At 59.9% G+C, this 57671-nt stretch carries 48 protein-coding genes and 5 tRNA genes (2 of these 53 only partly in view); 17 read left to right on the forward strand and 36 right to left on the reverse strand.

The genetic code is table 11. The annotated features are described in order from the left end of the window. The 14 genes from smc to coaD form a co-directional block, all read right to left on the reverse strand. A protein-coding gene (gene smc / locus JOD50_RS09750) for a chromosome segregation protein SMC (RefSeq protein WP_204881370.1) crosses the window boundary here: on the reverse strand, positions 1-3045 show its 5' portion. Its footprint begins 540 nt before the window's first position; 3045 of the gene's 3585 nt are visible here — the first part of the coding sequence; the start codon lies at positions 3043-3045; its stop codon lies off the left edge, out of view. A gap of 19 nt (positions 3046-3064) precedes the next feature. Beyond that, positions 3065-4021, reverse strand: a complete 957-nt coding sequence (mutM, locus tag JOD50_RS09755; protein WP_204881371.1) for a bifunctional DNA-formamidopyrimidine glycosylase/DNA-(apurinic or apyrimidinic site) lyase — start codon at positions 4019-4021, stop codon at positions 3065-3067. After that, positions 4021-4758, reverse strand: a complete 738-nt coding sequence (rnc, locus tag JOD50_RS09760; RefSeq protein WP_204881372.1) for a ribonuclease III — start codon at positions 4756-4758, stop codon at positions 4021-4023. Before rnc ends, mutM begins: the two co-directional genes overlap by 1 nt. Positions 4759-4765: 7 nt before the next feature. Further along, positions 4766-4969, reverse strand: coding sequence for a 50S ribosomal protein L32 (rpmF, locus tag JOD50_RS09765; protein ID WP_035757176.1), 204 nt, complete (start codon positions 4967-4969; stop codon positions 4766-4768). Positions 4970-5069: 100 nt separating this feature from the next. Next, positions 5070-5651, reverse strand: a complete 582-nt coding sequence (locus JOD50_RS09770; protein WP_204881373.1) for a YceD family protein — start codon at positions 5649-5651, stop codon at positions 5070-5072. Between the two features lie 175 nt (positions 5652-5826). Beyond that, the gene (locus JOD50_RS09775) at positions 5827-7143 is read right to left on the reverse strand and encodes a CDP-glycerol glycerophosphotransferase family protein (RefSeq protein ID WP_204881374.1); all 1317 of its coding nucleotides are present in this window, start codon (positions 7141-7143) and stop codon (positions 5827-5829) included. Continuing rightward, positions 7143-7604 carry an adenylyltransferase/cytidyltransferase family protein gene (locus JOD50_RS09780; protein ID WP_204881375.1) on the reverse strand — a complete coding sequence of 154 codons (462 nt, stop codon included), beginning with the start codon at positions 7602-7604 and terminating at the stop codon, positions 7143-7145. Before JOD50_RS09780 ends, JOD50_RS09775 begins: the two co-directional genes overlap by 1 nt. Positions 7605-7718: 114 nt before the next feature. After that, complete coding sequence (locus tag JOD50_RS09785) at positions 7719-8672, reverse strand: glycosyltransferase family 2 protein (RefSeq protein ID WP_204881376.1); 954 nt, start codon at positions 8670-8672, stop codon at positions 7719-7721. Next, a complete protein-coding gene (locus tag JOD50_RS09790; RefSeq protein ID WP_239541575.1) occupies positions 8672-9658 on the reverse strand; it encodes a CDP-alcohol phosphatidyltransferase family protein in 987 nt (328 codons plus the stop codon). Before JOD50_RS09790 ends, JOD50_RS09785 begins: the two co-directional genes overlap by 1 nt. Then, positions 9655-10713 carry a glycosyltransferase family 2 protein gene (locus JOD50_RS09795; RefSeq protein WP_204881377.1) on the reverse strand — a complete coding sequence of 353 codons (1059 nt, stop codon included), beginning with the start codon at positions 10711-10713 and terminating at the stop codon, positions 9655-9657. Before JOD50_RS09795 ends, JOD50_RS09790 begins: the two co-directional genes overlap by 4 nt. After that, positions 10713-11534, reverse strand: coding sequence for an ABC transporter ATP-binding protein (locus tag JOD50_RS09800; protein ID WP_204881378.1), 822 nt, complete (start codon positions 11532-11534; stop codon positions 10713-10715). The genes JOD50_RS09795 and JOD50_RS09800 overlap by 1 nt, the downstream gene beginning before the upstream one ends. Next, positions 11518-12369: an ABC transporter permease gene (locus JOD50_RS09805; RefSeq protein WP_204881379.1), complete on the reverse strand. Its 852-nt coding sequence runs from the start codon at positions 12367-12369 to the stop codon at positions 11518-11520. The genes JOD50_RS09800 and JOD50_RS09805 overlap by 17 nt, the downstream gene beginning before the upstream one ends. Before the next feature lie 136 nt (positions 12370-12505). Next, positions 12506-13561 carry an LCP family protein gene (locus JOD50_RS09810; protein ID WP_204881380.1) on the reverse strand — a complete coding sequence of 352 codons (1056 nt, stop codon included), beginning with the start codon at positions 13559-13561 and terminating at the stop codon, positions 12506-12508. A gap of 145 nt (positions 13562-13706) precedes the next feature. Further along, positions 13707-14174, reverse strand: a complete 468-nt coding sequence (gene coaD / locus JOD50_RS09815; protein ID WP_204881381.1) for a pantetheine-phosphate adenylyltransferase — start codon at positions 14172-14174, stop codon at positions 13707-13709. A gap of 86 nt (positions 14175-14260) precedes the next feature. On the opposite strand from coaD, the gene JOD50_RS09820 reads away from it, so the two are divergent. Genes JOD50_RS09820 through rsmD form a run of 3 tightly spaced genes read left to right on the forward strand, consistent with a single transcriptional unit; the run spans position 14261 to position 17120 of the window. Then, complete coding sequence (locus tag JOD50_RS09820) at positions 14261-15583, forward strand: aminotransferase class I/II-fold pyridoxal phosphate-dependent enzyme (protein WP_204881382.1); 1323 nt, start codon at positions 14261-14263, stop codon at positions 15581-15583. A gap of 17 nt (positions 15584-15600) precedes the next feature. Next, positions 15601-16497 (forward strand): spermidine synthase, encoded by an 897-nt coding sequence (locus JOD50_RS09825; protein ID WP_204881383.1) that lies wholly within the window; start codon positions 15601-15603, stop codon positions 16495-16497. Continuing rightward, a complete protein-coding gene (gene rsmD / locus JOD50_RS09830; protein ID WP_204881384.1) occupies positions 16494-17120 on the forward strand; it encodes a 16S rRNA (guanine(966)-N(2))-methyltransferase RsmD in 627 nt (208 codons plus the stop codon). Before JOD50_RS09825 ends, rsmD begins: the two co-directional genes overlap by 4 nt. Positions 17121-17138: 18 nt before the next feature. Here rsmD and JOD50_RS09835 read toward each other — a convergent pair whose 3' ends face one another. From JOD50_RS09835 to JOD50_RS09845, 3 genes are read right to left on the reverse strand one after another with little or no spacing between them, the layout of a single operon-like run. Further along, a complete protein-coding gene (locus JOD50_RS09835; RefSeq protein ID WP_204881385.1) occupies positions 17139-19373 on the reverse strand; it encodes an ATP-dependent DNA helicase RecG in 2235 nt (744 codons plus the stop codon). Further along, positions 19373-20512: a DAK2 domain-containing protein gene (locus tag JOD50_RS09840; RefSeq protein ID WP_204881386.1), complete on the reverse strand. Its 1140-nt coding sequence runs from the start codon at positions 20510-20512 to the stop codon at positions 19373-19375. Before JOD50_RS09840 ends, JOD50_RS09835 begins: the two co-directional genes overlap by 1 nt. Before the next feature lie 47 nt (positions 20513-20559). Continuing rightward, positions 20560-21837 (reverse strand): LCP family protein, encoded by a 1278-nt coding sequence (locus JOD50_RS09845; RefSeq protein WP_239541576.1) that lies wholly within the window; start codon positions 21835-21837, stop codon positions 20560-20562. A gap of 91 nt (positions 21838-21928) precedes the next feature. On the opposite strand from JOD50_RS09845, the gene JOD50_RS09850 reads away from it, so the two are divergent. Further along, complete coding sequence (locus JOD50_RS09850; RefSeq protein ID WP_204881387.1) at positions 21929-22516, forward strand: DUF3515 domain-containing protein; 588 nt, start codon at positions 21929-21931, stop codon at positions 22514-22516. Between the two features lie 38 nt (positions 22517-22554). On the opposite strand, the gene JOD50_RS09855 is transcribed toward JOD50_RS09850, so the two are convergent. The 6 genes from JOD50_RS09855 to leuC form a co-directional block, all read right to left on the reverse strand. Next, positions 22555-23688 (reverse strand): D-alanine--D-alanine ligase family protein, encoded by a 1134-nt coding sequence (locus JOD50_RS09855; protein WP_204881388.1) that lies wholly within the window; start codon positions 23686-23688, stop codon positions 22555-22557. Next, positions 23685-24704, reverse strand: a complete 1020-nt coding sequence (locus tag JOD50_RS09860; RefSeq protein ID WP_239541577.1) for an NAD(P)H-dependent glycerol-3-phosphate dehydrogenase — start codon at positions 24702-24704, stop codon at positions 23685-23687. Before JOD50_RS09860 ends, JOD50_RS09855 begins: the two co-directional genes overlap by 4 nt. 84 nt (positions 24705-24788) lie before the next feature. Next, a complete protein-coding gene (locus tag JOD50_RS09865; RefSeq protein WP_204881389.1) occupies positions 24789-25568 on the reverse strand; it encodes a lysophospholipid acyltransferase family protein in 780 nt (259 codons plus the stop codon). Further along, positions 25568-26899 (reverse strand): UDP-N-acetylglucosamine 1-carboxyvinyltransferase, encoded by a 1332-nt coding sequence (murA, locus tag JOD50_RS09870; RefSeq protein WP_204881390.1) that lies wholly within the window; start codon positions 26897-26899, stop codon positions 25568-25570. The genes JOD50_RS09865 and murA overlap by 1 nt, the downstream gene beginning before the upstream one ends. A 169-nt stretch (positions 26900-27068) precedes the next feature. Next, positions 27069-27668 carry a 3-isopropylmalate dehydratase small subunit gene (gene leuD / locus JOD50_RS09875; protein ID WP_204881391.1) on the reverse strand — a complete coding sequence of 200 codons (600 nt, stop codon included), beginning with the start codon at positions 27666-27668 and terminating at the stop codon, positions 27069-27071. Positions 27669-27697: 29 nt separating this feature from the next. Beyond that, a complete protein-coding gene (gene leuC, locus JOD50_RS09880; RefSeq protein ID WP_204881392.1) occupies positions 27698-29149 on the reverse strand; it encodes a 3-isopropylmalate dehydratase large subunit in 1452 nt (483 codons plus the stop codon). Positions 29150-29319: 170 nt separating this feature from the next. Between leuC and JOD50_RS09885 the strand changes: the two genes are divergently transcribed. After that, the gene (locus tag JOD50_RS09885; protein WP_204881393.1) at positions 29320-30030 is read left to right on the forward strand and encodes an IclR family transcriptional regulator; all 711 of its coding nucleotides are present in this window, start codon (positions 29320-29322) and stop codon (positions 30028-30030) included. Positions 30031-30042: 12 nt separating this feature from the next. Here the strand turns inward: JOD50_RS09885 and thiL are convergent, their stop codons facing one another. From thiL to JOD50_RS09925, 8 genes are all read right to left on the reverse strand, one after another. Continuing rightward, positions 30043-31155: a thiamine-phosphate kinase gene (gene thiL / locus JOD50_RS09890; protein WP_204881394.1), complete on the reverse strand. Its 1113-nt coding sequence runs from the start codon at positions 31153-31155 to the stop codon at positions 30043-30045. A gap of 149 nt (positions 31156-31304) precedes the next feature. After that, positions 31305-31377 (reverse strand) — tRNA-Glu (locus JOD50_RS09895). A gap of 129 nt (positions 31378-31506) precedes the next feature. Further along, positions 31507-31579, reverse strand: a tRNA-Glu gene (locus JOD50_RS09900). Between the two features lie 105 nt (positions 31580-31684). After that, a tRNA-Gln gene (locus JOD50_RS09905) sits at positions 31685-31756 on the reverse strand. Positions 31757-32016: 260 nt separating this feature from the next. Then, entirely contained in the window at positions 32017-33528 is a 1512-nt protein-coding gene (gene gltX, locus JOD50_RS09910) for a glutamate--tRNA ligase (protein WP_204881395.1), read from the reverse strand. Between the two features lie 121 nt (positions 33529-33649). Beyond that, complete coding sequence (locus JOD50_RS09915) at positions 33650-34408, reverse strand: fumarylacetoacetate hydrolase family protein (protein WP_204881396.1); 759 nt, start codon at positions 34406-34408, stop codon at positions 33650-33652. A 20-nt stretch (positions 34409-34428) separates the two neighbouring features. Beyond that, complete coding sequence (locus JOD50_RS09920) at positions 34429-35511, reverse strand: branched-chain amino acid aminotransferase (protein WP_204881397.1); 1083 nt, start codon at positions 35509-35511, stop codon at positions 34429-34431. Between the two features lie 178 nt (positions 35512-35689). Then, a complete protein-coding gene (locus tag JOD50_RS09925) occupies positions 35690-36754 on the reverse strand; it encodes a 3-isopropylmalate dehydrogenase (RefSeq protein ID WP_204881398.1) in 1065 nt (354 codons plus the stop codon). A 126-nt stretch (positions 36755-36880) separates the two neighbouring features. Here JOD50_RS09925 and JOD50_RS09930 point away from each other — a divergent pair, with 126 nt between their 5' ends. The 4 genes from JOD50_RS09930 to JOD50_RS09945 all read left to right on the forward strand — a co-directional run bounded on the left by JOD50_RS09930 (position 36881) and on the right by JOD50_RS09945 (position 42359). After that, complete coding sequence (locus JOD50_RS09930; RefSeq protein ID WP_204881399.1) at positions 36881-38185, forward strand: sensor histidine kinase; 1305 nt, start codon at positions 36881-36883, stop codon at positions 38183-38185. A 26-nt stretch (positions 38186-38211) separates the two neighbouring features. Further along, entirely contained in the window at positions 38212-38922 is a 711-nt protein-coding gene (locus JOD50_RS09935) for a response regulator (protein WP_420825534.1), read from the forward strand. Between the two features lie 102 nt (positions 38923-39024). Beyond that, positions 39025-39807, forward strand: a complete 783-nt coding sequence (locus JOD50_RS09940; protein WP_101629478.1) for an ABC transporter ATP-binding protein — start codon at positions 39025-39027, stop codon at positions 39805-39807. Further along, positions 39807-42359, forward strand: coding sequence for an FtsX-like permease family protein (locus JOD50_RS09945; protein ID WP_204881400.1), 2553 nt, complete (start codon positions 39807-39809; stop codon positions 42357-42359). Before JOD50_RS09940 ends, JOD50_RS09945 begins: the two co-directional genes overlap by 1 nt. A gap of 114 nt (positions 42360-42473) precedes the next feature. Here JOD50_RS09945 and metG read toward each other — a convergent pair whose 3' ends face one another. The 5 genes from metG to JOD50_RS09970 form a co-directional block, all read right to left on the reverse strand. Beyond that, positions 42474-44036 (reverse strand): methionine--tRNA ligase, encoded by a 1563-nt coding sequence (gene metG / locus JOD50_RS09950; protein ID WP_420825535.1) that lies wholly within the window; start codon positions 44034-44036, stop codon positions 42474-42476. 132 nt (positions 44037-44168) lie between these two features. Then, positions 44169-45770, reverse strand: coding sequence for a phosphoglycerate dehydrogenase (serA, locus tag JOD50_RS09955; protein WP_204881401.1), 1602 nt, complete (start codon positions 45768-45770; stop codon positions 44169-44171). A gap of 330 nt (positions 45771-46100) precedes the next feature. Further along, complete coding sequence (gene ilvC / locus JOD50_RS09960) at positions 46101-47120, reverse strand: ketol-acid reductoisomerase (protein ID WP_101629481.1); 1020 nt, start codon at positions 47118-47120, stop codon at positions 46101-46103. 74 nt (positions 47121-47194) lie between these two features. Then, positions 47195-47713, reverse strand: coding sequence for an acetolactate synthase small subunit (ilvN, locus tag JOD50_RS09965; RefSeq protein WP_204881402.1), 519 nt, complete (start codon positions 47711-47713; stop codon positions 47195-47197). Between the two features lie 10 nt (positions 47714-47723). Next, a complete protein-coding gene (locus tag JOD50_RS09970) occupies positions 47724-49583 on the reverse strand; it encodes an acetolactate synthase large subunit (RefSeq protein WP_204881403.1) in 1860 nt (619 codons plus the stop codon). Between the two features lie 301 nt (positions 49584-49884). Here JOD50_RS09970 and ilvD point away from each other — a divergent pair, with 301 nt between their 5' ends. The 8 genes from ilvD to JOD50_RS10010 form a co-directional block, all read left to right on the forward strand. Then, positions 49885-51765, forward strand: coding sequence for a dihydroxy-acid dehydratase (gene ilvD / locus JOD50_RS09975; RefSeq protein WP_204881404.1), 1881 nt, complete (start codon positions 49885-49887; stop codon positions 51763-51765). A 78-nt stretch (positions 51766-51843) separates the two neighbouring features. Then, positions 51844-52344, forward strand: coding sequence for a hypothetical protein (locus tag JOD50_RS09980; protein ID WP_204881405.1), 501 nt, complete (start codon positions 51844-51846; stop codon positions 52342-52344). A gap of 165 nt (positions 52345-52509) precedes the next feature. Then, positions 52510-52582, forward strand: a tRNA-Lys gene (locus JOD50_RS09985). 90 nt (positions 52583-52672) lie between these two features. Beyond that, a complete protein-coding gene (bcp, locus tag JOD50_RS09990; RefSeq protein ID WP_204881406.1) occupies positions 52673-53146 on the forward strand; it encodes a thioredoxin-dependent thiol peroxidase in 474 nt (157 codons plus the stop codon). 32 nt (positions 53147-53178) lie between these two features. After that, positions 53179-53259 (forward strand) — tRNA-Leu (locus tag JOD50_RS09995). Positions 53260-53327: 68 nt separating this feature from the next. Continuing rightward, positions 53328-55103 carry an ABC transporter substrate-binding protein gene (locus JOD50_RS10000; protein WP_204881407.1) on the forward strand — a complete coding sequence of 592 codons (1776 nt, stop codon included), beginning with the start codon at positions 53328-53330 and terminating at the stop codon, positions 55101-55103. Positions 55104-55279: 176 nt separating this feature from the next. Continuing rightward, on the forward strand, positions 55280-56761 hold the full coding sequence (locus JOD50_RS10005) for a malate:quinone oxidoreductase (RefSeq protein ID WP_204881408.1): 1482 nt from the start codon (positions 55280-55282) through the stop codon (positions 56759-56761). 102 nt (positions 56762-56863) lie between these two features. Beyond that, positions 56864-57671: the 5' end (the start) of an efflux RND transporter permease subunit gene (locus tag JOD50_RS10010; protein WP_204881409.1), read on the forward strand. Its footprint extends 2501 nt past the window's final position; 808 of the gene's 3309 nt are visible here — the first part of the coding sequence; it begins with the start codon at positions 56864-56866; its stop codon lies off the right edge, out of view.

Here is a 57671-nt window from a genome sequence, read left to right on the forward strand (position 1 = left end):
GTCCTGGACTTGCCCCACCAAATACTGATGCCGCTCTTCAAGCGCCGCGAACTCTTCCAAAGCCAACGGATTGACCTTGCCCAGAGCCTGCAAGTCCCGTTCTGCCTGCTTCAAGCGCTTCAGCTGAACCTCACGGTCAAACGGTTCACCATCAACCGGGTTACCGTCCTCATCAACCTCTTGCCGCAGCTCGGCCCACGGGTCTGACGAGTCGGAGAAGTCCGAAGGCACCGGAAGATGCGGGCCAAAGTGCTCGACGAGGTGATCCGGGGTCATCGAAACCTCGGACAACGCCTTTTCTTCAAGCGCCTCAAACCGCGCCTGACGTTCAGCTTGATCAATCTCGGTCTTGTGCGATTCATCCCGCAATTCGGACAACCGATCCTGCGCCTTCGCAAGAGACCCGCGGGCTGTCTCAAGCTGAGCGTTACAGCGGCGCACGGCCTCCTCGGCTTCCTCGACACGCAACCGCGCGGCCTCAACTGAATGGGCCAAGAGCCCCTGCGCGGTCCGCACCCGCTGGGCCACCGTCTCAGCTTTCTTAGCTTGGGCCGCGCGCCGCGCCGCCCGGCGTTGCGCTTCCTCGCGTGCAGCCCGCTCAGCCCGCGCCGCACGGCGCTGCGAATGAGCTCGGTCCCGAAGCTTCCGCGCAAACTCCTCGGCCTCGCGCACCGCCAAGCGCGCCTGCGTCTCAGCCTCACGAGCCTGCGACGCCGCCTCAGCTAGTCGGTCACGCTCAGCCGTGGACGGCTCAGCTTCCTCTGGAACATCCTGCGCAACAGTCAAACGGTCATTCAGCTCTGCAAGCGCAACCCGAGCCTTCTCAACCGCGGCATCAGCAGCGACATACGCGTCCGCGTGCCGCTCAACATCCGCATCGGCCTGCGCCGCTAACGACGTCAAGCGCTCAACACGCGAAGCCGCAGTGCGCGAAGCATCAGTCGCTTGGCGGGCCGCTTCCTGCGCCGTTGACAGCTCTGTTTGCGCCTTCTGCACCACCGGCTGCGCCCTCTCGACCTCAGCCTCAGCCGATTCACACACCACTTCAGCCTCGCCAAGTTCAGCCCGCGCCGTTTCCAACGAACGCACCCGCGCCAACGCACCGGCACCATCGCCAGCGCCAATTACGACACCCGCACGCGACCACCGATGCCCCGCAACCGTGACCGCGATGCAACCGCACTCAGACACAACGCAGCGAGCTTCAGCATCCGTATCCACCAGGGCAACCGAACCCAACAGGGCCTGCACAAGCCGCTCATCCCCCGGCTTGGCACCCACGACGTCGGCGACGCTACGAACACCCGAAGGCAGGGACACAGCACGATGCTCCCCCACGGTATGTAGCAACGTCACCGAACCCTCGGTGCCGGCGGCGGCGGCATCCGCGACCTGCTCGAGCGTCACAGCAGCCGCGGCAACCAAGCCCTCATCAGCGCCCTGCAACGCAGCCTTAACGGCTGCCTCAAAGCCCGGCTCAACCGTCAAGCGGTCGCTTAAAACATCCAGCAGAGCGTCCTCATGCCCTTCAAGCAACGCTCCCGCACCGGCCTGCGACTGCGTCGTCTCAGCCAAAACAGCAACCCGCGCCTCAAGACCAGCCCTGCGTTGACGCGCCGTGTTCAACGCATTACGAGCCGACTGCAACGCGGCCTTAGCCTCACTCAGCGCCTTCTGCGCTTCAGGCACACGAGCCAAAGGCTCAACCGTGGCCTCGCGAGCTTCATCGGCTGCGGCCTGCGCCTCGTCCAGGTGGCCTTTGGCCTCGGCGCTACGAGCCTGCGCCGCATCACGCGCCTCAACCGCGCGCTCACGCTCACCCGCCGCAGACTCGAGCCGCTGACGAGCCGTACCGACCTGGCCAGCAAGCCGCGCCAAACCCTCACGACGGTCCGCAACCGCTCGAAGCAACGCGGTCAAACGATCATTCTCGGCCCGCTGCTTCGCCTCAGCTTCAGCCCGTTCCTCACCGGTAGCATCAAGCGCCTCCCGCGCGGAAACCACCGCCGCATCAGCCTCATCGGCCTCTGCATCAGTCGCTTGCGCCCGCTGCTCCAAAACATCCGGGTCTTCGCCCACATTCGAGCGCTCCAGCGGTTGCCCTAAAAGCCGCTGCCGTTCCTCAGCAACACGCAGAAGACCCGCATAACGCTCACTCAGCTGGGAAAGCTCATACCACGTCTCACGTGCCGAAGCCGCCGCTGGCACCGCCTTCGACGCACCAACCTCAGCCTCAGAAACCAACCGGCCAGCAGCATCCACAGACTCACGCGCCTGCTTCTGCGCCTCATCAAGATCAGCCTTGCGAGCCGCCGCCGACTCGGCCTCGTTCATCAGAGCCACAACATCGTCGGCAAGCAAACGCGACTTCGCGTCCCGCAACCGCGCTTGCACGCTCCGAGCACGCCGCGCAGTATCAGCCTGCCGCCCCAAAGGCTTCAGCTGGCGAGCAATCTCCTTGACGAGGTCCTCAAGCCGGTTCAGATTCGCCTGCGTCGAATCAAGCTTCCGCAGAGTCTTCTCTTTACGGCGCCGATGCTTCAGAATGCCCGCGGCTTCCTCGATAAAACCGCGGCGCTCCTCCGCGCTCGCCCGCAGGATCTTATCGAGCTGCCCCTGCCCAACGATCACGTGCATCTCACGGCCCAAGCCGGAATCCGAGAGCAGCTCCTGAATATCGAGCAACCGCACCGGAGAACCGTTGATCGCATACTCAGACCCGCCCGAACGGAACAGCGTACGGGAGATCGTGACCTCGGTGTACTCGATCGGCAACGCGCCGTCCGAGTTGTCGATCGTCAAGGTGACGTGCGCGCGCCCCAACGCTTGGCGGGAACTCGTGCCCGCGAAAATCACGTCTTCCATGCTTCCGCCACGCAACGTTTTAGCGCCCTGCTCACCCATGACCCACGCAAGCGCGTCCACGACGTTCGACTTACCGGACCCGTTCGGGCCCACCACGGCCGTGATACCGGGTTCAAAGTCGAAACTGGTCGCGGAAGCAAAAGACTTAAAGCCGCGGACCGTGAGGGATTTCAAATACATGGTGTTCTCTATTATGTCCCTAAAGCCCGCGTGGACGGCGCTGACACCAACTACACCGATACGATGAGCGGCCGCCCCACGGCTCTCGAACGATGAGCCCTGGCTTGCCTTCGCGTTCGCACCGCGGGCACGGCTCCCCGGCGCGGCCATAGGCATTAAGCGAGCGGTCAAAATAACCCGAGGCACCGTTGACGTTGACGTAGAGCGAGTCAAAGCTCGTGCCGCCGGCGTCCAGCGCACTGTTCATGACTGCTCGCAGCGCCTCAAGTAGCTCCCCGATTTCGCGCAAGGACAGCCGCGAGACCGGCGTGTCATAGTGCCTTCTCACCCTCCAGAGCGCCTCGTCGGCATAAATGTTCCCGACCCCGGAGATCACGCTCTGATCCATGAGCGCGTTCTTGATCCCGGTGCGCTTGTTGCGCCACTGCTTCCGCAGTGCTTTGGCGTTGGTCATGGGGTCAAGGACATCGCGCCCGATGTGGCTGGCGGCTTCCGGAATCACGTGGGCTTGGTCTCCTACCCCGCCAGGCCCGTGGTCCGGTGTTGGGGTGAGCTCCGAGATCCACATCCCGCCGAAGATCCGTTGGTCGATGAAGCGCAGCTCCGCAGGTGCGCCGTCACGTTCCGAAAGAACAAAACGCACTTTGAGATGCTTCTCCCACGGCTGTTCGGCGTCTTCAACGAGCATTTGCCCTGACATGCCCAAATGAGCCATGAGCGCAAAGCGCGGCTCCGCGCCAGAGTCGTTTCCGGCATCAGACGCTGTTTCAGGCGCAAGCGTGAGCCACAAGAACTTACCGCGACGCGCCGCGGAGGTAATGACCATCGAGGAGGTTGCCGCTAGAAAAGCTTCGGGGCCGCCAACCTGCCGGCGCACCGAACGCGAATCGTGGACCTCGACGTGTTCGATCCGCCGCCCCACAACCCAGTCAACGAGGCCGCGGCGGACAACCTCAACTTCGGGCAGTTCAGGCATCAGTTGGAGGTCTTGTGCCCAGGCGAGAGCGGATCCTCATCGATCACGCCCATCGCCATCAAATCGCCGACGAGCGTCTTCCACGACGCACCCGCAGCGAGCTTCTCCGCGTCCTTCTTAGAGGTAGCAGTGCCTTGTCCGTACCGCTTCTCGCCGATCAACAACCGCGCCGTGTACGTGTGGGCGTGATCCGGGCCTTCGCCCGTGACGTCGTACACGACCTCACCTAGATCGTGTTGGCCGGCAATCTGCCGGATGAGCGTTTTCCAGTCCGTGCTGCGGCGAATCGTTTCCTCGTCGTCAATCAGCGGGAGCACATTCTCCGCGATGATCGATTTGACGGCATCGAGGCCGTGAGTCAGATAGACAGCCCCCAGAAGGGCTTCCATGGTGTCCGCGAGGATCGAATCTTTATCCTGGCCGTTGGACTGCTGCTCACCTTTACCGAGCCGGATGTGCGGACCAACCCCAAGATTCCGTGCGACATGCGCGAGCGTCTGGGTCGAAACCAAACGGGCGCGCAGAGCCGTCATCTGGCTCTCGGCAACGCTCGGATACTGGTCAAAAATGAATGTGGTCACGCAAAACCCGAGCACCGAGTCCCCTAGGAACTCGAGGCGCTCGTTGTGTTCACCGTCGTGCTCATAAGCCCACGAACGGTGGGTCAACGCTAAACGAAGCGTCTCGGGGTCTAAAGAGACCCCGAGACGCTTCGTAAGCTCAGTTGCTTTAGCCACGGACAACTTAGGCGTCGGCTACCTTACGTCCCTTGTACTCAAGGAACAGCTCGGTGCCAGCCGAGTCGGTGACCATCTTTGCCTGGTGAGGCAGGCTGTACGTCACGCGACCGTTTTCAACGGTCTTCACCAGAGTTGGCGCAGTGGCCTTCCACTGAGCGCGGCGGTTGCGTGTATTCGCACGGGACATCTTCCGCTTTGGAACAGCCACGGCTTGTCTCTCTTCCTAGTTGCTGGTCAGTTCTAGGTAATGAATACCCAGAGTGAAAATCTATGTTGGTTCAGCCTGTCCCGGTTCTCCCGGGCTGGGCTTAGCCTTTGTTGTGCTCCTGGGGCGCTTCCTCACCCAAGGTGCTCAAACCACGCAGTGCTTCCCAACGGGGGTCCACGATGTCGTGGTGGTGCTCCGGCTCATCGTCGAGTCGAACCCCACACTGGTCACACAAACCCATGCAGTCTTCGTTACACAACGGTTGAAACGGCAATTCGCCAACCACTGCGGTGCGAAGCAACGGTTCCAGGTTGACCTTGTCGTCAACGATCACGGAAGTTTCCGTATCGTCTTCCGAGTCAAGCTGCTGTTCCGGGTGGAAAAACAGCTCCTGGAAGTGCGCATCGTACGTGTAGGAAATGGGGTCCAGACAACGGCAACACTCGCCATTGATTGACAAGGATGCTTGTCCGGTCACCAATACACCTTCGTGCACGCCTTCGAACCTGAGTTCCACTGGAACGCGCGAGCCGGGCTCTACGCCAATCAACGGAACCGATAGACCTTCAGGCGCTGGAAGCGTCTTCTGCTCTTCGTGCATCGAACCGACCTTGCGGGCGATCTCATGCACGTCGAAGACCCAGGCTGATGCCGAAGGCGCGTTCAACGCCTCAGTGGTCATCTACCTAACTCCTTCTACGAGCAGAACACATGCGACATTCCATCTTAGCTGATTCAACGGCGCGTCTCCAATCAGCACCACATGGCGTGGCGCGGTCATGTTCTGCAACGGTCGAGCTGACGCGTTAATTCTAAGACGTCAGTACAGTTCGTCTAGGCCCCGCACAAGATGACGGTCAGCTGGATGACGGAAGAACAGACGCAATCCCCAACTCATCCGCGAGGGCCTGGTCACGCTTCACAAGAATGTCCCAGCACGCATCGATGAACCTCTGACGCTGAGCACCCGGGCTGACATCGCCAAAATAATACGACGCGCACCTACGCCGTTCGGCAACCGCTTCCTCACGCTCAGCAAGTTTCAGAAGATCACAGATGCCTGCACCTTCAGCTAGCCCTGCACCGTGAGTTCCAGTCCCGGCAGGTTCCATAACGACGAGTGACTCGAGGATTCCTCCACTAACCCGCTCAGCTTTCTCGTGTTCAGGAGCGATCACCACGGTCGGCAGGTCGGCTGCCAACGCATCAAACGCCATCGCGGACACATCGAGCACCGCGGCGTCGGACACTCCCCACTGCCAACCTAGGCCTGGACGGTCATCGACCAGATGCTCCGATCCAGCTTGTTGAAGAATACGGCGGATCGTCCGATCAGCAGCCGCATGGAGTGCAGAGTTCCGTCCCGTCTGCGGGTGCGGTCGATACATAACCCGGTAGCCGGCTGCGACAAGATCGGTGACAACCTGAGCTCCACATGAGGCGACCGAAGAGTATGACATTTCCGGCCTGTCCCCTTCCCACGTGGGTGCATAGAAAACAGTCCGCTTCGATGTCGCCGGAACATGCGCCGGAGGCGGGTCCGGGAAGTCCATCTGCGGCCGTCCGACCTCATACAGCGCAACCCGATCCAGACCCACAAGCCGGGCATTCAGGCGATCACGTGCCCCCTGACCCGCGATCAACGCTGCATCATAAGCCCGCAACTGATTCGAGACCATCGACGCCTTATCAGACTCACCATGGCCCACGTGCACGTGCGCCGGAAGCTGCGCAGCCATCGCCTGGAAGTTCAACGTGTTGTTGTTCGCGTACAAAGCGACCCGAACGCTCGGCCGGCTGAGGGCCTCAATGACCTCGGCCATCCCCCACGCCAGCACGACGGGTACCTTCGCGATGTCACTGCATTCACGCATGACCCTCGGATCGCGAACGACGATGGCGGCGCCAGGAAGTCCGCGACCGCGCAGGTATTCATCGAGGTCATTGAGGGGACGCACCCACTGACGCAATTGATACGTCGTCAGCGGTCCACCTGCGTGAACGAGCGCAACCGAGTACTCGGCTTCGTTGTCAGAAGCGAACCCCCGCGCGGCAACGCGTTTGGCGACTCGGTCGTTCAGCGCACGCACACCAGCGTTGCCCAAAGTCACACTTCTCGCAACAACGCGGCGCATTTTCCGCATCGCATCGAGAGGCGAAACGCCAAGAGGCATTAGCCGAGCTCCTCAACAATTCGCGAGAGCGTATCGAGAGAATCCTTAAGCTCGGTGACCTTACGCTTATCAAAACCGGACAAGATGCGCTTGAGCTCCGTCGTGGAGATACCGTCGGTTCGCGGCAGGTAAATGACCTCTACGATGTCCTCAAGGTCATCGAACTTACCCTTCCAGTCCTCACCGATCGCGAAGGCGTCAACACCGTGCTTCTCGATGTCGGTACGCTTCTGTTCCCAGTTCTCTTCCGGGATCGCCTCGTCGACATAACGGATCGCGCGCACGATCTCGATACGTTGTTCAAAAGGAACGATGGGCTTCTTGCCCTTCATTTCGTTGAACTCATCGGTCGAAACACCCACGATGAGGCGGTCGCACTGCTCTTTGAGACGACGCAAGATGTTCAGGTGACCGATGTGGAAAAGGTCGAAGGTTCCATAGGTGATGATGGTGCGTGCCACAGGTCCTCCGGTTGACTACTGAAAGGCTCGAAAACTACAAAACGAAAGCGCCCAAACAGAAGATGGACGCAAGGTTAACTCCGTCTATCATCTCACAGGCTCAACATGATCCATTTACACGAACGGTGGACGCCCATATAGCGCCATCCGCAGATGCGTTGACCATTTCAACGGTGGCCGCGGCTGGTGGTACCACGGAGACCCTTCCCAACCGGACCGGTACCCCTCCCAATACCGTTGCAAACCACGCGGATCTTTACGCATCCGCAACGTCTGCCCAAGAGCCCAAACCATCGGATAGATCCACCGGAAAGGTGGCCGCAAATTACGTCGAGCGAGCCACACGCGGTTCCGGGCATTCAAACGGTAGAACTCTTTGTGCCTACGGGCGTCAACAACTGGATGCCCCACACGCATATCACCCGCATACCAGACACGATGCCCCGTATCCCAAATGCGCCACGCGAGCTCAATGCCTTCGTGCGCATACCAAAAGCCGCCAGCCCAGCCACCTGTTTCATCGAATAAATGACGAGGCATAACCAAGCACGTTTCGCCCACATGAAAAACGTTGCTTGAAACGTCCGGGGTCCGCTTCCAGATACGCGGCGTCCACCGGCGCGGCGATTGATCCGGTTTGGCAGGGTCCACAATCTGCGGCTGCAACAAGCCCATCGACGGATAGCGGCGGAAACGCTCGACCGCTTCAGCCACAAAATCCTTATCAAGCAACCATGAATCGTCGTCCAAGAACATGAGGTACTCCCCATGCACGTGTTCAACACCCGCGTTACGTCCCGCAGGGATACCCAGGTTCTCCTCGAGCTTGACGCCCTTAACCCCGGGCGGCAAACCCACAGGTTCCCACCCGTTGCCTACCACGGCGATGTTGATGTTGACGTCCTTCTGACGCAACAGCGAGCGCAAGGCACGGTCGAGCTCGGCAGGCCTCTGCCCCATCGTCAGGACAACGACACCCACCGTAGGCGTGCCTTCAACCTGCAGATGCGGTTGGCGCCGGATACGCGAGCGGCGGTTCGAGACTCGACGTTTGAGAGAAGAGAACATCAGCGCTCACCGTGCCGCTCACCTGAGTTATCGGCCTGGCTACTCAGCAATTCTGCCGGCTGGACATCGACATCCTCAGGACGCTTGTATTCCCATCCAGTTGAAAGAGGCGCCAAGCGAGCAGAAAAGACCTGGGCACAGAAATGCCCGATGTTCACACCCAACGTCGCAACGAGCAGGATCCACATGACCCACGCCTCAGCGATGACTGGCTTGCCGATCACAGCCGAGACAATCGATGCAGCTAGGAAAATCAGGCTCAACTCGACCGCATGCAGCAAGCGATGGAACGGAACGAAACGAGCCAAGCGGCGCAACCGTCCGATGAGCGAAGCCGGCGGCATCGCACGCGCTTCCCGCGTGTCCGGGAGCTTCTCAACGCCGGCGAACGCCCGCGAAGCGTGCATCATGATCGACTGCGAACGGTTCATCAACAACAGCACGCCCAATGTTGAGCCTGCCCATGCGGCCGCCCACCCAGCAGCAGTGAAGGCGTCCGGCGAGATGCCCATCGCAACACGCACGCCAACACCGACAGCAACAGCCGCCTCGGTCGAGTGGTGTGCGATCATATCGATGAAAATGCCCTTCGGGCCCCGGACCCCACGCCACCGCGCGATCTCGCCGTCGCAGCAATCGAGATAGAGCTGAACCTGCGACAAAATAACAGCAATCAGCGGACCCCAGATCCCAGGGATCAGCATCGCAGCACCCATAAACCAACCGGTGATCATCATGATTGTGGTCACCTGGTTCGCGGTGATCGGTGTCTTGATGAGCAGACGCGTGAAGTAGATCGAAATGTGGCGAAGATAAAGCTCCGCCGTCCAGTGTTCAGCGTTCTTTCGTGCCCGCACATGCGGCGGCTGGCACACCGCACGCAACTGGCTCAGCGTCGGGTTATGAGGCCGAATCAAACCATCCGGGCCAACAGGAACCGTACCGTCGGCAGAAACCTGAAGATTCGATGGATAGTTTTGACTCATTTGACTCTCGATGTGTCCTTGACGTCGCCTGCTCCGAGGATGCGACCGCGAATAAAACCTGCCGCCCACGTTCCGTGCATGGTTGGCAAGACCCGCGCGAGCAAACCCTTTTCCTTCAATGGAAGCTCACGTCCTGCATGCCATGCGGCGCCCAGGATCCCGATGCCGTAACCGATCGGAGCGACAGCCGCTACGTTAGTGGCTTTGCGGACCGCCGAGCCTTTCGACGTGAACGGGCGGATCAGCACACCGAGCACGCCCGCGCTGAACGCTATCAACCCGGCAGGAGGAGCATAGTGCTTGATGCGGGCGCCACCGCGGCCGCGCCGGCCCAGTTCCCCACGCCACACGCCTGAAGCAAAGGTTTGCCGGGCTAGGGCTCCGAAGTTATCTCTCGGATAGTAACGGACACGCAGCTGAGGATCGAACCACACCGTATACCCGGCCTCACGGATTCGTTTGCACAGTTCCCAGTCTTGGGCGCGGATCATCGTTTCGTCGTAGAGGCCAACGAGGTCAAAAATCTCGCGCCGGAAAACACCCAAATATGCCGAATCCGCTGGACCAGCTTGAGCGCCGGTATGGTACGGCGCGTTACCCAAGCCAAAAGGAGACTTGTACGCAGCGGCGACCGCGCGCTGAACCGGATTAGTGCCCTGAGCATCCATGATTCCGCCGACGTCCGCTGCGCCGGTCTGCCGCAACGTCTCAATCGCGATGCGCGTATACCCCTTGCTCAAAACCGAGTGGCCATCCACACGAATGATGACATCCGCGTCGACCGCTTCAATAGCTCTGTTCAGGCCAGACGGAGTATTCCCTGCAGGGTTTTCGACGAACAAAACCCTGGAATCCTTAGCCGCAAGTCCCTGTACGATCTCTTCTGTGCCGTCGTGGCTGGGGCCCACGGCCACCGCCACTTTCTTGGTCCCCTCATAGTCTTGAGCGAGAACCGAGGCTACTGCTTCCGCGATGTAGGCAGCGCCGTTCAAAACAGGTATCACATACGCAACCGTTGGATTCGCTTTAAGCTCGGGCAACCCATTGTTCGTCATTAGCCTCGGGACCTCTGATACGCCTTCACAACTTCCGGGGTGTCCCCGTCCATCATCAAAACGCCTTTCTCAATCCAAATAGTTCTGCTGCACGTGTCCTGAATCGACTTCATCGAGTGAGACACCAAAAAGACCGTACCGGCCTGATCACGGATTTCACGGATCCGTTTCTCAGAACGCTTGCGGAATGCGGCGTCACCGACCGACAATGCCTCATCGACAATGAGGATGTCGTGGAACTTCGACGCCGCGATCGAGAACTTCAACCGCGCCTGCATACCCGAAGAGTATGTGCGCATCGGAAGGTCAATGAAGTCCTCAAGGCCAGCGAACTCAACAATCTTGGGGCGCAGCTCTTCGATCTCATCCATCGAGAAGCCGAGTGCCAAGCAACCCAGAGTGATGTTCTCGTCGCCGGAAACGCTTGGAATCAGAGCGGCCCCGACACCCAAGAGGTTAGGGCGGGTTGCCGCATACGTAGCGCCAGCCGCAGGCGGCGTAAGACCAGTGATGGCGCGCAGAAGCGTCGACTTACCTGATCCGTTAGAGCCGATGATGCCGACGGACTCGTTCTTGTACGCAACAAAGCTGACGCCCTTGAGCGCGTGAACTTCGCGTACTCCGCGCATCCCCTTCTTGAAGATGCCGCCGCGTGCAGTAGCTCCCGCGGAGCGCCCGGAAGAGAACGCCTTGTACTTGACGTGCAGGTCGTCCACGATCACGACCGGCTGGCGGTCAGGGGCGATGCGGAGCTGTTCTTCCCGCGTTGGCGGTACAACCTCAGGCACGTCTTGCTTGTCTTGATTAGGAGACTCGGCCATACAGTTCCTCCGCTCGCCAGAAGAAAATGGTGCCAATCAGGAACAAGCCCACGGCCCAGCAGGACACGACAACCCAGGCCATCGGGTCATACGTGTGGCTTCCACCCAGGACTAGGCCACGGGCAATCGTCAGAACCTGGTAGATCGGATGGTAGTCGTACACGGCGACCACGGAAGGGTATTGTTCAAAGATGCTCTCGACAGAGAACAGAACACCCGATGTGAAGAAGAAGAAACGGTTGATGACCGGCAACAGCTGCGTCAGGTCGTGCGTGTGGACGGTCAAGCGGGCGAACGAGAACGCTACACCCATGTTGAAAACCGCGTAGATCGCGAAGAGTGGAATGATCAGCAACCACTCCCACCGTGGCCAATAGCCCAGCGCCATGACATAGATAAACATGACACCCAGCATCGGAACCTGCGTGAGTATCTGCTGGATCACGATCGAGAACGGCAAAGTCGCGCGCGGGAACGCGAGAGACTGCACGAGCGCTCGGTTACCCGTGATGGAGCGGGCACCGTCGCTCATGGACTTTGAGAAAAAGTCCATGAGGAATACGCCAATGACGACGAACGCCGCGAAGCCAGGCGGACGCCGGTCACCCTGCAAAACACCGAAAATGAATCCGTACATCAACGCGTTAAACGTTGGTTTCAGGATCTCCCACAGAACGCCGAGGCGGTTTTGAGAGTTGCGTGCACGGATTTTGGACTTTGCAAAGACGATGGCGAATCGCCTGCGGCGCCATGTCTCTCGGTAATATGCGAGAAGACCAGGGCGCGCACCCACACGGCTCAAGCCGTGGGATTTGGCCAACGCTGGGATGTCCATAGACGAGCTACTGCTTCCTCTGATGATATTGCCGTGCCTTCAACGGCAGGCTTGGTGTCAACGAGTCTATCTGTTTATGTCTGTGCCTCAGCGTATCGCCAACCTCACATCGAGCAGCGGTACACTGTTATGGCTCTTACTTTTTCTGCTCCTCCGGCAAGGATGCATAGAACTCGTCGACCGTGTCGTTGCGTAGTGCTTCGCCCAGCGCAGAAATCGCTGCGTGATCGGGCAAAACAATCGACTGGCCATCCGCGCTCCAGCCGCCACCCTTATTCGGCAGCGTGAAGCTCACGATGTCTGAGGCACGCACATTCTTAAGCTGTAGCCCCAGGCCAGTCAGAAGGGCTGGGTCGGAGAATTCTTCGTCCATCGAAATGTATGGCGCGATCGAGTCGACGACTTTGAAAAGCTTGGCCGGATTGGAGAGCGTTTCCCCGCTCAAGACCTTGCCGAACACAGCTTTCAAGAACTTCTGCTGGTTACGTACCCGCTGGTAGTCGCCGTCTGGGAAGCTCTTGCGTTCACGAACGAAACGCAACGCCCTGTCGCCTTCGATATGGACTTTGCCTTTGGGATAGTGGTAGTCGGTGTCGTGCGCAACGAAGTCGAAATCGTTATCCACGGTCACTCCGCCGATGGCTGTTGTGAGGTCACGGAAACCCTGGAAGTCGATGATCGCAACATGGTCGATGCGGGTTTCCAATTGGCCTTCAAGGGTCTGGACCAGCAGGGGCACGCCACCGAAGGACATCGCGGCGTTAATTTTCGCTTCGCCGTGGCCGGGGATGGTGACCCAGGTGTCGCGGAGCATCGAGATGACGTAGACCTTGTCGCGCGTTTCTGGGATGTGGACGAGCATCATCGAATCGGAGCGACGGTCCGTTTGAGTCGCGTTCGGGTCGATAGCTTCCCGTTTGCCCTTCCTCGGTCCACCGTCGGCGCCAAGCAGAAGGATATTGATCGACTTATCGCCTGGATCCTTTACCGGGCGGTCCTCTTCGTCCGGGAATGCGCTCGCGATAGTCGTCGTTTTCTCAAACGCTCTACCGAACTTTGACGCGAGGCCAAGTCCTGCCCCTACGACTGTCACCACGATGATGAGCAGACACCCCAGTACGACGCGCCCTACGTGCCTTGGCCGGTGCTTCACTCGGCGCGGCACGTACGTGCCGTGCGTGGTTCCGGTCATTGACGCTCCTCCGGTAGTCGGTTCGCGACTCTGGGCAGTCCGCAGCTTTCGGTGGTTGAGTTTCACATTGGGTCGGCTGCTGTGCGACGTGTACCGACCGTTCTAAGGATAAAGCGATTTCAGCTTTACTCTGTGAATTTAGTTTCTAATCTGTGAATTTGGCGGCGACGCTTTTAGGAACGAATTCCGTAATGTCCCCGCCGAGCGATGCCACTTCTTTGATAAGCGAAGAAGAAACATACTGATATTCAGGATCTCCGAGTATGAAGACCGTCTCAACACCTGTGAGGTGACGGTTCATCGACGCCATAGGGGTCTCGAATTCGAAATCTTGGCTGTTACGCAGACCTTTCAGGATTGCGCGGGCGCCCTTGCGCGCGCAATAGTCCGCCAATAGCCCGTTCCCCATTGGCTCAACGATGATGCCGCTGATCGAGGACACTTGATCACGAATCATTTGGACGCGTTCGTCTTCGCTGAAGCGATACGTCTTCGTTGGATTCGTGGACACAGCTACGATCACTTCGTCGAAAAGCGAGGCCGCGCGCATGAAGACCTCGAGGTGGCCTTTGTGTACAGGGTCGAATGATCCTGGGCATACAACACGAGTCATGTGAATACTGTGTCATATTTTCCTGGGAGGTTCCTTGAATTGGCGCCGTTCGGGAAGCCTATGGAGTTCGCCGGTAGTGTAGAGGCATGTCCAGCAGCAAGGATCAGAACAGCAACGTTCAGAACAGCAGCAGTCAACAGCCGCGTTTTTCTTCGACTCCTGCCGGCGAAGCGATCGCGCCGTGGTTTCAGGGTGCCCGCCGCGCTCGTTTGGCGGGTGCGCATGGTTTGAAGAAAACCATTTTCGAGGAGATTTCGGATCTAGCGCGTCAGCATGATGCGGTGAATCTGGGGCAAGGTTTCCCGGATGACGATGCGCCCCAAGAGTTGGTGGATATCGCTCAACAGATGCTGGCGCGGGGTCACCATCAATACGCTCCGGCGGCAGGTACCAAGGATTTGCGGGATGCTATCGCTGAGCATCACCAGGAGTGGTACCGCTTTACTGTGGATCCGGATACGCAGGTAGTTGTGACTTCGGGTGCTACTGAAGCGATTGCGGCGGCTGTTCTCGCGTTCGTTCGCCCGGGCGACAACATCGTAACTTTTGAGCCGTTCTATGACGCGTATGCCGCTATCACGGGTTTCGCACGTGTTGAGTTGCGCACGGTTCCGTTGGTTTTCGATGAGGCGACGGGTTCTTTCCAACCGGATTGCGAGGCACTCGCGGAGGCCGTGGATGACAAGACCCGTTTCATCATCGTGAACGATCCGCATAACCCTACGGGCTCGGTGTTCAGTTTGGAGAGCCGCAAAGCGATCGTGAAGGCCGCTGTGGGCGCATCGGCTTTGATTCTCGTCGATGAGGTCTATGAGCACTTGGTCTATGACGGCGATTTCCTCCCGTTTTCGCATACCCCTGGAGCGTGGGAGCGCACGATCTCGGTGTCTTCGTCCGGTAAGACGTTTTCACTCACGGGCTGGAAGGTCGGTTGGGCCACGGGCCCAGCTCAGCTGATTGACGCGGTGCGCACCGTCAAGCAGTACCTCACGTTTTCCTCGGGCCCGATGTTCCAGCCGGCCATCGCTCATGGATTGCGTATGCCGCGTGAGTTCTTCACTGAGCGGGCAGAAGACATGGGTCGCAAGGCAGAGCTTTTGGTTTCAGCGCTTGAGGATTCCGGCGCGAAAGTGATCCGCCCGCGTGGCGGGTATTTCGTGCTCGCGGATATGTCTCCGTTCGGAATTGAGGACGCAACACAACTCTCCCAGGTGTTGCCTGAAAAGGCCGGTTTTGCGGCGATCCCAGTGAGCGCTTTCACGACGCCCGATTTCAAGGGCCGCTACGCGTCTTATCTTCGGTTCGCGGCGTGCAAGTCGCACGCGACAGTCGAAGAAGGCGCCAACCACATCCGTGCTTCGCTCGCAGATGTTGCCCGCGAGGTCGCGCGCGGCGGCGCTGAGGCTTGAACGGAACCGGCTTAGACATGGACGGTCCACTTGATTTTTCGCGTCCGAGCGGTTCTGAGTTCGTTGCTAGCGAGGTCCTGGGATCCGGTGCGGTGGCTGCGTGGTGGCGTTCCCCGTGGATTCCGGGCGGTTTGACGCTGGATATCGATGGCGCTGAACAGTCCACGATCTTCCCGGCGGATCAGTCGCGGCTTCTCTATGACTATCTGCAGTGGATGCAAGCGGCTCTTCAGCTGTGGACCGTGCCCCGCGTCGAGCCCGGATCCGCGACGTTCATCCATCTTGGTGGGGGCGGCTTGTCGCTTCCGCGGGCCCTGGCGGTAGCCGACCCCGCTGGCACACACATCGTGGTGGATCTGGACCCTGACCTGATCGATGTGGTTTTGGCGCGGGTTCCGTTCCCGAGCGAAAAATCTCCACGGGTGATCGCGGGCGATGTGCGTGATGCGTTGCCGAGGGCGGTTGAAGCTGCCGGTGGGCTGGCTGATGCGCTCGTTCTGGACATCGCGATCGAACCCGACTCTCCGGACCGTCTCTTCGATCCCGAGTTCATGAGGGAGATGTTCGATGCGGTACGTCCTGGTGGGCTCGTGCTGATCAATATCGGTGATGATCCGGGGCTCGATGCGACGCGCCGCATGGCGGCTTCACTCGAGCAGGCTGGCGGTAGCTATTTTGTGGCGGCTGATTCTTCGATGTTCACGCTCGCGATGCCGGGGAACGTGGTCCTCGGTGCGCATCGGGATGCGGAGCCGCAGAGGGATGCCGGGGCGTTCGATGTGGCGGAGCTGGCTCAGCTTCACGCGGCGGGCCCGCGGCCCGGAACGGTCATGAGCCCTACCGAGTTTACTGAGCTATTCGCTCGCCGCGACCGTGTGGGAGCACCACATAATCGACGTTGGGAGGACAAGTGAGCCGAATCATCGCAGGCCTCGCGGGTGGCCGTAAGCTCGAAAGCGTCGCCGGGCAAGACACCCGACCAACCACCGACCGCGTCAAGGAAGCGTTGTTCTCCCGCCTCGATTCGTGGGACATTCTCACCGATGCGCGGGTTCTGGATCTGTTCGCGGGATCCGGCGCGCTCGGCATCGAAAGTTTGTCTCGCGGCGCCTGGAGCGCTGTTCTTGTGGATCACGCACGCTCGGCCGTCACGGCTTTGCGGTCGAATGCGAAGCTCATCAACTCGGTACTGGGTCTCGGTTCGGCGCGTCAAGGGACATCACATGCAGGCGCGAGGGTTGAGCAGGCTAAAGCCGCAACCTTCCTCGCGAACTATACGGGACCTTCGTTCACGCTCGTGTTCCTCGATCCTCCCTACCCCATGAGTAGCCAAGACGTAGACGCGATCCTCACAGCGCTCGCTCCCCACCTTGAGGACGATGCCGTGGTCTGCCTCGAGCGAGCCTCCAGCTCCCCTGCCCCGCAGTGGCCCGAAGGACTTTCAGCGCTCACACCGCGCCGTTACGGGGAGACGACGTTGCACTTTGCTGAGACACCTATAGGTGAGACACCTGCAGCTGAAACATCCGCACTGTAGCGCTGGAAACATCGCGCTTTAGGAGCGTTGCAGGTACGCCGCGCTTTCAGAGTCTTCAAGTTCGGCCACAAGCCGCGCTAGCTCAGGGTGAGCCGCGCGCCAACCCGGCGCGACGATCCGCTGAGCGTCCTCGCGCGCCGCTTGAATAACATCGCCGTCTCGCATAACCCGCAAAAGGTTGAGCGTCGATTTCCCGCCGGACTGGTTCTGCCCCAAAATGTCGCCTTCACGACGGAGCTTTACGTCCTCTTCCGCGAGCTTGAAACCGTCGGTCGTCGAGGCGACCGTCTCGAGCCGTTCAACAGACGGGTGTTGACGTTCAAGGTTCGTGACCAGCAGGCACGTTCCGGGCAAGTTGCCGCGACCGATGCGTCCACGTAGCTGGTGCAGCTGCGAGATACCGAACGCATCGGCGTCAATGATGGCCATGACCGTCGCGTTCGGAACGTCCACGCCCACCTCAATCACCGTCGTCGCTAGCAGGACGTCGGTGCGGTGGTTTTCAAAGTCCGTCATCGCATCCGCTTTGTCTTCGGGGTCCATGGCGCCATGCAAGACGCCGATGCGCACGTCCTTGAGCGCTGGATGCGCCGCGAGCACTTCGTACATGGTTTCAAGCGGGGTGCGTTGTGCGTGTGTCTCTTGCGTTTGAACCTCGAGTGGCAACATCCCATCATCCGGCGACACAGTCGTCGTGTCCGAACCGGACGCCGCAGAATCTTCACTAGCCGTAATCCGCGGAACCACAACATACGCTTGGTGTCCTTTGGCGACCTCATCGCGGATCAGAGTGAAGATCCGCTCCTTCCAAGCCGGCAGAGCTAGCGGCACGACGTAGGTGCTGACTTCCGCGCGGCCCGCCGGCAAGCCTTTGAGCGTTGAAACATCGACGTCGCCAAATACCGTCATCGCTACGGTGCGCGGAATCGGCGTTGCCGTCATGACCAACATGTGCGGCGTGGCGCCCGCACCGTCTCGCAACTTATCGCGCTGCTCAACGCCAAAGCGGTGCTGCTCATCAACGACCACGAGCCCGAGTTCGGCGAACTGGACGTTATCCGAGATCAGAGCGTGCGTTCCCACCACAATCCCGGCCTGTCCCGAGGCCGCGGCCAAAAGTGTCTCGCGTTTCTGGGCCGTTTTGAGTGAGCCCGTCAACAACTCAACCCTTGTGGCTGTTTCCGGGGCACCCAACTCACCAGCCCGCGCAAGATCACCGAGCATCGAACGCAACGTCGCGGCATGCTGCTGAGCTAAAACCTCAGTTGGCGCCATGAACGCCGCCTGGCCACCCGCATCGACAACCTGGAGCATCGCGCGCAACGCAACCAGCGTTTTACCCGAACCAACATCACCCTGAACCAGCCGATTCATGGGGTGCGGCCGCGCAAGGTCCTGAGCGATCTGCTCCCCCACGTCATACTGGCCGGGCGTCAAAGCGAAAGGCAAGGACGCATCGAAAACCTCAAGCAAACCTCCACCACGCAACGGGCGCGGCACCGCGGTTTGCCCTGCGACGGCCGCCTTACGGTCAGCCAGGAACGTCTGCAAAACCAAAGCCTCTTGGAACACGAAACGCTCGCGTGCCTTAAACGCTTCGCCCAACGTGTCCGGCTGGTGGATTGAACGCAACGCACTCACACGGTCCGGAAGCCGGTGGCGCTCCCGCACCGGGGCCTCGATTGGGTCAACGAACGCATCCGGATCGATGCCTTCAAGCAACTTCGCTTGCAAAGTACGCATACGGATCTGCCCAAACTTACCTTTGAGCGGATAGATCGGGAACGGCTTAGCTTCGGCTTCCTGATCCTCGCCCAACAACGTGTATTCAGGATGCGAAAGCTGCAACGCGCCCTTATAGGTCGTGACCTTGCCGCTGAAAACGGCGCGCGTCCCGGGCGTCAACTGCTGAGCGGCAACATAACCGTTGAAGAACGTCATCGGCATGAGTCCGCCGTCCTGCTCGGATTCGACCTCGATTTCGAGCAAGAACCCTTTACGCCGATGCATCCTGCGCTGATGCGCGTGGATGACCCTCGCAGCGACAGTGACATCCTCGCCCAACGGGAGGTCACGCACCGCAGTCAGCTCGCCCACATCTAGATAACGACGAGGGATGTGCGCGAGCATCTGTTCAACCGTTTGGAAGCCGAAGGCCTTCTGAACCGCCTGAGCGTCACGTGAACCCAAGGCTTCAGATAGTGTCGTGTCAGGGGTTAAGACACGTCCGTTCGTGTTCGATTCAGGTGCCATCAGCGTGCGCTACCGGATTCGTTAGAACCGCGTGCTTCGACGCCACATGCGTCTACCCCACCATGCGGACGTGCTTCTGCCCCACGATGCGGACGTGGTGCCGTCGCACCAACTTGAGACAGCGGCGTAACCACCACATCGGTAGGTTCCCCCGCCTTGCTGATGATGTCGAGCGCAACCGATTCCGCTGGGACATGAACATGCACACGCCACGTCAGAGAGCCATCGACGTGCCCCTGGCTCGCGCTCGCGTGGTTGTATCCGCTGTATTCCGGATCCCGTTCAGGTGCCGGATCCATCGCAGACATCACGACAGATTCCCCCACGGCATCGAGCGCGGCCCGCATGAGTGCCGCGTCCAGAGCAGACGCCGCGACAGTGCACACTACCTCGACCCCGTCCGTTGCAGGGATCTGCTCGATGCCCAACTCACCAGGTTCTTGATATCCGGGAAGATCCTTATACGGTTCAAGGTCGATCTCGTCTCCACGCACGGCCGCGAGCAAGCAGTTGATGATGATGACGAAACCAACCGCGCCCGCATCCACGACGGCGATATCGGTCAGTTCTTTGAGCCGGCTCTGCGTATGTTGCGCCTCAACGAGGCTCGCTTGCCACGCGGCTTCGAGAGTTCCGACGAGCTTAAGCGCTTCCAGATCACGGTCCTGGCCTGAACGCCGGCCTTGTGAGCTTGCATGTGTCCGGGCGGCCTGACTTGCGGCAGCCATCACAGAAAGAATCGTTCCGCCCACTGGCTCGGATAACGCAGACCATGCTCTCAGACGGCCCGCTTCCAAGCTCTCGGCGAGCGCGAACGCTGTGAGGTCTTCTATTCCTGCGAGTGATTCACCCATACCTAGCAGGAAAACCGAGATGAGGGATCCCGAGTTTCCTTGTGCTGAGCCGAGAGCCTGCCTTGCGGCTACGGCAAGGTGGTGGCCAAGGTCTGCTTGGGGTTCCTGTGTGGCTAGCGTTTCGTGTGCGGTGCGCATCGTGGCTAGTAGGTTTGTTCCGGTATCACCATCCGGGACAGGGAACACGTTGATGGCGTTGAGGGCTTCTTGTTGACGGGTCAGCTCGGTAACGCTGAGCTTCAGCCACTCTTCGAGCGCTGAAAACCCTGTGCGGATTTCCGTCATCGTTCCCTCCCTCAGACATCACTGGCCGCTACGCTGGCTTAGCTTACTTATTTAGCTAGCCCGTGGCGAGTCATGAAGTCTTTCATGCCGCCTTCACGCATCGCCTTGGAGAACTCCCCGATCGCGTCCATGTCGGGTATCACGATGGACTGGCCATCGGCGCTTGTCCCTGTGCCTTTATTAGGCAGAGTCATGAAGTGGAAGTCGTTCGACCTGGTGCCAGGCATCGAGGCAGCTAGTTTCATGAGGCTCCAGCCAGTCAACGTCTCATCACGCGTCATGTAGGGTGCCATCGCGCCAACGGTGTTGGTCATCTTGACCGGGTCCAAGAGCGTCTGTGGGCTCAGCATCTTGGAGAAGATCACTTTCACAAGCTGCTGCTGGTTCTTGACCCGCTGATAGTCGCCGTCTTGGAATGCATAGCGTTCCCGTACGAACCACAAAGCCTGTTTACCGTTGACGTCCATGCGGCCTTCATAGTGAGTGCCTGCCTTATCGAACGGCTTTGGGACGTCGATCGTGACGCCACCTAACGCGTCGACCATGCCTTCAAAACCGGAGAAGTCGATCGTCATGACGTGATCGATCGGGACGTTGAACAGGTTCTCCAGGGTTGCGACCGTGAGCGGCATCTTCCCTAACGCGTAGGCCGCGTTGATCTTCGCTTGGCCGTGGCCGGGGATCGTGACCCACGTGTCACGCATGATCGATGTCACGTACACGCCGTCCCTGTCCGATGGGATGTGCATCAGCATCATCGTGTCGGTACGGCCCGCGTCTTTCTTACCGTCACGCGAGTCATTGCCGAGGAGCAAGATGTTGACGGATTTGTCCCCGGCAGCGTGTTGCGGACGTTCCCCTTGCGGAAACGCCTCAGCTACAGGGATCGCGTGGGACTCGTTGAACTTGGACGCAAGCACCGCAGCATAACTGCCGAGCCCGGCAACCAGAATCAAGACGATCATCAGCAGGGTCATGAGTACCCGCTTGCCGGTCTTCTTCTTGCGACGCTTACGATGCGGTTGCTGCGGTTGCTGGTATTGCTCGCTGTTCTGCCACTGCTGTTGCTGTTGCCACGGCTGAGCCTGCTGCGGATAGCCGTAACCTACCGGACCGCCTTGATAGCCGTTGTTGTAGCCGCTGTTGCCTTGATACCCGCTACCGCCCTGGTAACCGCCGTTACCGTAACCGCCGTAGCCTTGTTGTCCTGAATACGAAGATCCAGAGCCGTAGCCTGAACTCCCCGACGAGGTAGCACTGAACTCGTCGCCCCACTGGTCGTCGTCATAACGATCAGGGTCAACGTCAAACCTCCGGTCGCTCATTCGCGGCCTCCACCTTCATCCAAAGCACATTGCTGTACACACAATCTATACGCAGGATTCTAGTTCCGTAGCCTGTAGATAAACTGGAGGTATGCGTGCAACTTCCGTTTTTCGCCAACCGTTCGTCTCAGGACGCTCGAGCCAGCCACACCGCTCTCGCGTGCGCAAGGGTGCGATCGCGACTGTGCTGGCTCTTGGTGCGGGCCTTTCGTTGAGCGGCTGTAGCGAACCCGTTGAAGTTGCTCCCGCTGAAAACGCGGCCGATGCCCGATGCGCGCAAGTCATGATCACGCTGCCACGCGAAATCTCTGGCCAGCCTAAACGGAAGACCACAAGCCAAGCCACCGCGGCCTGGGGTCAGCCAGCTTCGGCGATCCTCAAATGTGGCGAGATCGCTCCCGCTGTGACATCCGATCGGTGCTCAACCATTGACGAGGTCGACTGGACCGCGCGGGAAAACAACGACGGCACGTGGACGATCGCAACTTATGGACGCGAACCTTACATCACCATCACGATCGACACCGCACGCATCTCGTCTTCCGACGTCGCCGTTGCCGTCTCTGATGCCGTCAAGAACAACGAAGCGACGAAACGCTGCTCGTCGGCACGTGACCTCAACTTGGATGCGCCTGAAGATATCGACGAAGACGTCGTCAGCAAAGGCGCCGATGACTAAACCAACCAACTCAACGCGCAGAAGGCTAGCGAAACATGCTAGCGGAGCAGCCCTGCGCGGCGCTCTAGTGCGAGCGTAATCAGCTCCGTAATCAAATCCTCATACGGTAGCCCGCTCGCCGCCCACAACTGCGGGTACATGCTAATCGGCGTGAAGCCGGGCATCGTGTTGATCTCATTGATGATCCACTCGCCGGCCTCGTCCAAGAAAAAGTCCACGCGCGCAGGACCTTCGCAGCCCAACGCATCATAAGCAACAACCGCTTGCTCTCTTAGCGAGTCCGCCTGTTCGTCAGTCAGCCGCGCGGGTGCCTCGGTGCGGGCGTTATCGTCGGCCAAGTACTTCGACTCGTAGTCGTACAGATCAGCCGCAGCCGCATCGACCACAACCTCGCCACCAACCGAAGCACGCGTCGGCTTTCCGCGGCGTCCTTCAAGCGCTGCGCACTCGATCTCACGGCCCGAAATACCCTGCTCTACCAGAACCTTAGGGTCATGCATCCGCGCCTCCTCAATCGCAAGGCTCAAATCCTCGCGATCATCAACGCGAACAACGCCCTGCGAAGAACCCGCGCGAGCAGGCTTCACAAACAAAGGAAGCTCAAGGCCTTCACAGCGGTCTAGGCACCCCTGAGGATCAGCGTCCCATTCGCGGTCAGTGACCACCTGATACGGCCCCACGCGCAAACCAGCAGCACTGAAAGCCATCTTCATCAGATGCTTATCCATACCGACAGCCGAGGCCGCAACGCCGGAGCCCACATACGGAACGCCGAGCAGCTCCAAGAAGCCCTGAACCGTGCCGTCCTCACCATAAGGACCATGCAACAGAGGGAACACAACATCGATCCCAGCGAGCAGCTTGACCATCTCACCAGGCTGAGCATCCGTCACCAAGCGAGCAGCCGCATCGGAATCTTCAGAACGTATGAGCCGCACCGGTTGCCCCTGCAGCTCAACGACCGGCTCAACACCGCCATCGAATGAATACGTGAGAACCTGCTGAGGAGGAACCACCGTCCAACGGCCGTCCTGCGTCACACCCACCGGGATCACCGTGAAACGATCCGTGTCGATAGCGCGCAAAACCCCGGCCGCGGTTACGCACGAAACCGAATGCTCGCTCGACTGGCCACCGAACAGGAGCAGAACCCTTTTTTGAGAGGTTGTCATTGGTTACGCTCCTCAGATTTCAAATCGCGGTCAAGCAATAGTTTCGGCATCTTGATAACAGGCACGGAGCCGTCCAGAACCTTCGAAGCTGCGGCGGCGATCGGCATGTCAACGCCGTTCTCGTGAGCAAGCTCCAAAACCGCTGAACAGCTCTTGACGCCCTCAGCAACCTGCGTCATCTTCGAGGTCACCTGGTCCATGCTGAGCCCCTGCCCAAACAAGCGGCCCGCAGTGTAGTTACGCGACAACGACGACGCGCATGTCGCCACAAGGTCGCCCATTCCGGCGAGCCCCGACATCGTCTCAGCCTTACCGCCCATCGCGACGGCCAAACGCGTGGTCTCGGCAAGCCCACGCGTGATCACGGTCGCCTTCGTGTTGTCGCCCATGCCCATGCCATCGCACATGCCGACAGCCAGGGCGATGATGTTCTTCACGATACCGCCGATCTCAGCGCCGATGACGTCTCGGTTCGTGTACGGACGGAAGTACGGCGCGGTGCACGCCTGCGCTACGGCATCAGCGGTTTCAGTCACAGAGCATGCAACCACCGACGCGGTCGGCTCCTCCCGCGCGATCTCACGCGCAAGGTTAGGACCGGAAAGGACCACAAGCTTGTCTTCCGAAGTTCCCAGGACCTCCTGGACAACCTGCGTCATACGCAAGCCCGTGCCCCGTTCAAGGCCCTTCATGAGAGAAACAATGACCGCGTCAGCTGGGATCGCATCCGCCCACTGCGCGAGCTGTTCACGCAACGTCTGCGCAGGAACCGCCAAAACCACCATGTCCGCGCCATTTAGCGCGGCTACGGCGTCCGACGTCGCAGTGATGTTGAAAGGCAACGTCAAGTCACCGAGGTAGCCACTATTAGTGTGTTTCGTAGCGATCTCTTCGGCCACCTCATCACGGCGGGCCCACAAGGTTACAGTCGCTTCCGGGTTGGCATCTGCCAGAACCTTTGCGAACGTGGTTCCCCACGAACCCGAACCCATGACGGTGAGATTCTTCACGCCCATGCCTCCAACGCTGTACTGTGCCCTAAAGCGCTTATCTGCCCTGAAGCGCTTGTCTTGACGTCTGCTTGCGGCCAACACCGGCCGTTACCAATCCTCTTGCTCTTCGCGGCGCCGCTTTTCTTCTTCGCGCCGCTTAAGCTGTTCATCCGCATCCTCTGTAGGCGACCACGGGACCTCCGGCGGTTCTTCACCGCGCAGATCAGCGACCAAGTACATCATGTGCTTCATGATGCGGCTGGTTGCCTCATCCAGGACGGAACGGGTCATAGGCTCTTCACGCAGATCATCCATCTCAATCTCGGAGCCTGCCATGACCACAGTCGCTTTCCGCGGGAACAACCGTAGCCTACGTGGCTTCCCACCCAAAAGTTCCTGGTCACCCCAGTGAACTACCGGGACGATGGGCGCGTTGGTTTTCAACGCAAGCCGGGCCGCGCCAGTGCGTGCCTGCATCGGCCACTTATCCGGGTCCTTCGTCAGGGTACCTTCCGGATAGATGATGATGACGCCGCCACGTCCGATGACCTCAGCCGCGGCCTCGAGCGACAGCTTAGCTCCCGGGCCGCCACGCTCGACTGGAATCTGTCCGGTCGCTTTCAAAATCCGACCCACAACGGGGATTTTAAACAGTGAAGACTTCGCGAGGAAACGCGGAAGGAGCCTGTGCGCGTACAAGGCTTCAGCCACGATCAGCGGATCAAGTTCGCTGATGTGGTTCGAAACAATGATCGAACCCGGCTTGATCGAACCCAAGCCAACCCAGGTTCGCTTGAGCATCAGCGCCAAAGTGGGCCGCACGAACGATGCGGCGAAACCAAAAGTGAAACGTGCGGCGCGGGTTTCGTTAGATCCCTTCCGCTTCATCAGTTGCTCTGCTCCTTGAGCTCAACATCGGCACCAAGAGCGAGCAACTTATCGATGAAGTGTTCGTAGCCGCGATTGATGAGGTCGATACCGGTCGCATTCGAGACGCCGTCTGCAGCGAGAGCCGCGATCACGTGGGAAAAACCGCCGCGCAAGTCCGGGATCACAAAGTCTGCGCCCTTGAGCTGGGACTTACCCGTGATGACTGCCGAGTGCAGGAAGTCGCGGTTACCGAAGCGGCACGGAAGCGAACCGAGGCACTGACGGTGCAACTGGATAGTGGCACCCATGCGCTTGAGCGCGTCAGTGAAGCCGAAACGGTTCTCATACACGGTCTCGTGAACAATCGAAACGCCGGTCGCCTGGGTCAGCGCAACCACGAGCGGCTGCTGCCAGTCCGTCATAAAGCCTGGATGCACATCGGTCTCAAGAACCAGCGGGTTGAGCTCACCACCCGGGTGGAAGAACCGGATCCCTTCGTTCTGTACCTCGAACTCACCACCAAGTCGGCGATAGCAGTTCAGGAACGCAGAGAGATCCTTCTGCGCGGCACCCTTAACGAGGATGTCGCCACCCGTCGCCAGCGCTGCCGAAGCCCACGATGCACCCTCATTACGGTCAGGCAACGCAGTGTGGTCGTAGGCCCGCAGAGACTCGACGCCCTCAATCACGAGTGTGCGTTCACCGCGAAGATCGATGATCGCGCCCATCTTCTGCAAAACAGAGATGAGGTCCTGAATCTCAGGCTCAACCGCAGCGTTCTTGAGCTCAGTGATGCCCTTGGCCCGAACCGCAGTCAGCAGAACCTGCTCGGTAGCGCCCACCGATGGGTACGGAAGTTCAACCTTCGCACCGTAGAGGCCGTTACGAGCCGAAATGGTGATCCCGTTCGGAGCCTTGTCGACGATCGCACCGAACTCCCGCAAAACCTGCAGGTGATAGTCGATCGGACGGTCACCAATACGGCAACCGCCGAGATCCGGGATGAAAGCCTCCCCGATCGTATGCATGAGAGGTCCACAGAACAGGATCGGAATGCGCGAGTCCCCCGCGTATGCGTCGATCTCCGCACTCGAGGCCGTCTTCGCTCCGGACGGATCCATCACGATCTCGCCCTTAGCGTGGTCCACATCCACAGTGACGCCGTGCAGCCGCAACAAGCCGGCAACCACATCGACATCCTTAATCTGAGGCACGTTACGCAAGATCGACTTACCGCTACCCAACAGGGACGCAACCATCGCCTTAGGCACCAGATTCTTGGCGCCGCGAACGGTCACTTCACCGTTGAGAGGGCGGCCACCGTTAATGGACAAGACCTTGGTCGTCACGCTTCAGCATTCCTTGTCATGAGTGGGCAATGGACGGCACGGGGTCAACCCGTAAGTTCCTCACCATCATATAGGTCAGCACGCTCAACCCGTGGGAGGAAACTCGTTCGCGGTCATACGCGTTGAACCCCTCACGGGACCTGCCGACACACAGCCGGTCAGCGTTGAGTTAGGAACGTGCCGGCAGTGTCTCTGGTTTGAACGATGGGCGGCGCGCCTCGTAGTCCACGATCGCGTCTTCTTGGCGCAGCGAAAGGTCGATGTCGTCGAGGCCTTCTGCGAGCCGCCACGCGGTGTCCGGGTCGATGTAGAAGCTCACGGTCAGCGAACCCGCGGTCACGGTGCGGTTCGGAAGGTCCACAGTGACCTCCATACCTGGGTCCTGCTCGACCTGCTTCCACAGCAGTTCAACATCGGACTGTTCAACCTGCGCCGCAACCAGGCCCTGCTTGCCGGAGTTACCGCGGAAGATGTCCGCGAAACGGGACGAGATCACGACGCGGAAACCGTAGTCCTTGAGCGCCCACACGGCGTGTTCGCGCGAAGAACCGGTACCGAAGTCCGCGCCAGCGATCAAAACGCTACCGTTCTTGTACGGCTCCTGGTTCAGGATGAACCCTGGGTCCTGACGCCAGCGGGCAAACAGCGCGTCATCGAAACCGGTCTTGGTGATGCGCTTGAGGTAGACCGCCGGGATGATCTGGTCGGTGTCGACGTTGGATGCTCGCAGTGGCACGGCAACGCCGGTGTGTGTGCTGAATTTCTCCATGATGAATGTCCTTCTCTACCAGCGTGCGGTTATGCGGAGGCGGTTGCGTTCTCGAGGATGTCCGATGGCGAGGACAGCGTGCCTCGGACGGCGGTTGCCGCCGCGACGAGCGGGGACACGAGGTGGGTGCGCCCACCCTTGCCTTGGCGGCCTTCGAAGTTGCGGTTGGAGGTCGATGCGCAACGCTCGCCTTCTGCGAGCTGGTCCGGGTTCATACCCAGGCACATCGAGCATCCGGCGAAGCGCCATTCGGCTCCGAAGTCCTTGAACACCTTGTCGAGGCCTTCGGCTTCCGCCTCGAGCCGCACGCGTGCGGAACCCGGAACGACGATCATGCGTACGTTCGGGTCCTTCTCGCGTCCGCGGATCACGTCGGCTGCGGCACGGAGGTCTTCCATGCGCGAGTTGGTGCAAGAGCCGAGGAACACGGTGTCCACGCGGATGTCCTTCATGCGGGTTCCGGCTTCAAGACCCATGTATTCGAGCGCGCGCTGAGCCGCAGCCTTCTCGTTTTCGTCGCCGCATTCCTCTGGGTGCGGGACGACGTCGCTGAGCGAAACACCCTGGCCAGGGTTGGTGCCCCACGTAACGAACGATTCGAGTTCATCTGCGTCGAGGAACACCTCCGCATCGAAGGCCGCGTCGTCATCGGTGCGCAGGGTCTTCCAGTATTCGACTGCAGCATCCCACTCTTCGCCTTGTGGGGCGTGTGGGCGACCCTTGATGTAGTCGAAGGTCGTCTGGTCTGGAGCGATCATGCCGGCACGCGCACCTGCCTCGATGGACATGTTGCACATCGTCATGCGTGCTTCCATCGAAAGCTGTTCGATCGCAGAGCCACGGTACTCCAGGACGTAGCCTTGTCCGCCGCCGGTGCCGATCTTGGCGATCACGGCGAGGATAATGTCCTTGGACGTCACGCCTGGGCGCAGGGTTCCTTCAACGTTGATCGCCATGGTCTTGAAAGGTTTGAGCGGCAGAGTCTGCGTCGCCATGACGTGTTCGACCTCGGAGGTTCCGATGCCGAAGGCCAGAGCACCGAAAGCGCCGTGAGTCGAGGTGTGGGAGTCGCCGCACACGATGGTCATACCTGGCTGCGTGAGTCCCAACTGTGGGCCCACGACGTGCACAATGCCTTGTTCTTTATCGCCCAGGGAATGCAGGCGAACGCCAAACTCCTCGCAGTTAGCGCGCAAGGTTTCGATCTGCTTGGCGGAAATCGGGTCCTGGATCGGCCGGTCGATGTCCAGAGTCGGCGTGTTGTGGTCCTCGGTTGCAATCGTGAGGTCGGGGCGGCGCAGCTTACGGCCGGCCAGTCGCAGACCTTCGAAAGCCTGCGGCGAGGTGACCTCGTGAACGAGGTGAAGGTCGATGTAGAGCAAGTCAGGGCGGCGGTTAAGGCCCTCGCCTTCACCCCGGGCTACGACGTGGTCTTCCCACACCTTTTCTGCCAAGGTGCGCGGTGCGCCTGTGCTCGACATAGTGTCTGTCCTTCCTAGATTCCTCGCGATACCTGCCGCTGGTTCAGCATCACCGAGTCTTCGGTAACGCTCAGCAGGGTCATGTGCAACGTGTATATGACCACGCTAACACCAGACTATTCCACATTATGGTCTTGTGTCTCAACAATTGAGACGCTAAGGTGTCTCATATGTCACAAAGCAGCGGTGTTGGCGTCATCGACAAGGCGACCATGATCCTTGATGCCCTCGAATCTGGACCAGCAAGCCTCGCGGAACTCGTAGAAACAACCCATCTTGCGCGCCCAACAGCGCACCGGCTCGCTCAAGCTCTCGCGCACCACGGGCTCGTGACCAAAGACCTCCACGGACGCTTCACGCTCGGTCCACGCCTCACTGAACTCGCGGCAGCCGCAGGCCAAGACCGGCTCGTTGCTGCTTCACGCCCTTCACTCCACCGCTTGCGTGAACTCACCAACGAAAGCACCCAGGTATTTAAGCGCCAAGGCGACCTCCGCGTCTGCATAGCGTCCGCCGAGCGTCCCACTGGCCTCCGCGACACCATCCCTGTCGGCACGCAGCTGTCCATGAGTGCCGGCTCTGCGGCGCAGGTCTTGCTCGCATGGGAGGACCAGGCACGCATCGTCCAGGGGCTTGAAGGCGCACGATTCACCGCCCACGACCTCGCCCGGGTCAAGCAGCGCGGGTGGGCCCAATCTGTGGGTGAACGTGAACGAGGCGTGGCCTCAGTGTCCGCGCCAATCTTCAGCCCCTCAGGAAAAGTGATCGCCGCGCTTTCGATGTCGGGCCCTGTTCAGCGCATCGGCAACGACCCTGGCCGCCGTTACGGCAGCATCGTCGCGCAGGTAGCCCACGATCTCAGCGCCGCCATCGCGACCTGACTCGGCTGTGCTTCACGCACTGCTGTAGTGGTCGAAGCCAAGGGTTTCGTCGAGGCGGCGGCCAGCGATGTAGGCGCCAGCTTCCTCACCAGATGTCGCCTCTGGCTGGCTTAACTGTTCAACTGTGCCGATGCGGCGGATCGCTACCCCGTCAACCGATGGGGTCTCAGCTTCGGCCGGAAGCGTGAACAGCAGATTGAAGTCCTCTCCCCCGTACAAAACGTTGTGCCGCGCTTCTTGCTCGGATAGCCTCCAAGATTCAGCGAGCCTAGCGGCGAAACTGTTGATGGCCGCTTCATCGAGCACAAGCGCAACCCCGCTGGCTTGTGCGATGCGCGTGGCATCACGCACGAGCCCGTCAGATGTGTCAATGCTTGCGATGCGGTGCTCGCGTGCTGCTAACAACGGACCGACGGCTAGCGGCGGAGCTGGCATGAAGTGAGCGGCAAGCGCTCGTTGCAGCTCAGTTTCAGAGGCACTGTGCGCGTCTGCGCGCGGCGACAAAAGCTCATTGAGAGCAGATCCTGAAGTTCCCGGGACGCGACCAGCCACATACACATCGTCCCCGGGCTGCGCCGCGCTGCGCACGAGCGGGTTGGCATCAACGTCTAGTTCGCCGATCGCAGTGATTGACACTCCAATCGATTCCGCAGCCGAAACATCCCCTCCGATGAGCTCAACACCTCGAGCACCGAGCTCATCGCACGCTTGCCGCAGCCCAGCCGCGAACTCGGCTGGCCATGTCTCCTCGATATCGCCAGGGAACGACAACGACACCAGGAGATAACGGGTGCGGGCCCCCATCGCGTTGATGTCGGAAAGATTCTGGGCGGCACATTTGAATCCGAGCATCCGCGCATCGGTTTTGGCGCCGCTCGGCCATGTCAGCATGAAATCCTGACCTTCGACGGAGGTGTCCATCGTGAAAACCATGGGAGCATTCGCGGCAACCACAGCCGCGTCGTCGCCATTGGCTACAACCACTCGACTCAGGACCTGCGCGAGCCCGTCAGCGCCACCTGAACCCGAATGGGAAAGCGCGGCCTGCGATGCCGCCCCAGAACCGAATGCCTGATTGATGGAAGCGATGATCGCGCGCTCGCCCATCCCGCTCACGGTTCCCATAAGCTCTCCTTCGGCAGCATTCGCATGGCGCTGTGTCCTGATAGCGCTGCATTCGCATGGGGCTGTATCTCTACGGCCCCAACGTTCAGATAGCCCTAGATTAGGGCATAAAAAATCCCGGCGAGTTCATCACCGGGATTTTTCTTTCGTGACCCCAGCGGGATTCGAACCCGCGTTACCGCCGTGAGAGGGCGGCGTACTAGGCCGCTATACGATGGGGCCGCTTTCGCGACACGCTGCTCAAGATCTAACCTGCGCAATGCACAAGATCAACCTGTGCTGAGTCTCATATTGAGTTTTAGCCTCATATTGAGTTAGCGAACTGTTGAGTTCGTGAACGTGTGTGCGACGTGACCCCAGCGGGATTCGAACCCGCGTTACCGCCGTGAGAGGGCGGCGTACTAGGCCGCTATACGATGGGGCCAAATGCTTTCCCCTACCTCATGCACTGACTTGATTGAGCAAGACAGTGGGATTTTCGAAGGGGAATCGCTGATCCTCAACACTGCTTACAGCGGAAGGACCTTCGCTGGGATACCAGGACTCGAACCTAGAATAACTGAACCAGAATCAGTCGTGTTGCCAATTACACCATATCCCAATGTGCATTCGATTGTAGCACGATCAATATGATTACGCATATTCAATTAGCTCCGCTCAGCATTTCAATACTTTTGTATCTCCGCGCTAAGCGTTTGTTCGCAACCATAAAATCTTTTGATCGCTATGGCATGCGATTGTTTAGCCTACATGAGACGAGGGAGGAAACCAAATCGGTTCCCTCCCTCGTGTCGAACGCCACATTAACGGGGTGAAACCCCAAGGTGTCTAGCGCCCGCAAACACTACATTGCAACTACGCCTACTCGACGTGATTCTCGCGGAACGCCCGCAAGCGCGCCAGCGTGGATTCCTTGCCAAGAATCTCGAGCGACTCGAACAACGGCGGCGATACACGGTGACCCGAAATCGCGGTGCGCACCGGACCGAACGCAAAACGTGGCTTGAGCTCGAGGCCTTCAATGAGGCTCTCACGCAAAGCCTGCTCGATGTTCTCTACCGTAAAGTCTGAAACCTTCTCGAGCGCATCCGCTGCCGCATCAATCACTTCACCGAGGTTTTCCGGCATGCGCTTGAGAGCATCCTCGTCCATCGTGATTTCAGCATCAGCCTTGAACAGGAAGTCCAGCATCTTCGGTGCTTCACCCAGCAGCTGCATGCGCTCCTGAACCAGCGGAGCAGCCGCCTCGAGGATACGACGCTCATCGTCAGTCAACGGATCCGAGACAAGCTCAGCGTCGCGCAGGTACGGGACCAGACGCTCAACGAAGATTTCAGGGCTCAAACGGCGAACGTGCGTACCGTTGATCGCTTCAGCCTTCTTGACGTCAAAGCGAGCCGGGTTCGGCTGAACATCCTTGATATCGAAAGCCTTGACCATCTCGTCCATCGTGAAGATGTCCTCGTCACCCGAGATCGCCCAACCGAGCAGCGCGAGGTAGTTGACGAGACCTTCCTTGATGAAGCCCGCATCACGCAGGTTGAACAGCGAGGATTCCGGGTCGCGCTTCGACAGCTTCTTGTTCCCCTGCCCCATAACGTACGGCATGTGGCCGAAACGCGGCAGGTACTGTGCGATACCCAGTTCGATCAGCGCGCGGTACAGTGCAATCTGGCGCGGGGTCGAGGACAAGATGTCTTCACCACGCAGAACGTGCGTCACGCCCATCAGTGCGTCATCAACCGGGTTCACGAGCGTGTAGAGCGGGGCACCGTTCGAACGTGCCACGACGAAGTCCGGAACAGATCCCGCAGGGAACGTGATCTCGCCGCGGATCAGGTCATCGAATGTGATGTCCTCGTCCGGCATCCGCAAACGGAAAACCGGCTTGCGACCTTCGTCGCGGAACGCCTGCTTCTGTTCCTCGGTCAGGTCGCGGTCGTAGTTGTCATAGCCAAGCTGAACGTCCTGGCCAGCGGCCTTGCGGCGTTCCTTGACTTCCTCGGGAGTCGAGAAGTCCTCGTACACGTACCCGCCGTCAATCAGTTTCTGCAGGATATCGGCGTAGATGTCCATGCGTTGCGACTGGCGGTACGGCTCCTGTGGGCCACCCACGCGGATGCCTTCGTCCCAGTCAATACCGAGCCACTCCATGGCGTCGATGACCTGGTTGAACGACTCTTCGGAGTCGCGTGCCGCGTCGGTATCTTCGATGCGGAAAATCATGGTGCCGCCCGTGTGGCGCGCGTAGGCCCAGTTGAACAGGGCCGTGCGGACCATGCCAACGTGCGGAGTACCTGTCGGCGACGGGCAGAAACGCACACGTACAGGAGTTGAATCAGAAACCGTAGGAAGCGACGCAGTAAAGCTCATGATTCCTTATCTTAGTTGGTTTAAATAACGATGCGGTGGCCGGCAAGCTCATACGCTGCCGGCTACGTCACGCGGCTGGAATCGCATCAATGCAGTTGGAACTACAGCAGCGCAGGTTGAACTACATCACGCGATTCGAAAGAGTTCCGATGCCTTCGATCGTGACTTCGACAGTCTGACCCTCACGCAAAAGACCGACGCCGGCCGGGGTTCCGGTCAGCAGAACATCGCCTGGAAGCAGGGTGAAGGCCTCGGATGCTTGAGCGATCAGCTCGGCGACCTGTGTCAGCATGTCCCGAGTGTTGCCGTCTTGGACGGTCTCGCCATCCACGGTCGTGGTGATCGCCAGCGCATCCGGGTCCAGTTCGGTCTCGATCCACGGACCCAACGGAACCGAACCATCGAAGCCCTTGGCGCGCGACCACTGGCCGTCGTTGCGCTGCGCATCCCGCGCAGTGAGGTCGTTGGCGACTGTGTAACCAAACACGACATCGTGGGCGCTCTCCGCCGGGACGTCCTTGCAGATCCGGCCGATCACCACGGCCAGCTCTCCTTCGTAGGAAATCTCGTCAGAGAAATCCGGGAAGCGGATCGGCTCCCCCGGCCCCAGAACTGCGGTGTTTGGCATCAAGAACATGAGCGGACGCGCGGGCGCTTCCCCACCCATCTCGCGGGCATGCTCTGCATAGTTCTTGCCGAAACCCACGATCTTGGAACGCGGGATGATCGGCGCAACCAAGCGCACATCGTCCAGGTCATGAACAGTCTGGGTCGGCTGAACACCATGGAAGAAAGGGTCGCCAGCTAGTTCGATGACCTTCTGGTCTTCTACCAGGCCGTAGAACGGATCGTTATCAGTGACACAACGGGCAATTCGCATGGTTCTAGCCTACTGGCCGGCTATGCGAGCTTGTGCAGCCAGCCGTGCGCGTCTTCGACCGCGCCGATCTGAACACCCAGCAGGTCGTGGCGAATCGAAGCCCACACGCCGTCCTGCTTGACCTCAGGCATCGTGAGGGTGGTTTCGCGACCGCGCAGCTCGGAAATAGGCGTGACGACCGCAGCGGTACCGCACGCGAAAACCTCATCGAGCGAGCCGTCCTCAACGCGACGCTTCCACTCGTCCAGAGTGAAGGTGCGCTGCTCGACGGCCAAGCCCTTCTCTTGGGCCAGCTCAAGAACCGAGGAACGCGTCACGCCGTGCAGGATGGTGCCGTCGAGCGCCGGGGTCACGAGCGTCTTGCCTCCATCGATCACAAAGAATACGTTCATGCCGCCGAGTTCCTGAACAGCGTGATCGTTGGTTGGGTCGGTGAAGATGACCTGCTGGCAGCCGTTCGCCTCGGCTTCGAGCTGAGCGATGAGCGAGGCCGCGTAGTTACCGCCGCACTTCGCCTCACCCGTGCCGCCGTGGCCTGCGCGGGCGTAGGTCTCCGAAAGCCAAATCTGGACCGGCTTGAGCTCGCCACCAAAGTAGTTACCGGCAGGCGACGCGATCACGCGGAACTCATAACGATGCGATGGCCGCACGCCCAGGAACGCTTCAGTCGCGATCATGAAAGGACGCAAGTACAGCGATTCGCCGTCGCCGTCCGGGATCCAGGCCTCATCGGCGCTCACGAGTTCCTTAATGGCCTGCAAGAAAACATCCACCGGAAGCTCAGGCATGCCCAAACGCACCGCGGAGCGGTTCAACCGGCGACCATTCTCTTCCGGACGGAAGGTGTAGGCCCCGCCGTCCTTGTGGCGGTAGGCCTTGAGACCCTCAAAGATCTCCTGGCCGTAATGCAATACTGCCGCGGCAGGATCCAGTGTCACGGGACCGTACGGAACCACGCGCGCATCGTGCCAACCCTTGTCAATATCCCAGTCGATAATGACCTGGTGATCCGTGTAGAACGTGCCGAAGCCCGGGTCCTGCAGGATCTTGTTGCGTTCCTCATCAGAGGTTGGGTTGGTTGTGAGCGTGCGGGTGAACTCCACTGTTCTGCTCCAGTTCCGATACGTTTCGCCGCTCTTGGTGGCGGCTCGTGATGTGTTTGCGCGGCGCCGCAGACGGTGAGCCTGCACGCACCTGTAAGTAACCCTAGTCCTGCGCCTACCGTATGCGGTAGAGCAAGACAGCGGGTTTCAGTTTGAGGCCGGTTTCAGTTTCTTGGCGCTAAGCGCTGAGCTGGGCGATGATCGCGTCACCGATTTCGGTGGTGCTCCGCTTTGCTGGAGCTGGCGTGTCAACCAGCGCGGCGAGGTCGCGTTCAACAGCGGCTTCGATCGCTTCGGCTTGTTCGTCGAGGCCCACGTGGCGCAACAACAGGGCGCCGGAGAGGATCGCGGCGGTGGGGTCTGCGATGTTCTGGCCGGCGATATCCGGTGCGGAGCCGTGGACTGGCTCAAACATCGATGGTGCGGTTCCGTCTACGTTGATGTTGCCGGAGGATGCGAGGCCGATGCCGCCGGTGACGGCGCCAGCGAGGTCGGTGAGGATGTCACCGAAGAGGTTGTCGGTCACGATGACATCGAAGCGGGACGGGTCGGTGACCATGAAGATGGTCGCTGCGTCGACGTGGAGGTAGTCGACGGTGACCTCGGGATAGTTGGCGGCTTCTTCGTTCACGATGCGGTTCCACAGCTTTCCGGCGTTGACCAGGACGTTGTGCTTGTGGACCAGTGTCAGTTTCTTGCGGCGCGCGTTGGCTCGTTCGAAAGCGTCGCGGACTACGCGGCGCACACCGTGGGCGGTGTTGATCGAAACCTCAGTTGCGACTTCGTGCTCCGTTCCAGCTTTGAACTGTCCGCCGTTGCCTGCGTACAGGCCTTCGGTGCCTTCGCGGACCACGATGAAGTCGATCTCGCCAGGTTCGCTCAGCGGGCTGACCGAGCCTGGGAAGAGCCGCGATGGGCGAAGGTTGACGGCGTGGTCGAAGGAGAAACGCAGCTTGAGCAGGATTTCGCGTTCGAGGATTCCGGAAGGGATCCGGTCATCATCCGGGGCGGCACCGACTGCGCCGAAGAGGATCGCTTCGTGCTGGCGGAGGTTCTCCATGGTTTCTTCGGTGAGGGTTTCCCCGGTTGCAAGCCAGTGTTCTGCACCGATGTTGTATTCGGTGGTTGCAACCTCAACATCGGTGTTTTCCAGGGATGCCATAATGACCCTCAGGGCTTGGCTCACCACTTCTGGTCCGATGCCGTCGCCTGGGATTACTGCCAAATCAAGTGTCCGCGTCATGACATACACAATACGCCCAATCCCACATTCTGGGCCAGCATCTCACCATATGAAACGCCTTTGTGACAGCGCGTGTCATACCGCAGGCGGATCCTTCCTCCCCCATAACTCACTAGAGTGAGGAGCATGTCCCGCACGCTCCACACCGACCCGCCAGCGTCCCGTATCAACCCCATCGGGCGCACCGAAACGTGGGTCCGCACCCATCCCACGACGATCGACATGATCCAGGCCGCCGGCATCGGCCTGGTCTTCTTGATTGCGTTGCTATCCACTGTCCGCGTGTCGATGAATCCGTGGCCTTTCGTCCCCTACCCGATCCGTTACATCGGGATGGTCGCGGTGGGCGTCGCGCTGAGCGTCTCGTGGGCCATCCGCCGTTACAACCCAGCTGCTTCACTCCTGACCGCAATCGCGGCGTGCCTCGTGCAAGTGGCGGTCGTCGGCGATTCTTCGATCGCGATCATCCTCGTGCCGGGCATCATCTACTCGTCGGCGGCGCACGGGCGTCGCTGGGTTTCCAACACAGCCCTGATCGCGGGACTCGCGGGGTCGATTCTGGCGGTCATGTATTTCACCCCGCGGTCTTACGGTTGGTCTGCACCTGAGCAGGTCGTCGTGCTGATTGGGCACTGGCTCATCGTCACGGTCGCGTGGCTTTTCGGGCGGTTGTCCTTCGAACGGCGAGCGCGCGTGGATTCTGAGCGGGTCAGGATGCAGCGGCTCATTGACCAGCAGGTGCGTGAGCGTGAGTTCGCGGCTGAGGATGAGCGGCGCCGGATTGCTCGTGAGATGCACGATGTGGTGGCTCATTCGCTCTCGGTCATCATTACGCAGGCGGATGGCGGCAGGTATGCGGCGGCTCAGCGGCCGGAGGTCGCGCGTGAGGTTTTAGAGACGATCGCGAACACGGGCCGTGAGGCGTTGGCGGAGATGCGTTCGTTGCTGGGTGTTTTGCGGGATGAGGGTGATGAGGCGCGCCGCTCCCCTGCTCCTGGTTTTGATCGTTTGGATGAGCTTGCGTACACGGCGAGCGCGAACGGCATCGAGACGTCGATCGAGTGGAAGTTTACGCCCGCGGGTACGCTGCCGTCAGGAGCTGAGTTGGCGGTGTATCGGATTGTCCAGGAAGCCTTGACGAATGTACGCAAGCACGCGGTTGCGCCTACTCGCACGGATGTTGTGTTGACGTGGACGGCCAAAGGGCTTGCGGTGACGGTGACCAACGATGCGCGGGACGGCGTCGCTTCGGCGTCTGTGTCGGGTGGCGCAGCAGGATCAGCTGGCGTCCCTGGGGGCGGTCGCGGCCAGGTTGGCATCCGCGAGCGTGCTGAAATATATGGAGGCAGTGCAAGTTTCTCGGTTCTGCCGGGTGGCTATCAGGTGTATGTGTTTATTCCGTATGCGTCTGATGTTTTGGCTGGCGCGTGAGCTTGGCGATGCGTGTGGAGGGTGCAGTGGAGGATTCAGTGGAGCAGATTAGGGTTGCGCTGGTCGACGATCAGCAGTTGGTACGTTCTGGTTTTCGTATGCTGATCGATTCGCAGCCTGATCTGTGTGTGGTTGCGGAAGCCTCAGATGGGCTTGAGGCGTGTCAGGATTTTTCTAATGGTGGCGCTATGGTCGATGCGGATGTTGTCTTGATGGATATCCGTATGCCACGCATGGATGGGATTGCGGCAACAACGCGGCTACTCGAGGAGTCTGCTCGCCGCGGCGTGGATGCGCCTCGTGTTTTGATCCTGACGACCTTCGATCTAGATGAGTACGTTCTTGACGCGATTTCGGCAGGGGCTGCTGGCTTTTTGCTCAAGGATGCTCCACCGGAGGATCTGTTGGATGCGATCCGTACGGTGTTCCACGGTGGCGCTGTGGTTGCGCCGAGTTCGACTAAGCGGTTGCTGGACCACATGGCGCCAATGTTGCGAGCTCAGGCACAGCAGGATGGGTCTTCGGCCCACGACGTGGTTGAGCTTTTGACAGCGCGTGAGCTCGAGGTTTTCCGTCTCATGGCTCAGGGCTACTCCAACACAGAGATCGCGGATCAACTCACGCTGTCCGAAGCAACGGTGAAAACCCATGTGAGCCGCGTACTGTCCAAGCTCGAGGTTCGTGACCGCGTTCAGGCCGTCGTTCTTGCGTATCGCACGGGTGTGGTCCAGCCTTAGGTCAGCGCACCCCAGCAGGTCATACCTGGGTATGACACGGGGCTAATAATGTCCATTCTGGGGGCCGATGTTCTGAACTCGCGCGGCGTTTAGTCTGGATGCATGACTACACAACCTCCATCCCCTGAAGTACAGCCTGCATCGAACGCTGCTACCGCTCAACCGGCGGTTGCGGCGTGGAACCTGACCAAAGTATTTGGGCAGGGTTCGACGCAGGTTACGGCACTCAACAACATCACGGTGGGTTTCGCGCCCGGCAAGTTCACGGCGATCATGGGGCCTTCGGGTTCCGGTAAGTCGACGCTGATGCACATGCTCGCTACGTTGGACCGCCCGACGAGCGGCGCGCTGGCCTTGGGCCCTACCCGCGTGGATACGTTGAGCGAAGACGAGCAGACCCGCTTGCGCCGCGAGCGTGTGGGTTTCGTGTTCCAGGCGTTCAACCTGGTTCCTACACTGACCGCCGAGCAGAACATCGTGCTTCCGCTCGAGCTGGCCAACAAGAAGCCGGACATGGCGTGGTTCAACGAGCTCGTGGACCGCTTGGGTCTGCGTGAGCGTCTCAACCACAAGCCGCACGAGCTTTCGGGTGGTCAGCAGCAGCGCGTGGCCGTCGCGCGTGCCCTGTTGTCCCGCCCCGACGTGATTTTCGGTGACGAGCCAACCGGTAACTTGGATTCTGAATCCGGTAGCCAGGTGCTCAACCTGTTGCAACGGGCCGCGCACGAATACGGCCAGACCGTCATCATGGTGACGCACGACCCGCAGGCGGCCGCTTACGCTGACCGCGTGCTGTTGCTTTCGGACGGCGTGATCGCCGGCGAGATCAACAACCCGACCGCTCAGGGCGTAGCAGAAGCATTGGCTCAGTTGGGAGCCAAGTAATGAACACGATTGCGCGCGCGAATATTCGCGCTTATTTCCGTCGCTACATAGCGGTGATTGTCGCGGTAATGATCGGCGTGGGCTTCTTGAGCGCTGTCTTGAACTTCTCGACGTCCTCGTTCGCGTCGGTCAAGAACACTCAGGGCCAGGTGTATTCGAAGTCCGATGTCGTGGTTACGGCGAGGACCGCAGTTATCTCTCAGGATGGTGACGGTTCCGCACAGGACAAGCAGGACATTGACAAGCTGGTCACTGGCAGGGATTCGGTCGCCGATCACCTTAGGTACGACCGCGGCATGGTCTACAACATGGACCGAACCGCGGGTGATGATCCGGTGCACCTGTATGCAGTGGAAGGTAACTGGGACCTCCTCGGATTCAAGCGCATCGAAGGTGAGCTTCCAAGCGGGAAGAACATCGGTGTCAGCCAGAAGCTCTACGACAGCCTCGTAGACGGCAACGGTGGCGGCACCCCTGACATCACTCTTGCGCTCGAGCCAAGCTTTGTTGAAGGGCAAGGCTCTGATCAGCCAGCCAAGCTCACGTATAAGGCAACCGGCGTGTTCGAAGACTCGCGCATGCTCGACGCCTTCGGCCTTCCGTCAGTTTTCCTGGACCGGCAAGAAGCTGAGGCAGCCGGCTTCCTCACGATTACTTCCGAAACGGTCTATCTGCTCAAGGTCGCCCCGGGTAGCAATCCTGCCGACGTTGTTCGCGAGATCAACGATGCAGCGAAGGCGGCCGGCTACGAGGGCATCAAGGCAGCAACGCCGGATGAGCTCCTCAACCAGTCGATGCGTTCCTTCAGCTCCGACATCGCGATCTTCACGTACGCACTCTTGGCGTTCGTTCTGCTTGCCGCCGTGGTGTGCGTGCTCGTGACCTCGAACACGTTCACAGTGATTCTGGCGCAGCGAACCCGCGAACTCGCGTTGCTGCGCACCATCGGCGCTAGTGCTAAACAGATCAAACGCATGATGCGCATGGAAGGCCTCCTGATCGGTCTCATTGGCGGTGTGGTTGGTGTTGTGCTCGGCATCGTCTTGATCGCGGCAGGCGGGGCTGTCATGTCGTGGATCACCAAGACCACAACGTTCACGTTCGCGGTCAACTGGTGGTCGATCCCTGCAGGTTTGATCTTGGCTCTCGTGATGACATGGCTCGCTTCGATCCGCCCAGCGCAGAAGGCGTCCCGTCTCTCCCCTATCGCGGCACTTCAGCCGCTAGAAACCGTGACGGTTGGCAGCCGTAAGGGTAAGGTCCGCATCGCGATCGGAGCCATTCTGATTCTGTTCGGCGTGGCTTTGATCCTCTACGGAATGCTGACCCCGATCAACGAAGACTATGAGCTTGCCGGAATGCTGTTCCTCATGGTGTTCCTCGGATGCCTGCTCGCGTTCATCGGCCTGCTCGTGATCGGCACGTTCCTTGTTCCGTTCCTCGTGGCGCTGTTCGGCAAGCTGTTCTCCGGAAAGCCAGCGGGCAAGCTCGCCGGCCTCAACGCGGTGCGTCACCCCGCCCGCACGGGAGCGGTTGGTTCGGCTCTGCTGATCGGTGTGACACTCGTGGCCACCTGCTTGACAGGTATGTACAGCCTCAAGACGACCATGGACAATCAGCTTGACGAAGGGTTCCCGGTCGATGTGAAGATCACCTTCCCGGAAGACTCCCAGCCGAACGCTGGAACCGTCGATAGCGTGTCCCGGGCCGCAGGCGTCCAGGAGACCGCGCTCGTGAAAAAGGCGGATATTGGGGACGAAGCCCTCACGGGCTACACCTGCTCTTCGCTCTACGTTGGCGATGCCGGAGAGCTGAGGAAGCTGCTTCCAGCCAACGTCCCTGTTCCGGGGCTCAACGAATACGGTCCGGTATTTAGCCCTGAGCAGGCGCGAACGCTCACGATCAACGGTACGCAGCTGAAACCAGTGGGCACTCCGTCCGGCGCGGATATTCCGTGCCTCATCACGACCGAGACCGCGCAGAAGCTCGATGTTAAGACTGCTGAGTATGACGCTCAGATCTGGGTCAAGCTCGACGAGAACGCCAACCTCGACACGGTCTCTGAGACTTTGGCTACCGCGGCGCACGTTTCACCTCACGATGTGGATGTGATCGCTCAGATCAAGGATGCCCTCGGCACGTTCATGCTGACGTTCACTTACATCGTGGTGGGCCTCTTCGGTGTAGCCGTCGTGATCGCGCTCGTGGGTGTCTCGAACACGCTGACGCTCTCGATCATCGAACGCACCCGCGAGAACGCCCTGCTGCGTGCTTTGGGCCTAACCCGAAAGCAGCTCCGTTCGATGCTGTTCCTTGAAGCGTTCCTGATCTCCGGTATCACGGCCCTGACAGCGATCGTCATCGGTACGGCGTTCGGGTTCGTGGGCGCATCGTCCCTGCTCCGTACGGCCGCCACGGCCGATCTCACGATCCCGTGGATCCCACTGTTGATCCTGTGGTTCGCTACGGTAGCGATCACGATGCTGGCGACGCTCATGCCGGCACGGCGCGCAGCCAAGGTCACGCCTGTCGAGGGGCTTGCCATCGAGTAGGCTCTCGCAACGAGCTACAGCGGCAATGCACAAAAGCGTGGGGCCGGTTCACATCAGTGAACCGGCCCCACGCTTCGTCATTCTGAAGCTTTAGCCGTCTTGTGGTTCCCCAGCTTAGCTGTCCTTTGGCTCCTCATAGCGGGGGAAGATCGGCTGCGGCTTCGGCAACTCAGTTCCGGCCTCGACCGGGCTGTCGAAGGCTGCGAACGTGCGCATCACGCCTTCTGGAACACCCAGGACGTCCAGCATGCGGGTCATCGCGTCCGGCATGACAGGCTGTGCAAGCAAAGCGACACGGCGCACAACATCCAGAGTCACGGCCAGCACGACCGACATGCGCTCAGGGTCTTCCTTCCGCAAGACCCACGGAGCCATGTCCGCGAAGTACGCGTTCGCATCGTGCAGAACCTTCCACTGCTCCGCAAGAGCCAGCGAAAACGCCTGCTCGTCATAGTGCGCGCGTGCAGAGTCGAGCAGGGCCTTCGCGGAATCCAGCAGTTCGGTGTCGGCGTCTGTGAGGTTCTCGAGCGCCGGCATCTTGCCTTCGAGGTTCTTAGCGACCATCGAAAGCGAACGCTGCCCAAGGTTACCGAGGTTGTTCGACAGTTCAGCGTTCATACGGTTCACGATCGCCTCATGCGAATACGATCCGTCGGCGCCGAACGGAACTTCCCGCAGGAAGAAGTAGCGCATCGCGTCCAAACCGTACATTTCGATGAAGTCAGCCGGTCCCACCGTGTTGCCCAGGGACTTGGACATCTTGACGCCGTTGTTGTGCAAGAAACCGTGAATCATGATGCGCTTAGGCAGCTCGATGCCAGCGGACATCAGGAACGCAGGCCAGTAGATCGCGTGGAAGCGCGAAATGTCCTTGCCGATGACGTGCAGGTCGGCCGGCCAGTACTTGCTGAACTTCTCACCTTCGACGTCCGGGTAGCCGACGCCCGTGAGGTAGTTGGTCAGCGCGTCAACCCACACGTACATAACGTGGCCAGGCGCATCAGGAACCGGGATACCCCAGTCGAAAGTAGTGCGCGAAATCGAGAGGTCCTCAAGGCCACCCTCAACAAAGCGGATGACCTCGTTGAAACGAGACTGCGGCGCCGCGAACTCCGGCTGCGCCTTATACAGTTCAAGCAGCGGCTCGGTGTACTTCGAAAGCCGGAAGAAATATGACTCCTCTTCCGTCCACGTCACTTCGGTTTCGGTCGCGATTGCATAGCGGACGCCGTCCTCACCAACGTGAGTCTCGTCCTCGTCGTAAAACGCTTCATCGCGTACCGAGTACCAACCGGAGTAATGACCCAAGTAGATGTCGCCGTTGGCCTCCATGGCCTTCCAGATCGCTTGTGCTGCGGCCTGGTGATCCGCATCGGTCGTGCGAATGAAACGGTCGTACGAAATACCCAGGGCGTCCTGCGTGGCCTGGAATCGATCCGAGTTCACACGCGCCAGTTCCATCGGGGTGACGCCCTGCTTCTGCGCAGTCTGCATCATCTTCTGGCCATGCTCATCCGTACCCGTGAGCATGTACACGTCATAGCCGTCCAAACGCTTGAAGCGCGCCATCGTGTCAGAAGCTATGAACTCGTAAGCATGCCCGATGTGCGGCTCACCGTTTGGATACGAGATCGCCGTGGTCATGTAGAACGTTTTGTCTTTACCCAGATCAGTCACGCCGTGATTCTATCGAAACGACGTGTGGGATGGGTGTACATGACACCCATCCCACACTGTTACAGCCACTTTTACAGCGCCTGCTAAAGCTCCTCGCGCGCTAAAACGTGACGTTGAGCGTTCCTCGATGTTTTAGCGTTCTTCGAGGTCAACCTCGCGAGCCACCGTGGCACCGATTTCCTTGCCGATGGTCTCCAAAAGACCCTCAGGCAGCGCGTCATCGATCGTGACAACCGCGGCAGACTGACCCTGCTCGTCGGCCGGGGCAACCTGCATTCCAGCGATGTTGACGTCGTGCTCGCCCAAAACGCGGCCCAACGTACCGACCACGCCCGGGCGGTCCTCGTAACGCAGGATCAGCATGTGATCCTCGATTGGGATCTCGAGGTTCTGACCAAACACGGCGGTGAGCTTCTGAATCTGCTTCGGGCCCGTCAACGTACCCGTTACGGACAACGCAGCACCCGATGCCAACGCACCCGAAACCACGAGCTTATTGCGGTAATCCTCCGAAACCTCTGTAGTGGTCAAGCGGGTTGCCACGCCGCGCTGCTCAGCGAGAACTGGCGCGTTGACGTAGGAAACACCCTGCGAAACGACATCGGTGAAAACGCCCTTCAAGGCCGCGAGCTTGAGGCTCGTGACATCCTTGGACGCGATCTCACCAGCAACCGTCAGCTCAACCGAGGTCAAGCGCTCGCCTTGGGCCAGAGCGGAGAAAATACGGCCGAGCTTCTCAGCCAATGGGATACCTGGGCGTACGTTCTCGTCGATCACGCCGCCAGCGACGTTGACCGCATCCGGAACCAGCTCACCCGTGAGAGCCAAGCGCACCGACTTCGCGACAGCAACGCCAGCCTTTTCCTGAGCCTCAGCGGTCGAGGCACCCAGGTGCGGGGTCACCGAAACGTTCGGAAGCTCGATGAACTTGATGTCCTTGGCAGGCTCGGAGGTGTAAACATCGATGCCCGCGCCAGCGATCTGCCCTTCGGTCAGCGCGGTGTAGAGCGCCTCCTCGTCGACCAGGCCACCGCGCGCAACGTTGAACACGAACGCGGTGTCCTTCATGAGCTTGAACTGGTCCGCGGAAATCATGCCGGTGGTTTCCGGGGTCTTCGGCATGTGGATCGTGATGAAGTCAGCCTTCTGAAGGAGCTCATCGAGCTCTACGAGGGTCACGCCAAGCTGTTGGGCGCGAGCCGGGGTCACGTACGGGTCGTACGCAACGAGCTTCATGCCGAAACCAGCCAGGCGCTCCGCCACGAGAGCGCCGATGCGGCCCAAGCCGATGATGCCAGCGGTCTTCTCAAATAGCTCGACACCCGTGAACGCCTTGCGGTTCCACTCCCCTGCCTTCATCGACGCGTTCGCCGCCGGAATGTTACGCGCGGCAGAGATGATGTGGCCCACCGTAAGCTCAGCGGCGGAGATGATGTTGGAGGTCGGCGCGTTGACGACCATCACGCCGTCCTGGGTTGCCGCCTTGATATCGACGTTATCCAAGCCAACGCCAGCGCGAGCGATCACCTTGAGGTTCTTAGCGGCCGCGATCGCTTCCGCGTCGACCTGGGTAGCGGATCGAACCAAGATCGCATCCACATCAGCGATGTCCGCGAGCAACCGCCCACGGTCCGCTCCGTCAGTGTGCCGGATCTCAAAGTCCGAGCCCAACGCTTCAACGGTTGCGGGCGAAAGTTCTTCTGCGAGCAGTACAACAGGCTGAGTCTGAGCCACGAACGTGATCCTCTGTTCGATCGATGGTTTATAACGCTGGGGTTTATCGAGCGCGTTTCACGGGGTGTCCGCTTGTGGCGGTCCCCCACTGAATCTAACGCTAGCTTCCGAACGGCCTACTCCGCTTCCACGTTGCGAAGGTGTGACACGCATCGGCTTCATGAAATGCAACATAACGATGCGGCACGTGCGTTGCGTGGTGACCCCGGCTCCTGATGGTGCTGGCTTAAATGCCGCTGGCGGGGAGGAACTCAATGTTCCTCCCCGCCAGCAACTAAAGCTGTCGACTATAGCGGCTCGTTGCAGCCGGTCAACGCTTGAAACCTCGACTTAGCGAGCGGCAGTGCCCTCGGTGTAGTCGGAGTCGGTGTCTTCCATCCAGGAGAACAGCTTGCGCAGTTCGCGGCCGGTCGCCTCGATCGGGTGGCCTTCCTGTTCCTTACGCAGCTTCTGGAACTCTTCGGCACCGTTGTTCTGGTCGTCCATGAAGCGCTTAGCGAAGGTGCCGTCCTGGATGTCCTTGAGCACAGCCTTCATGTTCTCCTTGACCGATGGGTCGATCACGCGTGGGCCGGAGACGTAGTCGCCGAACTCAGCGGTATCGGAGATCGACCAGCGCTGTTTGGACAGGCCGCCTTCGACCATGAGGTCAACGATGAGCTTGAGCTCGTGCAGAACCTCGAAGTATGCGATCTCTGGAGCGTAGCCGGCCTCGGTCAGGGTCTCGAAACCGTACTGAACGAGCTGGGATGCGCCACCGCACAGAACAGCCTGCTCACCGAAGAGGTCGGACTCGGTCTCCTCGGTGAAGGTCGTCTCGATGACACCTGCACGGGTAGCGCCGATGCCCTTAGCCCATGCGAGTGCGATCTCCTTGGCGTCGCCGGTCGCATCGTTTTCAACTGCGATGAGCGCTGGAACACCGCGGCCAGCTTCGAATTCGCGGCGGACAACGTGGCCTGGGCCCTTAGGCGCAACCATGATCACGTTGATGTCCTTGCCTGGCTCGATGTAGCCGTAACGGATGTTGAAACCGTGTGCGAACACGAGGGTGTCGCCTGCCTTGAGGTTGTCCTTGATGGACTCCTCGTATACCTTGGCCTGGACCTGGTCTGGAACCAGGATCATGATGACGTCAGCCTCAGCCGCCGCATCGGCCACGTTCATCACCTTGAGGCCCTCTTCCTCAGCCTTCGCGCGGGACTTCGAGCCCTCAGCGAGACCAACGCGAACGTCGATGCCGGAATCACGCAGCGAAAGCGCGTGAGCATGGCCCTGCGAGCCGTAACCGATAACGGCTACCTTCTTGTCGCTCAGTTTGCTCAGGTCTGCATCTTCTTCGTAGTACATTTTGGTGCTCACGAAATCATTCCTTACAGTTTGAGATCTTTTAGGTCTATAGGGTTAACAGCTAAAAATAGGGTTTATACCGAAATCGAATGCAATGTCCGCTGAGTCAACGACTTGCGACCGCGTGCGATAGCCAGGGTTCCGGCCTGCACAATCTCGCGGATGCCGAACGGCTCCATAACGTCCAGTAGCGCGGCGACCTTCTCGCCCGAACCGGTCGCTTCAAGAACCACCGTCTCCGGTGAAACATCCACGACGCGGGCCCGGAAGTAATCCGCCGCCTGAGTCACCTGCGTGCGGGTCTCTGCATCTGCATTGACCTTGATGAGCACGTGCTCACGCTGGACAGAATGTGTCTGCTCGAGTTCAACAATCTTGATGACGTTGATGAGCTTGTTCAGCTGCTTGGTCACCTGCTCCAGCAGCTTCTCATCCGCCTGAACCACAACGGTCATGCGGGAGAGCCCTGGGGTCTCGGTTGGGCCTACAGCCAAAGAATCAATATTGAATGCTCGGCGGGCGAAGAGGCCTGCGACGCGAGTCAACGCACCTGGGACATCTTCGACCAGTACCGACAAAGTATGGCGTGCCATTGATGTAGTCCTATTCCTCTTCCCACTGAGGCGTCATGCCTCGTGCCACCTGAATCTCGTTATTTGAAACACCTGAAGGGACCATCGGCCACACCATCGCGTCCTTCGAAACAATGAAGTCGATGAGCACTGGACGGTCGTTGATCGACATCGCCTTCTCGATCGCGGCGTCGATCTCGTCTTCAGACTCGACGCGGATACCAACGCAACCGTAGGCATCGGCCATCTTCACGAAGTCCGGAACGCGGATCGAATCCTTACCGGTGTTCAGCTCGGTGTTGGAGTAGCGGCCGTCGTAGAACAGCGTCTGCCACTGCCGCACCATGCCGAGCGAAGAGTTGTTGATGAGCGCGACCTTGATCGGGATCTTGTTGATCACGCACGTCGCGAGTTCCTGGTTGGTCATCTGGAAGCAGCCGTCGCCGTCGATGGCCCATACGACTCGGTCTGGGTTGCCCACCTTTGCGCCCATCGCGGCAGGGATCGAATAGCCCATGGTTCCGAGGCCTGCCGAGTTGAGCCACTGGCGTGGGCGTTCGTACTTCACGAACTGTGCCGCCCACATCTGGTGCTGGCCAACGCCTGCAACGTAGATCGCTTCCGGGCCAGCGATTTCGCCGATCCTCTTGATGATGTGCTGCGGGGCGAGCGCGCCATCGGTGGTTTCGGTGTAGCCGAGCGGGTACGTATCGCGGATGCGGTTGAGGATCTCCCACCACGGCTCGAGGTCCGGGGCTTCACCTTCGTCCTTGCGTTCGCGGTACGCCTCGGTGAGCTCAGGGAGGATGTTTTTGAGGTCACCGACGATCGGGACATCTGCGTTGCGGTTCTTGGAGATCTCCGCCGGATCAACGTCTACATGGATCACCCGCGCATCCGGAGCGAAAGACTCGAGGACACCGGTCACGCGGTCGTCGAAACGAGCGCCGAGCGTGATCAGCAGGTCCGCTTGCTGGAGCGAGGACACCGCAGCAACCGAACCGTGCATGCCCGGCATGCCAAGGTGCTGCTCGTGCGAATCAGGGAACGCACCGCGCGCCGTCAACGTCGTGACAACCGGCGCGCCCACCAACTCAGCGAGCTCACGCAACTCTTCGGCCGCATCGGCCTTGATGACACCGCCACCTACATAAAAGACCGGGCGGATCGAGGACGCGATGTACTTCGCGGCCTCGCGCACCTGCTTGATGTGGCCCTTCGAGGTCGGCTTGTAGCCAGCCATAACTGGCTGCGGAGGCCACGTGAAGGTCATCATGCCTTCCTGAGCATCCTTCGTGACATCGACCAGAACCGGGCCAGGGCGGCCCGTCGTCGCAAGATAGAACGCCTTAGCGAGCGTCTCTGGAACGTCCTGGGCGTCCGTAACCAAGAACGAGTGCTTGGTGATCGGCATCGTGATGCCGACGATGTCCGCTTCCTGGAACGCGTCCGTACCGATGACCTTCGAATTGACCTGGCCGGTGATCGCGACCATCGGAACCGAGTCCATATGGGCATCCGCCAGAGGCGTCACAAGGTTCGTTGCGCCAGGACCCGACGTCGCGATAGCGACACCTGGGCGGCCCGTAACCATCGCGTAACCTTGAGCCGCGTGACCAGCACCTTGTTCGTGACGAACCAGTACGTGGTTGAGGTCCGGTGCCTCCAAAAGAGGGTCATAGGTCGGCAGAATAGCGCCACCCGGAAGGCCGAATACAGACTCAATACCGAGTTCCTGAAGCGAGCGCACAATAGCCTGCGCGCCCGTCATTTCGATCGGCTCTACAGTCCGATTCGGCCCCATGACGTCCACCGCGTGCCCGCGGGGGTGGTGTGTCTTACGGGTGTCTTTCCCCGCAGACGCATCGGATGCAGCGTTTGCCTGCCCCATGATGCTGACCCCTCTCACCGAGTGATGTGTAAATTCTGTGTTGCGTGCCCGTGTCCATGCGCATGTGGAAGGTCATCCCACATCCGCTCCCCCAACCACGTTGTATCGCGGTCGAAGGCGAGTCCGGTCATACGGACTCAAACACGTCGATTTATCGTCTCAGTTGTGATCTGGGACAACCAAACCGGGAACGTAACAATCTCACATATTGGATCACAGGCCACCATGTGAACATGCCGCGGTCGCGTCACACACCTTAAACCACACCCCATTCGCACGCCCCGCGTGTTTGACTAGAGGCATGCCAGCACTTCGTTCACGCACAGTTACACACGGCCGCAACATGGCAGGCGCACGCGCACTCATGCGCGCATCCGGCGTCGCCAACCAGGACATCGGCAAGCCGATCATTGCCGTAGCCAACTCCTTTACCGAGTTCGTGCCGGGCCACACCCACCTCGCACCCGTGGGCCGCATCGTCTCCGAAGCGATCCACAAGGCAGGAGCTGTCGCACGCGAATTCAACACGATCGCAGTCGACGACGGCATCGCGATGGGCCACGGCGGCATGCTGTACTCGCTACCAAGCCGCGACATCATCGCCGACAGCGTCGAATACATGGCCAACGCACACTGCGCCGACGCGCTCGTCTGCATCTCCAACTGCGACAAGATCACCCCGGGCATGCTGCTGGCCGCACTGCGCCTTAACATTCCAACGGTGTTTGTCTCGGGCGGTCCGATGGAATCGGGACGCGCGGTCCTGACCGACGGAACCGTCAAGAGCCTCGATCTCGTCAACGCGATCGCCGACGCCGTCGACGAATCCGTCTCCGACGCCGACATGCTCTCGATCGAAGAGAACGCGTGCCCAACCTGCGGCTCGTGCTCCGGAATGTTCACCGCTAACTCGATGAACTGCCTCACCGAAGCGATCGGCCTTGCGCTCCCAGGCAACGGCTCCGTTCTTGCAACCCACACCGCGCGCAAGGAACTCTACGAGCGCGCCGGCTCCACCATCGTCGACATCACCAAGCGTTACTACGAAGAGGACGACGAATCCGTCCTGCCACGCAACATCGCAACCCGCGAGGCCTTCGATAACGCGATGGCGCTCGATATCGCGATGGGCGGCTCGACCAACACGATCCTGCACCTGCTCGCCGCCGCGCAGGAAGGCGAGGTCGACTACACGCTTCCGGACATCGACAAGAAGTCCCGCGAAGTCCCATGCCTCGCCAAGGTTGCGCCGAACGTTGCAGGCGACCGCACCTATTACATGGAAGACGTCCACCGCGCCGGCGGAATCCCGGCGCTACTGGGCGAACTCAACCGCGCGGGAATGCTGCACACCAACGTGCATTCCGTGCACTCCCCTGACCTCACCAGCTGGCTAGACGAGTGGGACATCCGCGGTGGCAAGGCCAGCGAGGAAGCTCACAAGCTTTGGTACGCAGCTCCTGGCGGCAAGCGTTCCTCGACCGCATTCTCGCAGTCAGAGGTGTGGGACAGCCTTGATATCGACGCGGAGAACGGCTGCATCCGCGACGCTCAGCACGCTTACTCGGCCGACGGCGGCCTTGCGGTACTGCACGGCAACATCGCGCGCAACGGTTGCGTCGTGAAAACCGCCGGCGTGGACGAATCCATTTGGACGTTCTCCGGCCCAGCAGTCGTGTGCGAATCCCAGGACGATGCTGTCTTCAAGATCCTGTCTAAGAAGATCAAGGAAGGTGACGTCGTCGTGATTCGCTACGAAGGACCACGTGGCGGCCCGGGCATGCAGGAAATGCTCTACCCGACGTCCTACCTCAAGGGTCTGGGCCTCGGTGCCAAGTGTGCGCTCATCACCGACGGCCGCTTCTCCGGCGGAACCTCGGGGCTTTCGATCGGCCACGTATCCCCTGAGGCCGCCTCCGGCGGTGAAATCGCGCTCATCCAAGACGGCGACACCATCACGATCGACATCCCGAACCGCTCGATCCAACTCGAGATCTCGGACGACGAAATGCAGAAACGCCGCACCGAGCTTGAAGCCGGCCACGGCTACCAGCCGCTCAAGCGTGAGCGTGAGGTCAGCCGCGCGCTCCGCGCCTACGCACTCATGGCAACCTCCGCCGACCGCGGCGCTGTACGCGACATCTCAGCCCTCGAGCGCATCGCGCGCCCACAGGATCTATAAGGAGTCTAAGTCAATGGTCAATGCCCTACCTCACCGCAGCACGTCGGTGCGGTAGGGCATTCCCGTATGGTGGAGAATATGGACACGACAGGCCCCGCCCCTTCGAGTGAAACCGCGCTTCAAGACGAGCTTCGGTCTCGCCTGCGCGCGGTGTTCGATGCGCAAATCCCGAACTACGGCTCCTTCAACATCGCCTACGCGATGGGGCAAGCCGGTTCCGGAGGCCCGTGCCTTATCGGTTTTCGGAATCAGCCGCTTGAGCTCGTCGTGGCACCCATCGACGCGAACACGTACCAAGCGTCCGAACCCGCTGTGAGCATCAACCTCACCAACTTGAGTGCGGTAGGAATCTACTCCGAAGACTCCGTCGAGCTCGAAATGTCAACCGGGCGCACATTCCGCATCACGTGTTCTGCATACCCGACACTTCTGTTGGAAACACCGCAGACTAACAACCGGGATTCGGCGGGCACGAACATGCTTGCCGTGACCCTAGATCAAAGCGGTGAAGCGACTGAATTCTCGGAGTTCATCAACGCGTTCGCTGACGCCGTCGAGGCGGGAAGTACACCACTTTAAAACCCGTAAATGAGTAGCTACACAGCAATGCCAGCGCGCACGAACATGTGCTCTTCCTCACAAAACAGCTAAAGGATTCTCCTCGATTTGTTGTTTCTGAAAACAGCCTGTAATGTTGAACAGGTCGCCGCGAGGAAGACACAAAATTCTTCGAGGCAAAGACAAGCGCCTTTAGCTCAATTGGTAGAGCACTTGACTCTTAATCAATAGGTTCCGGGTTCGAGTCCCGGAGGGCGCACTAGACTGAAAGGCTGAAACTGTTTCAAACAGTTTCAGCCTTTCGCGTATCACGCGAACTTCCGCATCAAGCACCCTCCAAGGAGCACACATGAGCAACCGTCTAGAACCGGGCCAAAAAGCACCTGACTTCACCTTGACCGCAGCTGACGGAAGCACCGTGAGCCTCAAGGACCTTACGAACGGCACCAAAGCCATCGTGTACTTCTACCCCAAGGCAATGACCCCGGGATGCACTAAGCAAGCGTGCGACTTCCGCGACTCGCTCGAGTCCCTGGCCTCCCACGGCTACAAGGTCGTTGGGGTTTCTCCGGACCCGGTCGAGAAACTCGCGAAGTTCGTTGAGCGTGACGAGCTAACCTTCCCGCTACTTTCTGACGAAGACCACGCCGTCGCGGAAGCCTACGGCGCGTGGGGCGTCAAGAAGAACTACGGACGCGAGTACGAAGGCCTCATCCGGTCAACCATCGTGATTGACGAGAACGGAACCATCGAGCTCGCCCAGTACAACGTCCGCGCCACAGGACACGTCGCCAAACTTCACCGAGACCTGAATCTGGTCTAATATAGATTCCCGGTGCCCACAGGGCACCCCAAGCGGGCGTGGCGGAATTGGTAGACGCGCTGGATTTAGGTTCCAGTGTCTTTGACGTGAGGGTTCAAGTCCCTCCGCCCGCACTCATTCCCTTTATGCGTTCACTCGCTTACGCGCGACTCGACGTAAGCCGCCACCCCCGGATGGTGCAATGATGCAATCCAACACACACTCCCACCGGGATCGTGGCCGTATCTCACGCGAAACCCTCGACAACGCCGGCCCGAGTCGCCGCACGGTTCTGGGTTGGGGTCTTATGACTCTCATGGCAGCAGGATGCGCCCGTGTGCCATCCGCGCCAGACAAACAGAGCCGAACCGAACTAAGCCTCCTCGCGTCGGCTCCCCCAACAGTCTGGGATCCAGCTTTCATTCTCGACGTCTCGGCCCAGCAGATACTTCAACAGGTCTGCCCACCGTTGCTCAGCATCGATTCCAGCACGGGTAACCTCACGGGAATCCTCGCCAGCTCTGCAAGTCTCAACAAAGCTGGCACCCGTCTTCGCGTCACTCTCGCCAAAGGGCTCACGTTCTCAGACGGGACGGCGCTCGATGCCAACGCGCTCAAAGCCAACTTTGAACGCTGGCAAAACATCGCGACCACACCATCTAAACCTTCTGCGATCGATACACTCCTAGCCGACTCCGCCTCGCACCCGCTCATCCAGCGCTACGAAACACCCACACACAACGTCCTCGACGTGCACTTCACGCGCGCGTGCTTCTCATTCCCCGAAGCCCTCACCCACCCGGGCCTCGGCGTCCTCTCGCCAGCATCGTTCCGCGCCAACGAAACCGACCCCGTCACCGAAACAATCGGCGCGGGCGCCTACCGCATCGAAAGCAAAGCCACGACAACCGCGGCCCAGCGCGAAGCCAAGAACACGACAACGCTCAAACTGAGGCCCAAGTTCTTCAACGAACGCGTTTCCAACGCGAGCGAGAGCGCAAGCCCATCCTCCTCAGACGCCGATGCGAGCACCACCGAGGCTTCCACGAGCTCATCCCTGCGCGCCGCACCCGAAAAGGATCAAGCTCCGCGGACTGTGAGCTTCGTCCACACCAGTGCAAAGATCTCTCCAGCTGAATGGCTCGCGAGTGACCACGACAGCGCAACCCACACAGACATCGTCGACGCGATAGCCATCAAAGAACAAAAAGAAATCGCACAAGCCGGGCTGCGCGTGCTCCATCGCGACCCGCACTCCGTGATCTACCTCGGTTTCAATCACGACGACGAACAGCTCAGCCACCCAGCCATGCGGCAAGCGATCGTCCACAACATCGACGAACGCGAGCTACTCAAAGACCACTACCCAGAATCGACGCTATCCGCTAACGGATTCACTCCCGCATCACTCGGGGTGCAGCCCGAACGTCCCTTCATCCGCGAAGAAAAACCAACCGAAGAACTGCTCGAAGCCGCCGGCTACACCGGTCAAAGCATCCCGCTCGCCTACCCAACCGGCGTGCGGCTGCCGTATCTTCCGCGCCCCGAAGCAACCGCACAAAACATCCACGAACAGCTCTCGGAAGCCAACATCACAACCCACCTCAAACCGATGCGCTGGGACACCGAGTTCCTCCCAGCACTTCTCAAAGGCGAACACACCGGACTCTGGATCTTCGGGCTTCACGGGCTCTACCGCTCCCCGCACGACATGCTCGCAAGGCTCTTCAGCGGTGCCAACCCTCTCTGCAACGCACGCCTCACCGATATCCCGCAAAGGCTCGACGCGGCGCTGACCATAGCGTCACCCACCGAACGCCGCGAAACCTACAAGCGCATCCAAAAAGACCTCCTCACCGATCTGCCGCTCTACCCGCTCATATTGCCGGTATCAACCATCGCGCTCTCCCGCGACGTCACCAGATACCCGCTCTCCTCATACCTTGAAGAACCACTCGAGTACGTAACCCTCAAATAAGCGCTCGTGTAACCTCAACCACGCGATATGTGGCCAGCCGCGGGAACTAACGTGGCACTCCTAACATTGCCCGCTTAAAACGGCGCCATAGGTTTCACCTAAACAACCGCCAGCGGTACTGTGAGACGTAGACTTATTAAGGTTTAACCGCAAACATCTCAGATGGAGCTACATCCGTGTCTTCGACCAACCAGAAGATCTCCCTCGACGTCGCCCTGATCGGCGGCGGCATCATGAGCGCAACGCTCGGAACCTTCCTCAACCATGTGGAACCGGGGTGGAGCATCGGCGTGTTCGAAAGCCTTGACCGCGCTGGCGCCGAATCCTCCGACCCATGGAACAACGCCGGCACGGGCCACTCCGCACTGTGCGAGCTCAACTACTCCCCAGCCGGTGGAGATGGTTCGGTTGACCCAACCAAGGCGCTCGGCATTGCGGAACAGTTCCAGCAGTCCCGCCAGTTCTACGCGTGGCTCGTTGAACAGGGCATCGTCAAGGACCCATCGACCTTCATCAACCCGCTGCCACACGCTTCCTTCGTGATCGGTCAGGACCACAAGCGCTACCTGCAGACCCGCTACGAAACCCTCAAGCAGAACGTCCTCTTCCAGGACTTCCAGCACACCACCGACATCGACCAGATCGCCGAGTGGACCCCACTGGTAGCTGAAGGACGCACCAACAACGACGTCGCAATGACCCGCTCGGACTCCGGAACCGACGTCAACTTCGGTTCGCTGACCCGCCAGCTGCTCGACGCGATGGCTACCAAGAACTCGACCGACGTCTACTACAACCACAAGGTCACCAACATCAAGCGTTCCGGCAGCGGCTGGACCTTGACCGTCAAGGATAAGGCATCCAAGCAGACCCTCGAGGTCAACGCCAAGTTCGTGTTCGTCGGCGCCGGCGGTGGCGCACTGCCGCTGCTTCAGAAGTCCGGCATCGATGAGATCAAGGGCTACGGCGGCTTCCCAGTGTCCGGCGAATTCCTTCGCTGCACCAACGAAGACGTCATCGCCCGCCACGAAGCCAAGGTATATGGCCAGGCATCCGTAGGTGCACCTCCGATGTCGGTTCCACACCTCGACACCCGTTACGTGGACGGCAAGAAGTCCCTTATGTTCGGCCCTTACGGCGGCTTCTCGCCTAAGTTCCTCAAGTCCGGTTCGTTCTTCGACCTGCCGTTCTCGGTCCGAGTGCACAACCTCGGCACGATGCTCGGCGTCGCGAAGTCCAACTTCGACCTCGTGACCTACCTCGTTTCTGAGCTCGCGAAGACTCGCAATCAGCAGATGGAAGCGATGCGCGCCTACTACCCAGCTGCTCAGAAGGGCGACTGGGAAATGATCACCGCGGGCCAGCGCGTTCAGACCATGAAGAAAGGTCCGAACGGCAAGGCCGTCCTCGCATTCGGTACCGAGGTTGTCTCCTCGGCTGACGGCAGCATCGCCGGCCTGCTCGGCGCGTCCCCTGGCGCATCGACCGCGGCTCCGATCATGGTCAACCTCCTCAAGACCTGCTTCGCTGACAAGTGGGCTGGCTGGGAAGACCAGATCAAGGAGCTCATCCCAACGCTGGGTCAGAAGCTCAACAACAACGCTTCCCTCTACACCGAGGTTAAGGACCGCACCGACAAGGTTCTGCGCCTGAACTAATACAGTTCACCGCAGCGAAAAAGCTCATAAGATGAGGAAGGAACCGTGACATAAAGTCACGGCTCCTTCCTCTCTTTTTTCGCCCTTACTTCAAGGACTTCCATGCATCACTTGGCGAAGGTCTCGCTACGCAACCGGGCACTCATCATCTTGATCACGCTCTTCATCAGCGCGTTCGGCGTCGTCTCGATGAATCAGCTCAAGCAAGAACTCATGCCTTCTGTTGAGTTCTCCATCATCTCGGTTGCGGCCCAGCAGCCAGGTGCATCCCCGCACGTCATGGACGAACAGGTCGCACAGCCTTTGGAGCGTTCGCTACAGGCTGTCGAAGGGCTCGAATCGACTAAGTCGACCTCGCGCGCAGGCTTGACCACCATCCAGTTGTCCCTCAACTATGGGACCAACATGGACCGGGCACGCAACCAGGTTGAACGTGCGATATCCAACGCCCGTGACCTGCTGCCCGATGGCGTATCCCCCACCTCTTTCGCGGGTTCCTTCAGCGATTTCCCCGTGGTTTACTACGCGGTATCAGGGGAAGGCTCGCTCTCGGCTGTCGCTGACCGTGTGACATCCAACGTCATTCCTGAGATTGAACGCCTGGATGGTGTCCGGCAAGCCCAGCTGACGGGCGCGAGCACTCAGTACGTCAAAGTCACCCCAGACGAAAAGAAGATGAAGGATGCGGGTCTGACTGAACAGGAGCTACAGAAGGCGATCAGCGAGGTTGGTCGCTCCGTACCGCTCGGTTCGGTTGAAGACGGGTCCCTGGCTCTCCCAGCCGAGACTAATGGCGCTCCCAAGGATCTCGATGAGTGGCGTAAACTTCCGATCGCCGCGACGGCAAACGCGCAAGCCCCCGGTGCTGGTGACGCGGCGGCACGCTCGCAGGCGGCACCACAGTCGCCGG

The organism is Pseudoglutamicibacter cumminsii (assembly GCF_016907775.1).
Taxonomy (GTDB): Bacteria; Actinomycetota; Actinomycetes; order Actinomycetales; family Micrococcaceae; genus Pseudoglutamicibacter; species Pseudoglutamicibacter cumminsii.

What these genes read in the sequence shown, in the direction of transcription:
- mutM (WP_204881371.1), bottom strand. Translation starts at nt 4,021, where the DNA reads ATGCCTGAACTGCCCGAAGTTGAGGTTGTCCGCCGCGGCCTCGTTGAC.
- JOD50_RS09770 (WP_204881373.1), bottom strand. Translation starts at nt 5,651, where the DNA reads ATGACCACTGAGGCGTTGAACGCGCCTTCGGCATCAGCCTGGGTCTTC.
- JOD50_RS09775 (WP_204881374.1), bottom strand. Translation starts at nt 7,143, where the DNA reads ATGCCTCTTGGCGTTTCGCCTCTCGATGCGATGCGGAAAATGCGCCGC.
- JOD50_RS09785 (WP_204881376.1), bottom strand. Translation starts at nt 8,672, where the DNA reads ATGTTCTCTTCTCTCAAACGTCGAGTCTCGAACCGCCGCTCGCGTATC.
- JOD50_RS09790 (WP_239541575.1), bottom strand. Translation starts at nt 9,658, where the DNA reads ATGAGTCAAAACTATCCATCGAATCTTCAGGTTTCTGCCGACGGTACG.
- JOD50_RS09795 (WP_204881377.1), bottom strand. Translation starts at nt 10,713, where the DNA reads ATGACGAACAATGGGTTGCCCGAGCTTAAAGCGAATCCAACGGTTGCG.
- JOD50_RS09800 (WP_204881378.1), bottom strand. Translation starts at nt 11,534, where the DNA reads ATGGCCGAGTCTCCTAATCAAGACAAGCAAGACGTGCCTGAGGTTGTA.
- JOD50_RS09805 (WP_204881379.1), bottom strand. Translation starts at nt 12,369, where the DNA reads ATGGACATCCCAGCGTTGGCCAAATCCCACGGCTTGAGCCGTGTGGGT.
- JOD50_RS09810 (WP_204881380.1), bottom strand. Translation starts at nt 13,561, where the DNA reads ATGACCGGAACCACGCACGGCACGTACGTGCCGCGCCGAGTGAAGCAC.
- coaD (WP_204881381.1), bottom strand. Translation starts at nt 14,174, where the DNA reads ATGACTCGTGTTGTATGCCCAGGATCATTCGACCCTGTACACAAAGGC.
- JOD50_RS09820 (WP_204881382.1), top strand. Translation starts at nt 14,261, where the DNA reads ATGTCCAGCAGCAAGGATCAGAACAGCAACGTTCAGAACAGCAGCAGT.
- JOD50_RS09825 (WP_204881383.1), top strand. Translation starts at nt 15,601, where the DNA reads ATGGACGGTCCACTTGATTTTTCGCGTCCGAGCGGTTCTGAGTTCGTT.
- JOD50_RS09835 (WP_204881385.1), bottom strand. Translation starts at nt 19,373, where the DNA reads ATGGCACCTGAATCGAACACGAACGGACGTGTCTTAACCCCTGACACG.
- JOD50_RS09840 (WP_204881386.1), bottom strand. Translation starts at nt 20,512, where the DNA reads ATGACGGAAATCCGCACAGGGTTTTCAGCGCTCGAAGAGTGGCTGAAG.
- JOD50_RS09845 (WP_239541576.1), bottom strand. Translation starts at nt 21,837, where the DNA reads ATGAGCGACCGGAGGTTTGACGTTGACCCTGATCGTTATGACGACGAC.
- JOD50_RS09850 (WP_204881387.1), top strand. Translation starts at nt 21,929, where the DNA reads ATGCGTGCAACTTCCGTTTTTCGCCAACCGTTCGTCTCAGGACGCTCG.
- JOD50_RS09855 (WP_204881388.1), bottom strand. Translation starts at nt 23,688, where the DNA reads ATGACAACCTCTCAAAAAAGGGTTCTGCTCCTGTTCGGTGGCCAGTCG.
- JOD50_RS09860 (WP_239541577.1), bottom strand. Translation starts at nt 24,704, where the DNA reads ATGGGCGTGAAGAATCTCACCGTCATGGGTTCGGGTTCGTGGGGAACC.
- JOD50_RS09865 (WP_204881389.1), bottom strand. Translation starts at nt 25,568, where the DNA reads ATGAAGCGGAAGGGATCTAACGAAACCCGCGCCGCACGTTTCACTTTT.
- leuD (WP_204881391.1), bottom strand. Translation starts at nt 27,668, where the DNA reads ATGGAGAAATTCAGCACACACACCGGCGTTGCCGTGCCACTGCGAGCA.
- leuC (WP_204881392.1), bottom strand. Translation starts at nt 29,149, where the DNA reads ATGTCGAGCACAGGCGCACCGCGCACCTTGGCAGAAAAGGTGTGGGAA.
- JOD50_RS09885 (WP_204881393.1), top strand. Translation starts at nt 29,320, where the DNA reads ATGTCACAAAGCAGCGGTGTTGGCGTCATCGACAAGGCGACCATGATC.
- thiL (WP_204881394.1), bottom strand. Translation starts at nt 31,155, where the DNA reads ATGGGAACCGTGAGCGGGATGGGCGAGCGCGCGATCATCGCTTCCATC.
- gltX (WP_204881395.1), bottom strand. Translation starts at nt 33,528, where the DNA reads ATGAGCTTTACTGCGTCGCTTCCTACGGTTTCTGATTCAACTCCTGTA.
- JOD50_RS09915 (WP_204881396.1), bottom strand. Translation starts at nt 34,408, where the DNA reads ATGCGAATTGCCCGTTGTGTCACTGATAACGATCCGTTCTACGGCCTG.
- JOD50_RS09925 (WP_204881398.1), bottom strand. Translation starts at nt 36,754, where the DNA reads ATGACGCGGACACTTGATTTGGCAGTAATCCCAGGCGACGGCATCGGA.
- JOD50_RS09930 (WP_204881399.1), top strand. Translation starts at nt 36,881, where the DNA reads ATGTCCCGCACGCTCCACACCGACCCGCCAGCGTCCCGTATCAACCCC.
- JOD50_RS09940 (WP_101629478.1), top strand. Translation starts at nt 39,025, where the DNA reads ATGACTACACAACCTCCATCCCCTGAAGTACAGCCTGCATCGAACGCT.
- JOD50_RS09945 (WP_204881400.1), top strand. Translation starts at nt 39,807, where the DNA reads ATGAACACGATTGCGCGCGCGAATATTCGCGCTTATTTCCGTCGCTAC.
- ilvC (WP_101629481.1), bottom strand. Translation starts at nt 47,120, where the DNA reads ATGTACTACGAAGAAGATGCAGACCTGAGCAAACTGAGCGACAAGAAG.
- ilvN (WP_204881402.1), bottom strand. Translation starts at nt 47,713, where the DNA reads ATGGCACGCCATACTTTGTCGGTACTGGTCGAAGATGTCCCAGGTGCG.
- JOD50_RS09970 (WP_204881403.1), bottom strand. Translation starts at nt 49,583, where the DNA reads ATGGGGCAGGCAAACGCTGCATCCGATGCGTCTGCGGGGAAAGACACC.
- ilvD (WP_204881404.1), top strand. Translation starts at nt 49,885, where the DNA reads ATGCCAGCACTTCGTTCACGCACAGTTACACACGGCCGCAACATGGCA.
- JOD50_RS09980 (WP_204881405.1), top strand. Translation starts at nt 51,844, where the DNA reads ATGGACACGACAGGCCCCGCCCCTTCGAGTGAAACCGCGCTTCAAGAC.
- bcp (WP_204881406.1), top strand. Translation starts at nt 52,673, where the DNA reads ATGAGCAACCGTCTAGAACCGGGCCAAAAAGCACCTGACTTCACCTTG.
- JOD50_RS10000 (WP_204881407.1), top strand. Translation starts at nt 53,328, where the DNA reads ATGATGCAATCCAACACACACTCCCACCGGGATCGTGGCCGTATCTCA.